Origin of the sequence: Paraburkholderia fungorum (genome assembly GCF_046026025.1) — a bacterium.
Classification (GTDB): domain Bacteria; phylum Pseudomonadota; class Gammaproteobacteria; order Burkholderiales; family Burkholderiaceae; genus Paraburkholderia; species Paraburkholderia fungorum_E.
Genome location: NZ_JAQQFL010000002.1, coordinates 173,014 through 230,166 on the forward strand (window position 1 = coordinate 173,014; position 57,153 = coordinate 230,166).

General features: G+C 63.0%; 52 protein-coding genes (2 of these 52 cut by a window edge). 17 read left to right on the forward strand and 35 right to left on the reverse strand.

What is annotated here, in order from left to right; all coding sequences use genetic code 11:
* From PQR67_RS02915 to PQR67_RS02930, 4 genes are all read left to right on the forward strand, one after another.
* On the forward strand, positions 1 to 289 hold the 3' end of the coding sequence (locus tag PQR67_RS02915; RefSeq protein WP_408454199.1) for an AMP-binding protein. Its footprint begins 1,364 nt before the window's first position; only the last 289 of its 1,653 coding nucleotides appear in the window; its start codon lies off the left edge, out of view; its stop codon occupies positions 287 to 289.
* 35 nt (positions 290 to 324) lie between these two features.
* Positions 325 to 1,671, forward strand: a complete 1,347-nt coding sequence (locus PQR67_RS02920; protein WP_408454201.1) for an MFS transporter — start codon at positions 325 to 327, stop codon at positions 1,669 to 1,671.
* A gap of 88 nt (positions 1,672 to 1,759) precedes the next feature.
* Positions 1,760 to 2,275, forward strand: coding sequence for a MarR family winged helix-turn-helix transcriptional regulator (locus PQR67_RS02925; protein WP_408454204.1), 516 nt, complete (start codon positions 1,760 to 1,762; stop codon positions 2,273 to 2,275).
* 106 nt (positions 2,276 to 2,381) lie between these two features.
* A complete protein-coding gene (locus PQR67_RS02930) occupies positions 2,382 to 3,326 on the forward strand; it encodes an NAD(P)H-dependent flavin oxidoreductase (protein ID WP_408454207.1) in 945 nt (314 codons plus the stop codon).
* Positions 3,327 to 3,415: 89 nt separating this feature from the next.
* Here the strand turns inward: PQR67_RS02930 and PQR67_RS02935 are convergent, their stop codons facing one another.
* The 8 genes from PQR67_RS02935 to PQR67_RS02970 form a co-directional block, all read right to left on the reverse strand.
* Positions 3,416 to 4,405 carry a porin gene (locus PQR67_RS02935; RefSeq protein WP_408454210.1) on the reverse strand — a complete coding sequence of 330 codons (990 nt, stop codon included), beginning with the start codon at positions 4,403 to 4,405 and terminating at the stop codon, positions 3,416 to 3,418.
* Positions 4,406 to 4,513: 108 nt separating this feature from the next.
* Positions 4,514 to 5,320 carry an ABC transporter permease gene (locus PQR67_RS02940; protein WP_408454213.1) on the reverse strand — a complete coding sequence of 269 codons (807 nt, stop codon included), beginning with the start codon at positions 5,318 to 5,320 and terminating at the stop codon, positions 4,514 to 4,516.
* A gap of 7 nt (positions 5,321 to 5,327) precedes the next feature.
* Positions 5,328 to 6,239, reverse strand: a complete 912-nt coding sequence (locus PQR67_RS02945) for an ABC transporter permease (protein WP_408454216.1) — start codon at positions 6,237 to 6,239, stop codon at positions 5,328 to 5,330.
* Complete coding sequence (locus PQR67_RS02950) at positions 6,236 to 7,306, reverse strand: ABC transporter ATP-binding protein (protein WP_408454219.1); 1,071 nt, start codon at positions 7,304 to 7,306, stop codon at positions 6,236 to 6,238. Before PQR67_RS02950 ends, PQR67_RS02945 begins: the two co-directional genes overlap by 4 nt.
* Positions 7,307 to 7,328: 22 nt before the next feature.
* Entirely contained in the window at positions 7,329 to 8,390 is a 1,062-nt protein-coding gene (locus PQR67_RS02955; RefSeq protein ID WP_408454222.1) for an ABC transporter substrate-binding protein, read from the reverse strand.
* Positions 8,391 to 8,502: 112 nt separating this feature from the next.
* Positions 8,503 to 9,519 carry a histone deacetylase family protein gene (locus tag PQR67_RS02960; protein ID WP_408454225.1) on the reverse strand — a complete coding sequence of 339 codons (1,017 nt, stop codon included), beginning with the start codon at positions 9,517 to 9,519 and terminating at the stop codon, positions 8,503 to 8,505.
* A 13-nt stretch (positions 9,520 to 9,532) separates the two neighbouring features.
* Entirely contained in the window at positions 9,533 to 10,912 is a 1,380-nt protein-coding gene (locus PQR67_RS02965) for an MFS transporter (protein WP_408454228.1), read from the reverse strand.
* A gap of 172 nt (positions 10,913 to 11,084) precedes the next feature.
* Entirely contained in the window at positions 11,085 to 12,443 is a 1,359-nt protein-coding gene (locus tag PQR67_RS02970; RefSeq protein WP_408454231.1) for an aminotransferase, read from the reverse strand.
* A gap of 276 nt (positions 12,444 to 12,719) precedes the next feature.
* On the opposite strand from PQR67_RS02970, the gene PQR67_RS02975 reads away from it, so the two are divergent.
* Entirely contained in the window at positions 12,720 to 13,535 is an 816-nt protein-coding gene (locus tag PQR67_RS02975; protein WP_408454234.1) for an IclR family transcriptional regulator, read from the forward strand.
* 57 nt (positions 13,536 to 13,592) lie between these two features.
* Here the strand turns inward: PQR67_RS02975 and PQR67_RS02980 are convergent, their stop codons facing one another.
* The 3 genes from PQR67_RS02980 to PQR67_RS02990 form a co-directional block, all read right to left on the reverse strand.
* A complete protein-coding gene (locus tag PQR67_RS02980) occupies positions 13,593 to 14,942 on the reverse strand; it encodes an MFS transporter (RefSeq protein ID WP_408454237.1) in 1,350 nt (449 codons plus the stop codon).
* Positions 14,943 to 15,060: 118 nt separating this feature from the next.
* Complete coding sequence (locus tag PQR67_RS02985) at positions 15,061 to 16,677, reverse strand: GMC family oxidoreductase (protein ID WP_408454240.1); 1,617 nt, start codon at positions 16,675 to 16,677, stop codon at positions 15,061 to 15,063.
* A gap of 11 nt (positions 16,678 to 16,688) precedes the next feature.
* Complete coding sequence (locus tag PQR67_RS02990) at positions 16,689 to 18,125, reverse strand: NAD-dependent succinate-semialdehyde dehydrogenase (protein ID WP_408454243.1); 1,437 nt, start codon at positions 18,123 to 18,125, stop codon at positions 16,689 to 16,691.
* 287 nt (positions 18,126 to 18,412) lie between these two features.
* Between PQR67_RS02990 and PQR67_RS02995 the strand changes: the two genes are divergently transcribed.
* The 6 genes from PQR67_RS02995 to PQR67_RS03020 all read left to right on the forward strand — a co-directional run bounded on the left by PQR67_RS02995 (position 18,413) and on the right by PQR67_RS03020 (position 23,558).
* Positions 18,413 to 18,814, forward strand: a complete 402-nt coding sequence (locus PQR67_RS02995) for an AraC family ligand binding domain-containing protein (protein WP_408454246.1) — start codon at positions 18,413 to 18,415, stop codon at positions 18,812 to 18,814.
* Positions 18,811 to 19,575: an HpcH/HpaI aldolase family protein gene (locus tag PQR67_RS03000; protein WP_408454249.1), complete on the forward strand. Its 765-nt coding sequence runs from the start codon at positions 18,811 to 18,813 to the stop codon at positions 19,573 to 19,575. The genes PQR67_RS02995 and PQR67_RS03000 overlap by 4 nt, the downstream gene beginning before the upstream one ends.
* An 11-nt stretch (positions 19,576 to 19,586) precedes the next feature.
* Positions 19,587 to 20,519 (forward strand): DUF6282 family protein, encoded by a 933-nt coding sequence (locus tag PQR67_RS03005; RefSeq protein WP_408454252.1) that lies wholly within the window; start codon positions 19,587 to 19,589, stop codon positions 20,517 to 20,519.
* A 32-nt stretch (positions 20,520 to 20,551) separates the two neighbouring features.
* Positions 20,552 to 21,400, forward strand: coding sequence for an IclR family transcriptional regulator (locus PQR67_RS03010; RefSeq protein WP_408454255.1), 849 nt, complete (start codon positions 20,552 to 20,554; stop codon positions 21,398 to 21,400).
* Positions 21,397 to 22,452, forward strand: a complete 1,056-nt coding sequence (locus PQR67_RS03015; protein WP_408454258.1) for a beta/alpha barrel domain-containing protein — start codon at positions 21,397 to 21,399, stop codon at positions 22,450 to 22,452. The genes PQR67_RS03010 and PQR67_RS03015 overlap by 4 nt, the downstream gene beginning before the upstream one ends.
* Before the next feature lie 92 nt (positions 22,453 to 22,544).
* The gene (locus PQR67_RS03020) at positions 22,545 to 23,558 is read left to right on the forward strand and encodes a porin (protein ID WP_408454261.1); all 1,014 of its coding nucleotides are present in this window, start codon (positions 22,545 to 22,547) and stop codon (positions 23,556 to 23,558) included.
* A 245-nt stretch (positions 23,559 to 23,803) separates the two neighbouring features.
* Here the strand turns inward: PQR67_RS03020 and guaA are convergent, their stop codons facing one another.
* From guaA to guaB, 3 genes are all read right to left on the reverse strand, one after another.
* A complete protein-coding gene (gene guaA, locus PQR67_RS03025; RefSeq protein WP_408454264.1) occupies positions 23,804 to 25,387 on the reverse strand; it encodes a glutamine-hydrolyzing GMP synthase in 1,584 nt (527 codons plus the stop codon).
* Between the two features lie 203 nt (positions 25,388 to 25,590).
* The gene (locus PQR67_RS03030) at positions 25,591 to 26,295 is read right to left on the reverse strand and encodes a hypothetical protein (protein ID WP_408454267.1); all 705 of its coding nucleotides are present in this window, start codon (positions 26,293 to 26,295) and stop codon (positions 25,591 to 25,593) included.
* A gap of 6 nt (positions 26,296 to 26,301) precedes the next feature.
* Entirely contained in the window at positions 26,302 to 27,762 is a 1,461-nt protein-coding gene (gene guaB, locus PQR67_RS03035) for an IMP dehydrogenase (RefSeq protein WP_408454270.1), read from the reverse strand.
* 358 nt (positions 27,763 to 28,120) lie between these two features.
* Between guaB and PQR67_RS03040 the strand changes: the two genes are divergently transcribed.
* Positions 28,121 to 29,098, forward strand: a complete 978-nt coding sequence (locus tag PQR67_RS03040; protein WP_408454812.1) for a DMT family transporter — start codon at positions 28,121 to 28,123, stop codon at positions 29,096 to 29,098.
* Positions 29,099 to 29,155: 57 nt separating this feature from the next.
* Here PQR67_RS03040 and PQR67_RS03045 read toward each other — a convergent pair whose 3' ends face one another.
* Both PQR67_RS03045 and PQR67_RS03050 read right to left on the reverse strand, forming a co-directional pair.
* On the reverse strand, positions 29,156 to 29,488 hold the full coding sequence (locus PQR67_RS03045) for an RnfH family protein (RefSeq protein WP_408454274.1): 333 nt from the start codon (positions 29,486 to 29,488) through the stop codon (positions 29,156 to 29,158).
* A complete protein-coding gene (locus PQR67_RS03050; RefSeq protein ID WP_408454277.1) occupies positions 29,485 to 29,922 on the reverse strand; it encodes a type II toxin-antitoxin system RatA family toxin in 438 nt (145 codons plus the stop codon). Before PQR67_RS03050 ends, PQR67_RS03045 begins: the two co-directional genes overlap by 4 nt.
* 100 nt (positions 29,923 to 30,022) lie before the next feature.
* On the opposite strand from PQR67_RS03050, the gene smpB reads away from it, so the two are divergent.
* Entirely contained in the window at positions 30,023 to 30,469 is a 447-nt protein-coding gene (smpB, locus tag PQR67_RS03055; protein WP_042323149.1) for an SsrA-binding protein SmpB, read from the forward strand.
* A 69-nt stretch (positions 30,470 to 30,538) separates the two neighbouring features.
* Here smpB and PQR67_RS03060 read toward each other — a convergent pair whose 3' ends face one another.
* From PQR67_RS03060 to ppsA, 3 genes are all read right to left on the reverse strand, one after another.
* Positions 30,539 to 31,471 carry an SPFH domain-containing protein gene (locus PQR67_RS03060; RefSeq protein WP_408454280.1) on the reverse strand — a complete coding sequence of 311 codons (933 nt, stop codon included), beginning with the start codon at positions 31,469 to 31,471 and terminating at the stop codon, positions 30,539 to 30,541.
* A 75-nt stretch (positions 31,472 to 31,546) separates the two neighbouring features.
* Complete coding sequence (locus PQR67_RS03065; protein ID WP_408454283.1) at positions 31,547 to 32,002, reverse strand: NfeD family protein; 456 nt, start codon at positions 32,000 to 32,002, stop codon at positions 31,547 to 31,549.
* Between the two features lie 181 nt (positions 32,003 to 32,183).
* Positions 32,184 to 34,589 (reverse strand): phosphoenolpyruvate synthase, encoded by a 2,406-nt coding sequence (gene ppsA / locus PQR67_RS03070; protein ID WP_408454286.1) that lies wholly within the window; start codon positions 34,587 to 34,589, stop codon positions 32,184 to 32,186.
* Between the two features lie 540 nt (positions 34,590 to 35,129).
* Between ppsA and ppsR the strand changes: the two genes are divergently transcribed.
* Positions 35,130 to 35,945 (forward strand): posphoenolpyruvate synthetase regulatory kinase/phosphorylase PpsR, encoded by an 816-nt coding sequence (gene ppsR, locus PQR67_RS03075; protein WP_120348175.1) that lies wholly within the window; start codon positions 35,130 to 35,132, stop codon positions 35,943 to 35,945.
* A gap of 90 nt (positions 35,946 to 36,035) precedes the next feature.
* Here ppsR and PQR67_RS03080 read toward each other — a convergent pair whose 3' ends face one another.
* The 16 genes from PQR67_RS03080 to rpsB all read right to left on the reverse strand — a co-directional run bounded on the left by PQR67_RS03080 (position 36,036) and on the right by rpsB (position 52,329).
* Entirely contained in the window at positions 36,036 to 36,818 is a 783-nt protein-coding gene (locus PQR67_RS03080; RefSeq protein ID WP_408454291.1) for a TrmH family RNA methyltransferase, read from the reverse strand.
* Between the two features lie 61 nt (positions 36,819 to 36,879).
* The gene (gene rnhB / locus PQR67_RS03085; protein WP_408454294.1) at positions 36,880 to 37,641 is read right to left on the reverse strand and encodes a ribonuclease HII; all 762 of its coding nucleotides are present in this window, start codon (positions 37,639 to 37,641) and stop codon (positions 36,880 to 36,882) included.
* A complete protein-coding gene (lpxB, locus tag PQR67_RS03090; RefSeq protein WP_408454297.1) occupies positions 37,638 to 38,807 on the reverse strand; it encodes a lipid-A-disaccharide synthase in 1,170 nt (389 codons plus the stop codon). Before lpxB ends, rnhB begins: the two co-directional genes overlap by 4 nt.
* Positions 38,808 to 38,810: 3 nt before the next feature.
* On the reverse strand, positions 38,811 to 39,599 hold the full coding sequence (gene lpxA / locus PQR67_RS03095) for an acyl-ACP--UDP-N-acetylglucosamine O-acyltransferase (protein ID WP_408454300.1): 789 nt from the start codon (positions 39,597 to 39,599) through the stop codon (positions 38,811 to 38,813).
* 91 nt (positions 39,600 to 39,690) lie between these two features.
* Positions 39,691 to 40,155 (reverse strand): 3-hydroxyacyl-ACP dehydratase FabZ, encoded by a 465-nt coding sequence (gene fabZ, locus PQR67_RS03100; RefSeq protein ID WP_020065638.1) that lies wholly within the window; start codon positions 40,153 to 40,155, stop codon positions 39,691 to 39,693.
* 237 nt (positions 40,156 to 40,392) lie between these two features.
* Positions 40,393 to 41,511, reverse strand: a complete 1,119-nt coding sequence (gene lpxD / locus PQR67_RS03105; protein ID WP_408454303.1) for a UDP-3-O-(3-hydroxymyristoyl)glucosamine N-acyltransferase — start codon at positions 41,509 to 41,511, stop codon at positions 40,393 to 40,395.
* Positions 41,512 to 41,667: 156 nt separating this feature from the next.
* The gene (locus PQR67_RS03110; RefSeq protein WP_408454306.1) at positions 41,668 to 42,204 is read right to left on the reverse strand and encodes an OmpH/Skp family outer membrane protein; all 537 of its coding nucleotides are present in this window, start codon (positions 42,202 to 42,204) and stop codon (positions 41,668 to 41,670) included.
* A 62-nt stretch (positions 42,205 to 42,266) separates the two neighbouring features.
* Entirely contained in the window at positions 42,267 to 44,570 is a 2,304-nt protein-coding gene (gene bamA / locus PQR67_RS03115) for an outer membrane protein assembly factor BamA (RefSeq protein WP_408454309.1), read from the reverse strand.
* A gap of 67 nt (positions 44,571 to 44,637) precedes the next feature.
* Complete coding sequence (rseP, locus tag PQR67_RS03120; RefSeq protein ID WP_408454312.1) at positions 44,638 to 46,023, reverse strand: RIP metalloprotease RseP; 1,386 nt, start codon at positions 46,021 to 46,023, stop codon at positions 44,638 to 44,640.
* Between the two features lie 7 nt (positions 46,024 to 46,030).
* Positions 46,031 to 47,236: a 1-deoxy-D-xylulose-5-phosphate reductoisomerase gene (locus tag PQR67_RS03125; protein ID WP_408454315.1), complete on the reverse strand. Its 1,206-nt coding sequence runs from the start codon at positions 47,234 to 47,236 to the stop codon at positions 46,031 to 46,033.
* A 10-nt stretch (positions 47,237 to 47,246) separates the two neighbouring features.
* The gene (locus PQR67_RS03130) at positions 47,247 to 48,068 is read right to left on the reverse strand and encodes a phosphatidate cytidylyltransferase (protein WP_408454318.1); all 822 of its coding nucleotides are present in this window, start codon (positions 48,066 to 48,068) and stop codon (positions 47,247 to 47,249) included.
* Positions 48,062 to 48,844: a polyprenyl diphosphate synthase gene (gene uppS / locus PQR67_RS03135; RefSeq protein WP_408454321.1), complete on the reverse strand. Its 783-nt coding sequence runs from the start codon at positions 48,842 to 48,844 to the stop codon at positions 48,062 to 48,064. Before uppS ends, PQR67_RS03130 begins: the two co-directional genes overlap by 7 nt.
* A gap of 62 nt (positions 48,845 to 48,906) precedes the next feature.
* A complete protein-coding gene (gene frr, locus PQR67_RS03140; protein ID WP_028199370.1) occupies positions 48,907 to 49,467 on the reverse strand; it encodes a ribosome recycling factor in 561 nt (186 codons plus the stop codon).
* Between the two features lie 100 nt (positions 49,468 to 49,567).
* A complete protein-coding gene (pyrH, locus tag PQR67_RS03145) occupies positions 49,568 to 50,281 on the reverse strand; it encodes a UMP kinase (RefSeq protein ID WP_028199371.1) in 714 nt (237 codons plus the stop codon).
* A gap of 220 nt (positions 50,282 to 50,501) precedes the next feature.
* Positions 50,502 to 51,383: a translation elongation factor Ts gene (gene tsf / locus PQR67_RS03150; protein WP_408454325.1), complete on the reverse strand. Its 882-nt coding sequence runs from the start codon at positions 51,381 to 51,383 to the stop codon at positions 50,502 to 50,504.
* Between the two features lie 193 nt (positions 51,384 to 51,576).
* Positions 51,577 to 52,329: a 30S ribosomal protein S2 gene (gene rpsB / locus PQR67_RS03155; RefSeq protein ID WP_408454327.1), complete on the reverse strand. Its 753-nt coding sequence runs from the start codon at positions 52,327 to 52,329 to the stop codon at positions 51,577 to 51,579.
* Between the two features lie 502 nt (positions 52,330 to 52,831).
* Between rpsB and map the strand changes: the two genes are divergently transcribed.
* The 3 genes in view from map to PQR67_RS03170 are tightly spaced (at most 31 nt apart) and all read left to right on the forward strand, a layout consistent with a single transcriptional unit that may run on beyond the window.
* On the forward strand, positions 52,832 to 53,641 hold the full coding sequence (gene map / locus PQR67_RS03160) for a type I methionyl aminopeptidase (RefSeq protein ID WP_408454330.1): 810 nt from the start codon (positions 52,832 to 52,834) through the stop codon (positions 53,639 to 53,641).
* 31 nt (positions 53,642 to 53,672) lie between these two features.
* Positions 53,673 to 56,252, forward strand: coding sequence for a [protein-PII] uridylyltransferase (locus PQR67_RS03165; RefSeq protein ID WP_408454333.1), 2,580 nt, complete (start codon positions 53,673 to 53,675; stop codon positions 56,250 to 56,252).
* Positions 56,253 to 56,258: 6 nt separating this feature from the next.
* Positions 56,259 to 57,153, forward strand: the 5' portion of a protein-coding gene (locus tag PQR67_RS03170; protein WP_408454336.1) for a pseudouridine synthase. It continues 1,319 nt past the right edge of the window; 895 of the gene's 2,214 nt are visible here — the first part of the coding sequence; its start codon is at positions 56,259 to 56,261; its stop codon lies off the right edge, out of view.

Below are 57,153 nucleotides of genomic sequence, written 5' to 3' on the forward strand. Positions count from 1 at the left end.
CGAGGTCGAGGAAACACTTCTCGGCCATCCGGCCGTGCAACTGGTGCAGGTAGTCGGCGTGCCGGACGCGCGGCTCGGCGAAGTGCCGGCCGCCTTCGTGGTGTTGCGTCACGGGACGAGCGCGAGCAGCGAGGAGCTGATCGCATGGTGCAAAGCGCGCGCCGCCAATTTCAAGGTGCCGCGCTATCTCCGGCTCGTCGATTCGTTCGACGACATTGGCATGACCGGCAGCTCGAAGGTGCAGAAAAACAAACTACGCGAGTATGCGATCCGCGAATTTGGCCTATAGCGGGCCGCGCCAGTAAAAAATATCATGGAGGAGACATGACACCCCACGCGAGCACCGCGTCGAGCGCGATCGAGCCGCCGGTTCAGGCGGTCAGCGAAGCGACCTATCGCACGATCAGCCGGCGCATTTTGCCCTTGCTGTTCGTGTGCTACATCATCAACTACATCGACCGCGTGAACATCGGCATCGCGCAGATCCAGTTCAAGGCGGATCTGCACTTTAGCGATCTGGTGTACGGCATTGGCGCCGGCCTGTTTTTCGTCGGCTTCCTGCTTTTCGAGGTGCCGAGCAATCTGATGCTGGCCCGCATGGGCGCGCGCAAGACCCTGTTGCGCATCATGACGCTCTGGGGCGCGGTGTCGTGCGCGACGATGTTCGTGCGCACGCCGGCGGAATTCTATCTGGCCCGCATCCTGCTCGGCGTCGCCGAGGCGGGCTTCTTTCCCGGCATCATTCTTTACCTGAGCTACTGGTTTCCCGCCGAGCGACGCGCCCGCGTGACCGCGCTTTCGTTTGTCGCGATTCCAATTGCGACCATGATCGGCGCACCCACGTCGGGCTGGATCATGCGGCACTTTCACAATCTGCACGGACTCGCGGGCTGGCAGTGGATGTTCCTGCTCGAAGGCTTGCCCGCTATCGTGCTGGGCGTGATCGTGTTCCTGCGCCTGGAAGATCGTCCGGAAAGCGCGACATGGCTCGATGCCGACGAAAAAACCACGCTCGTCGGCGTGCTGGCGGAAGAACGGCGCCAGCGCAGCAAGCAGAATCACCACGAAGGCATGTTGACGGCGCTGCGCGACTGGCGCGTCTACATAGCCGGCCTCGTCTCGTTCTGCGCGTACGTACTCGCCAGCACGATCGCCTTCTTCGCGCCCATGGTCATCCAGGCGACCGGGGTCAAGGACGCGTTCCACGTCGGCCTGCTCGCGGCGCTGCCCCCCATCGCCGGCATCGTTACGATGATCGCGGTGAGCCGGCATTCGGACCGGCAACGCGAACGACGCTGGCATGCGGCGCTGCCGCTGATGTGCGCGGCGGCAAGCCTGATGGCGCTGCCGTTCGCCGCCGCGAATCTGCCGCTCGCCGTTTTGCTGCTCGCGGTCGCGACGGCCGGGCATCTGTCCAGCCTGTCTGTGTTCTGGACGATTCCGTCGACCTATCTCGCCTCGACCAGCGCGGCCGCCGGCATCGCGATTGTGAGCAGTATCGGATCGCTCGGCGGACTGGTCGGCCCGAGCATCATCGGCTACGTCAAATCGGTCACGGGCAGCCTGAGCGAGGGACTCGTGGTGGCGGGCTGCATCGTGCTCGCGGGCAGCATCATTCTGCTGGTGGGCATTCCGGCACGGCTGTTGCCGAAGGGCGTGCCGGCCCGATGAACGCCGGGCGACGTGTCAGCCGCGCCGTTTGACCGTTGATAGTCAAGCCGCTAGCATGGCGCAACTCCATTTCGCCCTCTGACTTACCATGCCCAAGCTCCCTCACCCGCGTGCACGGGCCGAAACGGGCACGCAGCCGTCCGATCTGCGGCAGCTCACGTCGTTTCAGTTGCGCCAACTGACGAACATCTACACCAAAGGTTCGTCGAGCGTGTATGAGCGCAGCTTCGGTCTGACGCTCAACGAATGGCGCTGCATTGCCTTGCTGCAAGGTAGCGCCGGTATGTCGCTGAACCGGCTTGCCGAACAGGCGCAATTCGATCGCGGGCTGACCAGCCGCACCGTCACCGCACTCGAAGCGCGCGGCTTTTTGCAGCGCGGCACGGACAGCAAGGACGCGCGCGGCGTGGTCATCGCCCTGACGCCCGCGGGCCGCGATCTCGTCTTGCAGGTCTTTCCCGTCGCCGAGGAACTGAACGAGCGGCTCCTGTCCGCGTTGACGCGCGCCGAACGCGAAGCGCTCCCAAAAATTCTTGACAAACTCACTTATCAAGCCAGAATCATGCTTGATCAGGAACGGGAAATATCGGGAAATTCCGATTAAATCGGCTACATGAGCATCAATATTATTTGACAATGAATCATATATTCCTTAAATTGACGCCTATCTGAAACGCGTCGAGGCGCACCTGTGCGCGAGGAAAATCATCATGATTCAAACCCGCCTGACCCGGCTGTTGAAGATCAGATATCCGATCATCCAGGCGGGTATGAGCTGGGCGTCGTCGAATGCAGCGCTGCCTGCCGCCGTGTCCAATGCCGGCGGTCTCGGCGTCATCGCCGCAGGTCCGATGTACCTCGACGCGTTCCGCGCCACGGTTCGCGAAGTCAAAGCCGCCACGCAAGGCATATTCGCCGTCAACCTGCCCCTCTACCGTCCTCAGGCTGAACGCTTCCTCGATGTGATCGAGGAAGAGCGCGTGCCGGTGGTGATCGCGTCACAGGGTGGGCCGAAAGCGCACCTCGCCCGTTTTCACGAACTCGGCATCCACTGGCTCCATGTCGTCTCCACACTTGAGCATGCGAAGAAAGCAGCGGACGCCGGCGTGGATGCGCTGGTCGTGGTCGGCACGGAAGCAGGCGGACATCCGCCGGTGAACGGCGTGAGCACGCTCGTCGCCGTACGGCGTGCGGTCCAGCAGTTCACGATTCCGATTGTTGCGGGCGGCGGCGTGGCAGACGGTTACGGTATCGCCGCCCTCCTTGCGCTCGGCGCGGATGCCGTTCAGCTCGGCACCCGTTTCCTCGCGACACGCGAAGCCGGGGTCCACGAGAACTACAAGCGCGCGGTACTCGAGACCGGAATCGACGGCACCGCGCTGGTCGGCGTGCGGGGGTTGCCCGTGCGCATGACACGCAACAGTTTCGCCGCGAGGGTGCTGCTCGCGGACGCGAACGAACCCGACGCGGCCGCCTACGACACGCTGTTCAAAAGCAGTTCCCTCAAGCAGGCGGCGCTCGATGGCGACATCGAGTGGGGCAAGGTCGAACTCGGTCAGTCAGCCGGACTGATTGACGATATTCCGCCTGCCGCGGAGGTGGTTGCGCGCCTCGTGGCGGAGTATGAGACTGCGCTCGCGCGGTTTTCTGGCTGAGCGCCTGCCCATACGCCGATACGCCGATACGGCGCCGCGTGGCCAGGCGCGCAATCGCGTCACGTCCCGGCCCCGCCCTGATAACCCGGTCAGAAGCGATGCACGAGGCCGACCTGGACGCCACGCGCCTCTGCGCCGGGATACGCCAATGCGAGCCCCGCATTCGCGGCGCCAGCGAGCGTATAGCTGGCCTGCCCGCGATTTTGCAGAAACGACGCGGCGGCGTAGAAACTGGTGCGCTTCGAGACATCATGGTTGTACATCACACTGAACTGGCGCGCGCCGTTGCCCGCGGATGTCCGGTCCGTCAACTGCGCCCACCCGAGCGCAAGATAGTTGAACGGATTGATCGTGTACCCGACCGAGACGCCGTAGGTGTTCGCATCCAGCGCCAATTCGTCCCACTTCGCCCATGTGTAGGCGCCGTAGATCGTGAACTTGCCGATCACGTACGAAATGCCCGAGAGAATCGTGCGATCGGTCGGCGCGCCGTCCGTGTTGCGCAGTGCCTGCCCCGCCACGAATGCGGAAAACGGTCCTTGATCGTAGGTGACGTCGAACTGATAGCTCGCGCCCGTGCCGCGCAAACCGCCCGCATTGCCGAGACCGACATAGACGCCTCCCTTCAAGCCATGAAACGAAGGCGTGAGATACGAAATCGTGTTACTCGTGCGAATACCGTAGGTCGTGATGTTGTCGAGCCCCGAGGCCTGCGTGACCGCCCCGAATGCATCCATGCGGCCTTCGTCGATGAAGAGTGGCGAATTCTGCCGCCCTGCGCGCACCTGCCCCCAATCGCTGGACAAACCGATCCACGCCTGGCGATTGAACAGGCTGCCCGCAGTCGCAAATGCGCCAGTGGTTGGCAGGAAACCATTTTCGAGCACGAAGTTGACTGCATAGCCGTCGCCCAGATCCTCCTTGCCGCGCAGGCCGAAGCGGCGCGCCCATTGGCCGCTCGATCCCATCGCCGCCGTGTAGCCGTTGCCGGTGTCGACGTATTGCACAAACTCGTCGACAATTCCGTAAAGCGTGAGACTCGATTGCGCATGGGCGATGCTCGCGAAGCTGGTCGTCATTAAAAATATCGTATTCCTAAGTTTCATGATGAGAATAGTAGTAGGCGAGTGGTTGTAATACGGGTGAATAATGAATGGCCGACTGCTTCTCGCGGCCGGCCGGGGATCTCAGGCGTTAACTTTTTTCCTCGACAACCACTGCGCGCCGACGAGCGCAGCCGTCGAAATCAGAATGAGCAGCGTTGAGATCGCAGCGATTGTCGGGTCCTGCTGATCGCGGATATTCTCGAACATCAGACGCGTCAACGTCGACGTGTCGCCACCCGAGACGAACAGCACAATCACCGTTTCGTCGAAGGACGTCATGAACGAGAACAACAGCGACGAATAGATCGCCGGTGCGATTTGCGGCAGCGTGATCTCGAAGAACGCGCGCATGCGCCCCGCCCCCAGGCTGCGCGCCACCATCTCGTGCGTGAGATCGCAGGTTTCGAGCCCGGCGCCCACCGTGATCACCACATACGGCAACGCGAGCAGCGTGTGCGCGAGCACGAGCCCCGTCAGCGAGTTGTTCAAACCGAGCCGCGCATAGACGAAAAACACGCCAACGGCGATCAGGATGACGGGTGCGATCATCGGCAGCATGAAGACGGCGCGCACGGCACCGCCGAACCTGCCACCCAGATGACGTATCGCATACGCACCGGCGGTGCCGAGCGCCGTAGCGAACACAACGGTGGCGAGCGCCACTTCCAGCGAGACTCGTGCACCGCGCAGCCAGTCGTCCGAGGTCAGAAAGCTGCGATACCAGCGCAGGCTCAGCCGATGCGGCGGAAAATTCAGGAAGCTGTCTGCCGAGAACGACATCGGAATGACGAGCAGGCATGGCACGACCAGAAACGCCAGCACCATGGCACACAGGACATAGAGCCATGCACGCTGCGCGTGCGTAATCTGCGTATCAGTAGCGATCATTTGCATCTCAGCAACCCTCCCGCGGCGCAACCGCGCGGCAGATGCGCTGCACCAGCCACGACGCAAACAGCGCGATCAACACGAGCACGACGCCGAGCGCGCTCACGAGCCCCCAGTCACCCTCGGTGGCGAGCGTGGTCTGGATCTGCATCGCCATCACGTTGACGTTGCCACCGCCAAGCAAGGCCGGCGTCACGTAATAACCGAGCGAAATCACGAACACCATGACGATGCCCGCCGCGAGCCCCGTCAGCGTCTGCGGAAAGAACACCTGCCAGAACGCGATGCGAGGCGATGCGCCGCAGTTCGCGGCCGCTTTCACGAGGCTCGGGTCGATCGCGCGCATGACGCTGTAGAGCGGCATGATCAGCACAGGCGTCATGACATGGACCATGCCGATCACGACGCCCGTAAAGTTGTTCACCAGATGCAGGGGCGATGCGATCAGGCCGTTGCCAACCAGCAGGTCGTTCACCACACCGTTGCGCTGCAGGAGCACGAGCCACGAGTAAGTGCGCACGAGCGTCGAGGTCCAGTACGGCAGCACCACCGCCACGAGCAGCACGCCCGCGATGCGGCGCGGCAACTGCGAAATCAGATACGCAACCGGATAGCCGATCAGCGTCGCCCCGAGCGTGACCGCGAGCGAGACTTCGAGCGTCGTCACGATCGAGTGCAGATACACCGGGTCGAGGAGAACCGCATAATTGGCCAGTGACCATTGTCCCGCGCCGTTCTGCAGCGACTTTTCGACCAGCCACGCGAAAGGAATCACCAACAGCACGCCGACGACAGCGAGCCCCGGCATGCCCAACAGGACCATGCGCAAACGCCCGGCGATTTCGAGGCGCCGTAACGCGACTTCGTTCTCGAGCGGCTGCGGGCCAACGAGAGCGGTTTCGTTCGAGGTGAGATTCATGCATCCTCCCCGACCAGCACGAGTGCCTCGCGCGGCAGTCCGACCTTGACGCGATCGCCCGGTGCGAGCCGCCGTCGCTCCGCAAGCGAAGCGCCTGGCGGCATCAGGACTTTCACTTCGTGGCCTTCGGCGAGGTCCGCATAGACAATCTGCGCGTCGCCGCGGTAGACCTGGTCCTTCACCACAGCGTCGAAGCACAGGCTGTCGGCGTCCGCCGTCTCGACGATACGCAGCGATTCCGGGCGCAGCGCCATCCACAGACCAGCCGCCTCGCTCGTCCGAGTGGGCGCCGCCGCGACGCGCGTGTCGCCGAACCAGGCCGCGTTCGCGTCGCGGCGCAGCGGCACCATGCAGGTCTCGCCCATAAACTGCGCGACGAAGCGATTGCGCGGCTGCCGGTAGATCTCCTCAGGCGAGCCGACCTGCACGAGCGCGCCGCCGTTGACGATGGCGATGCGATCGGACATCGTCAGCGCTTCCTGCTGATCGTGCGTGACATTGATCGTCGTGGTGCCGAAGCGCTCGTGCAGCCGCCGGATCTCGATCTGCATGCGGTCGCGCAACTGCTTGTCGAGCGCCGAGAGCGGCTCGTCGAGCAGCAGAATGCGCGGCTCGAAAATGAGCGCGCGCGCAAGTGCAATGCGCTGCCGCTGACCGCCGGAAAGCGCGCCGATGCCGCGTTCGCCAAATCCCGCGAGCTGCATCACGTCGAGCATTGCCTCGACGCGCCGCCGCCGCGTCGCCCCATCGACACCACGCAGCCTTAGCGGATAGCCGATGTTCTCGGCCACGTTCATATGGGGAAAGAGCGCGTAGTTCTGAAACACCATGCCGATGTCGCGCCGGTGCGGCGGCATCGTCAGTAATTCGGTGCCGGCCACCTTGATCGAGCCCGAGCTCGCTCGCGTGAATCCGGCCAGCACCATCAGCAAGGTCGTCTTGCCACTGCCGGACGGACCGAGCAGCGTGAGGAATTCGCCCGCGCCGATGTCGAGCGAAACGTTGTCCAGCACCGTTGTCGCTCCATACGATTTGCTGACGTTCCTGATCGAAACTGTCGCCTTCATTGTCTGCCCCTGTGTGGTCGCTTCAACGGGAAATCGCGGCCTTGTAGCGCGCCGTCGCTGTTTTCTGGTTGTCGCCGGCGCCCCACCAAGGGCCGTCGATCTTCACAGCGTTCTTGAGGTTTTGCGGACTGGAGTTGAGTTCGGCGAGCTCCTGCGGCGAAAACTGCTTCACGTCGAACGCACGCGCGTTGGTCGGACCGTAGCCTTCGAGCGCGTGGGGGATGTTTGCCTGAAACTCGGGAGACGTCATCAGCGCAATCATCTTTTGCGCGGCAGCCGCGTGCGGCGCACCCTTCGGAATCGCGAGACAGCCCATGCCGAGGATCGTCTCAGCGTTCGAATACGCGACTGGCGCCTTGTCGTGCAATACGGGCGTAAGACGGCTGCCCCAGATCATCTCCATGTCGACTTCGCCGCTCTCGATCAGTTGAGCCGATTGCGCGCCGCTCGACCACCAGACGCTCACGGCAGGCTTGAGTTTCTGAATCGACCGGACGGCGCGGTCCACGTCGAGCGGATAGAGCTTGTCAGGTTGCACCCCGTCGGCGAGCAGCGCGATTTCGAGCGACTCGATCGGCGCGTCGGACATCGCACGGCGGCCTGGAAACTTGCTGACGTTCCAGAAGTCTTGCCACGTGCGCGGCGGATTGTTCGGAAACTTGTCTTTGCGATACGCGAGCACGACACTGTAATAGTTGCTTGCGATCCAGTCCTTCGACCGCGCGTTCTGCGCGATGCCGTCGATCTTGATCTGCCGGTAATCGAGTGGTTCAAAGAGATTTTGCGTACTACCTGCCGCGCATTCGTCTGAGCCGAGATTGACGATGTCCCATGCGGGACTGCCGGACTGCACCTGCACGCGCACCGCCGTGAGTCCCGGCGTGGTGTTTTGCACAAGCGACAAACCGAGCCGAGCCGCTGCGGGCTGCGCAAGCGCTTCGACGATCCCCTTCTGATACGCGCCGCCGTACCCCGCGAACGTCACCGTCTCGCCCGCCAGCGCCGGGGTGATCGTGACGGCCGCAGCGGCCAGCGTCAACGCGGATGCCGCCACGGCGGCCGACCACTTCATTTTCTTCTGCATCTGCGACTCCTTACGTTCAATTTATTTTGGATTACATAATAATCAGATAAATCCACCGAACGGTTCAGCACGCGCGGCGCGTTGCACCGCGAGCTCGTGCCGGATCGTGAGGCTAGAACCAGGCGCGAAGAAAACCGCGCAGGTTCTCGCCCAGGTCGGGCGCGAGGTAGCCGCCCTCCTGCACGAGCACCGTCGGCAGATGCAGACTCGCGAGTCGCGCGCCGATGTGGGCAAAACCGCTTTCGGTGATCTGGAAGTACGCAAACGGATCATGCTTCGACGCGTCGAGGCCAAGCGCCACGACGAGCGCGTCGGGCGCGAAACCGGCGATTTCCGCGCAGGCTGCGTGGAGCGCCGCGAGGTAGAGGTCGTCGCTCGTGCCTTTCGGCATCGGGTAATTGCGGCTGCATCCGAGCGCCGCCCCGGTGCCGCGCTCGGACTCGCCGCCGCTGAAAAACGGATACGCCACGGCAGGATCGACGTGCAGCGAGACCGTCAGCACATCGGGGTCGGCGTAATAGATGCTCTGCTGACCGTTGCCGTGATGCACGTCGATATCCACGACCGCGATGCGCCGAAAGCGCGTGCGCAACTGCTCGACGGTCACCGCCACGTTGTTCACGTAGCAGAATCCACCGGCACGTTCGCGCTCCGCGTGATGACCGGGTGGCCGGCACAGCGCGTAGGCCACGGCATCACCGTCGCGCACCGCGAGCGCCGCGTGATGTGCCGCGTGCGCGCTGCGCAGGATTGCGCGCCAACTGCCGTCCGAGATGGGCGACGTGGTGTCCGCGACATGAAACCCGCAACGCCCGACGATCGAATCGGGATACACCTTCGCCTCGCCGAACGGATGGAAGCTCGGCACCATCGGCCCCGTCGCACCGGTGGCACGCCGCCACGCATCGAGTCCGTTGCGTAGGAAGTCGAGATAGCGCGGCGAGTGCACGGGTTCAACCGAACTCAACCCGAAATCGCCGGGAACATGAGCCACGCCGCCAGCGCCGAGCGCGGCCGCGAGCAGCACGTCGGCACGCGCGGGTTGCTCGGTATAGACCGTCGCACGGCCATGCACGACGAACGTTCCAGGATCGTGTTCACGCTGGCTTTCGCAATAGAAGACCTTCATCGTCTGTTCATCCTTACGCGATGTTGCGACCGGATGCGGCATCCATGTCCTGCAATGCGGCATGCGCATCTCGCGACGCGTCGCTCATCCTGAACCGGCTCGACGGGATCAGCAGCAGCGCCGCGATGCCGAGAACCTGCACGGCGCACAGTACGTAGAAGCCCGGTGCGAAACCACCCGCGAGTGTGCGCGTATAGCCAATCATGTAGGGAATCGCATAGCCGCCCAGGTTGCCGCCAATTGTCACCATCGCAAGCGCGGTGCCGGCCGCGGAACCCGAGAACAGCGTCGCGGGCACCGACCACAGCACGCCTGACGAGGCCTGCGCACCCACCACCGCGAGGATCAGACCGGCCAGCCCCCAGGCCAGGTGACCGGAAGTCGCCCCCGCCAGCCAGAAGCCGGCGACCGACAGCAGCATAGGCAGGATCGAATGCCAACGGCGCTCCTGCGAACGATCCGAATGACGTGCCACGAGCACCATGCAAACACCCGAGAACACGTACGGCAGAGCGGATAGCAAGCCGACCTGCAGCAGATTCGCGACTCCCGCGCTGCGGATAATCTGCGGCAACCAGAAACTCACGCCGTACGCCCCGCCGAGCAGCGCGAAATTCGCCGCCGCCATCAGCCAGACTGTTGGACTGCACAGCGCATCCCTAACGCCGCGCGGTCGCGCTCCAGCTGCCTGCACACCGTCGCCACCGCGTGCTGACGTATGCACGTAACGCCGCTCGCCGGCGGTGAGCCACTTCGCATCGAGCGGGTCGTCAGGCAGCCACGCAAACGTGAAGAGCGCGAGTGCGATGGCGGGCAACGCCTCCATGATGAAGAGCCACTGCCAGCCGCGCAGGCCGCCCCATTGCGGTACCGTTTGCAGAATCCAGCCGGAGAGCGGACCACCCAACATGCCGCCGAAGGTCAACCCGAGGAAGAAGATGGCGCACACCTGCGAGCGCAAGCGCGCGGGGAACCAGTACGTCATATAAAGCATGACGCCGGGATAGCAGCCCGCTTCGGCGACGCCGAGCAGCACGCGCATCGCATAGAACTGGTGTGAGTTGGCGACGAACGCCATGCCTGCCGAGATTACGCCCCAAACGAGCATGATTGTGCCAAGCCACAATCGCGCGCCCACACGCTGAAGAATGAGGTTCGCGGGAATCTCGAAGGCACAGTAGCCGAGGAAGAACAGACCCGCGCCCGTGCCATAAGCGAGGTCACTCAGACCGATGTCGCCCGCCATCTCCAGCTTGGCGAAGCCGACGTTGACCCGGTCGACGAACGACACGACGAGGAGCAGAACGAGGTACGGAAGCAGCTTCGACGCAATCCGGTTGTACAGCGCATCGTCCCGGTCGCGTCCGGCACCAGCGCGGCTCAAAAGTTTCATGCGACTACCCTTGATGGTGGGGGCGCTCACGCGCGAACTGGTATGGGCGCGCGGCGCCGGAGGCATCGCTTCAACCGCCCAATCTTTGTTTCTCTATACGGAACGATGTTTCTTTATGCGATCCATCGTCCGATGACAAAAAACCCGTGTCAATGGGGTCTTGCCGCAGGGATCAATCGCCGCGCCCGGGCGTCGCTTCGTCGAGACATTCCCGCAATGCCACCAGCAGCGCTTCGATCTGTGCCTCGGTGCTGATCAGCGGCGGCGCGAACAGCACCGAGGCGCCGAGTGCGCGCAGCAGGAAACCGCGCCGTTGCAACGCGTCGGTTACGCGCTTGGGCACCTGCAATTGCGGCTCGAATGGCGCGCGCGTACCCTTATCGGCAACGAGTTCGAGCGCGCCCATGAGGCCGATGCCGCGCGCCTCGCCCACCAGAGGATGTTCAGCCAGTCGACGCAGACCGGCTTGCAGCAACGCCCCCGTGGTCGCCACACGCTCCAGAATCCGATATTCGTCATACAGATCGAGCGTTTCGAGCGCGACCGCGGCCGCCACCGGATGACCGCCATAGGTGAAGCCGTGGCCAAAGCCACCGAGCGCGTTCGTCTGGCTCGCGATCGCCTGATAGAGCGTGTCGTTAAGCATCAGCGCCGAAATCGGCTGATACGCCGACGAAAGCCCCTTCGCGCACGCCAGCATGTCGGGCACGATGCCGAACGCCTGCGATCCCCAATAGTGACCGGTGCGCCCGAAGCCGCAAATCACCTCGTCGACGACAAATAGAATGTCGTGCTTGCGCAGCACCGCCTGGACCGCCTCGAAGTAGCCCTGCGGCGGCACGACCACGCCGCCCGTGCCCATCACCGGTTCGGCAAAGAACGCGCCGATGTTCTGCGCGCCTTCCGCGAGGATCAGTTGTTCGAGTTCGGCAACGAGTCGCGCGCTGAACGCCTGCTCCGTTTCACCTTCGCGGCCTTCGCGATAGAAATGCGGGCAGGTCACGTGCAACATTTCCGGCAGAGGCAGGCCCCACCCCGTCTGCATGTTCGGTAGGCCCGTGAGGCTTGCCGCGGCAATCGTCGTGCCGTGATAGCCACGCCGCCGCCCGATGATCTTGCGCTTGCCGGGCCGTCCCGCCGCGGCGTGGTAATACCAGACGAGCTTGATGGCCGTGTCGATAGCTTCGGAGCCCGAACTCTGGAACATCACCTTCGACATGGGCACGGGCGCGCGTTCGAGCAGGCGCGCGGCGAGTTCGATGACGGGCCGGCTGCTGCGGTGCGCAAAGGTCTGCTGATACGGCAGCTTCAGCATCTGGCGGTGCGCCGCGTCGGCCAGACGCTTTTCGCTGAAACCGAGTGAAGCGCACCAGAGCCCCGACATCCCTTCGAAATAGCGGTTGCCCTCAGTATCGACGACATAGGGGCCATCACCCGATTCAATGATCAGGGGTCCTATTTCTTCATGCTGACGCAAGTTGGTCTGCGGATGCAGGTGATGGTCGATATCAAGCTGGTTCAGTGTATTCATCGAAGTCTCCGTGCAAGAAAATAAGCGATTGGTTTGATCACCTATCGTTTCGTTGTACGTTACCATGTTTCTAATAGCGGTACAAAAATGTTTCTGCTTATGGACCGGCGTCACGCAGCATGAACACCTTTGGGATGTCGGCCGCTCTGCTCGCCGGTGGGGCCGATGTGATATATGTGCATTGCAAAATGGTGGCCGCTCAACGCTGAGCGGCAGCCTTCACGAAACAGGCATTGGCGCGCACGCAGCGGCGCCGCGCGAGGGGATGATCGGAAGATGGACGAGGAAAAAACGAAGAGCGGCGTCAAGTCGGTGCAAATGACGTTCGACATTCTGGAAGGCGTCGTCGGCGCCCCCGACGAGATCGGGGTGAGCGAGCTGGCGGTGCAGCTAAAAACGACCAAGGCCACGGTCTTTCGTCATCTGCAGACGCTGCTGGAGCTGGGCTATCTGGCACAGAATCCGGTGACGTCGCGCTATCGCCCGGGCGTGAAGGCGTATCTGCTGAGCCGTTCGGCGGCGTCGCGCATCGATCTGCTGGGCGCGTCGGAAGCCTCCATGCGCGATCTGCGCGAAGAGCTGGGGATGTCGGTCGTGCTGTCCGGGCTGAGCGCGCGCGAGCTGACCGTACTCGCCACCGTGGTCGGCAAGGCGGCGCTCGAGATCGGCGTGCGGCCCGGCACGAGCCTCGCGCTGCACGCCAACGCGCAGGGCTATGTCGCGCTCGCGTTCGGTCATGCGGAGTTGCGCGCGCAATTGAAGAAGCAGGAGTTGAAGGCGTTCACACCGCACACCGTCACGGCGCAGACCGAGCTCGACGCCATTGTGCGCAAGACACGCGAGCGGGGCTACGCGGTCGCATTCGAAGTGGAAACGCTCGGCATCAGCGCGGTCGCGGCGCCGATCCTCGACAGCACGGCGTGCGCGGTCGGCACGCTGGCCCTCGTGGGCAGCATCCAGTACATCCCGAAAGCGCCGTCGGCCGCCATCGTCGATCCGCTGGTGCGCACGGCGCTGCGCATTTCGTGGAACCTCGGTTACAAGGGCAGCGATCTGCAACAGTCCCAAGGCGGCCGGCCCGCCAAAGCCTGAATGCGTTACGGGCGCCTCTGCGCCCGTAACGTGTCCAGTACCGCGCGCGGCGTCAACTCAAACCGGCGTATCGCCGAGCCTCGTGTTCCCCGGCGCGCGCCGCCGTTGCCGCAATTGCGGCACGCATGCCATCGTGATCGCGCCGACGAGCGTCGCCACCGCCAACGCATAGAGTCCGCTTTCGAGGTGCCCGGTGCGGTCGCGCAACCAGCCGATCAGAAACGGGCTCGCATAGCCACCCAGATTGCCGATCATCGCCATCAGGGCGATCCCCGCCGCGACAGCCTGGCCGGTCAGCAGAATCCCGGGTAGTGCCCACAGCACGCAGAACGCCGAGAGCCCGCCTGCCATCGCCACACTCAGGCCGATCAACGAAAGCCAGGGCTGTGAGTGAAAAAAGGCGCTGAACGCGAGACCGGCCGCCGACAGCAACGTGGCGATCGTACCGTGCCAGCGGCGTTCCTTCGTGCGGTCCGAGTGTTTGCTCACGATGATCATCACGACAGCGGCCACGGCGAACGGCACGGCGGCCAGAAAACCTGTTGTGATGAGGCTGCGGATACCGAGGTTCTTCACGATCTGCGGCATCCAGAACGACACGCCGTACGTGCCGCACAGCAGCGTGAAATTCGTGACGATCAGACACCAGATGCCGACGTTCGAGAATGCCGCGCGAAAATCGTGGCGCGCGCCGTCGCGTTCGGCTGAAGCGCGCTCGGCCATCAGTTGCGCGCTCACGCGTGCATTGTCCTCGGCGCTGAGCCAGTGAACCTTGCCGGGACCGTTGTCGAGATAGAAGTAGGTGACGATGCCGAACAGAATCGCAGGCGAGCCTTCGAGCAGGAACAGCCACTGCCAGCCCGCGAGTCCCCACACGCCCGCGAAGGTCTGCATGATCCAGCCCGACAGCGGACTACCGAGCACGCCGGCGAGTGCGATGCCCAGATTGAAATACGCCATCGCCTGCGAGCGCGCGTAAGCCGGAAACCAGTACGTGAGATACAGCACGATGCCTGGATAGAACCCCGCTTCGGTGATGCCGAGCAGGAAGCGCAGCACGTAGAACGAATTCGGTGAATGCACGAATAGCATGCATGACGAAACGATTCCCCATAGAACCATGATGCGCGCGATCCAGAATTTCGCCCCCAGTCGTTGCAGCATCAGGTTGCTTGGAATCTCGCACAGACAGTAGCCGATGAAGAACACCCCCGCGCCGAAACCGAAGGCGGTGTCGCTCAAACCAATGTCCGCGGCCATCTGCAGCTTGGCGAAACCGACGTTGACGCGATCGAGAAACGAAATGATGTACAGGACAAACAGGAACGGCAGGATGCGGCGGGCGATCCGGTTATAGAGCGCCCAATCGCGCGTGGACTCGAACGTCGAGCGGGAAAGCAGATTCATGGTGTCTCCTGGACTGCGTAGTGTGTCTGTTGTATTGCGCAGTGAATGGTGCTCATTGTCGCGGACAGCGCGGCTCTGTGACCACGTCCATCCTGCGTCCTGCGTCTTGCGTTCTGTATCAGGCCGCGCGCCGTGCGCCGCCCTGCCGCTGCGCGAGCATGAAGTCGGCGCAGCGTTCGCCGATCATGATGGTCGGCGCATTGGTATTGCCGCTCACAATCAGCGGCATGACCGAGGCGTCGGCGATACGCAGTCCTTCCAGTCCGCGCACCCGCAGGTCGGGTGAAACAACGGCAAGCCGATCGGTTCCCATCCGGCAAGTGCCGACCGGATGAAACACCGTTTTTGCCACCGAGCGCACGTAGTCCTCGTAGACCTGCTGCGGAATCGCGTCATCGTCGAGATTGGGCAGCATCAGCATGCCGTCGAGATGCCGTGCCAGCGAAGGCGCACGCATGATACGCCGGGCGAAACGCACGCCCGCCACCAGCACGCGCAGATCTTCGTCGTCGGAGAGGAAACCGGCGTCGAGCGCAAAGCCGTCGTGCGGATCGGCGCTGCGCAGGCGCAGCGTGCCGCGCGACTTCGGGCGCAGCGCGCACGGGTTCAGCGAAAGACCGTGGCCTTCGGGCGGCGCGCGGTCGACGTCGCCAACCAGCGTGGGCACGACGTGGAACTGCACGTCGGGACGCCCGCAGCCGGTTGCATCGACGAAAGCGCCGCTCTCGATCACGTTCGACGTGAGCAAGCCGCGCCGCGCGGCGACATACTGCAGCCCGTGCCGCAGCGCCTTCATGCCGCGATCATGGCCGAGCAGGCTCATCGGCTCGCGCGTGCGCGCATAGACCGACGCCGCGAGATGGTCCTGAAAGTTGCGCCCGACGCCGGGCAGATCGTGCCGCACGCCAAGTCCGAGATCGCGCAGATGCACGCCATCGCCAACGCCGGAATGCATCAGGATCTTCGGCGTGGCGAGCGCGCCCGCGCTCAGCACTATCTCTTCGCGGCAGCGGAATTCATGGCGGCTGCCGTCGTCGGCGCGCGCGACCACGCCCACTGCGCGGCGCCCTTCGAAGACGAGCCGCTCGACCTCCATGCCGGAGCGCACGCTGAGGTTGTGCCGCCCGCGCACGCGGCCGAGATAGGCCACGGCGGTACTGCAACGGCGCCCTGCGTCGGTCGTGGTCTGGTAGTAGCCGACACCCTGCTGGGCCGCGCCGTTGAAATCCTCCGTGTACGGCACGCCCGCTTCCATCGCCGCGTTCACGAACGCGACGCTCAGCGGATGGCGATGCGTCCCGTCGCTCACTTTCAGCGGCCCGTCGGTGCCATGCAGAGGCGCGCCCAAACGCCGGTTGCCCTCCGCGCGGCGGAATACCGGCAACACGTCGTCCCAACCCCACCCCTTCGCGCCCGCCGCGGCCCAATCGTCGTAGTCCTGCTGCTGGCCGCGAATGTAAATCATCGCGTTCACCGAACTGCCGCCGCCGAGCGTGCGCCCTTGCGGGATGAAGACCTCGCGGCCGTTGACGTGGGCCTGCGCGTCGGTACGGTACATCCACGTGCGGCGCGTGCCATGCACGCGAATGAAGGTGCCCGGAATGTGGATGAACGGATGGTTGTCGCGCGGACCGGCTTCGAGCAGCAGAACGCTGCAGCCCGCCTCGACGAGACGGCTTGCGACCGTGCAGCCGCCGGAACCGCCACCCGCCACGATATAGTCGAACGTCTCCATTGCCGTGCTCATCAGATGCCGATCTGGCTGACGAACTTCGGTTGCAGGTAGGCATCGAGCCCTTCGCTGCCGCCCTCGCTGCCGTAGCCGCTGTCCTTCCAGCCGCCGAACGGTGTTTCAGGCGCGGCGAGGCCGAAGTGGTTGATCGAGACCATGCCGCATTCGAGATCATCGGCGAGGCGCGTGGCCGTCGCGATCGAGCGCGTGAACGCAAACGCGGCCAGCCCATACGGTAACGCGTTGGCGCGCGCGATGACTTCGTCGAGCGTGTCGAAGCGCAGCACCGTCGCGATCGGGCCGAACGGTTCGTCACGCATCACGCGCGCATGGTCGGGCACGTCGACGAGGACGGTCGGCTGGAAGAAGAAGCCGTCTGTGCCCGCGACACGCCCGCCGCCCACGCGCACCGTCGCCCCGCATTCGCGCGCGTCGGCAACAAATGCGGCCATTGCGTCGACGCGGCGTGCGTGCGCAAGCGGGCCCATTTGCGTCTCAGCCGCCGCCCCCGCGCCGACCACGAGCCGCGCGGCCTGCTCGGAGAACGCGCTGACGAACGCGTCATGGACGCCGGACTGCACGAAGAAACGTGTCGGCGAGGCGCACACCTGGCCCGCATTGCGAAACTTCAGGCCCGCGCCAAGCGCGGCGGCCGCCGCGATGTCTGCGTCGTCACAAACGATAAACGGCGCATGGCCGCCGAGTTCGAGCGTGCAGCGCTTCAGATGCTGCGCGGCCAGCGCACCGAGTGAGCGGCCCACCGGCACCGAACCCGTGAACGACACCTTGCGGATCACCTCCGAGCGGATCAGGAACGACGAAACCTCGGCGGGCACGCCGAACAGCAGGTTCAGCACGCCGCCGGGCACACCTGCGTCATGAAACGCCCGGCACATTTCGATGCATGACGACGGCGTTTCCTCCGGTCCCTTCGCGATAATCGAACAACCGGCCGCGAGTGCGCCCGCGATCTTGCGCACCAGTTGCGAGACCGGAAAGTTCCATGGACTGAACGCCGCGACCGGCCCGACCGGTTCGCGCAGAACCATTTGACGCGCGCCGCGCTGGCGCGGCGGGATCACCCGGCCGTAAGCGCGCCGCCCTTCTTCGGCATACCAGTCGACGTGATCGCCCGCGCCGCCCGCCTCCACCCGCGCCTCCGCAAGCGGCTTGCCCTGCTCCTTCGTGATCAGTTGCGCGATCGTCTCAGCGCGCTCGCGCAGCAGATCGGCGGCCCGGCCCAGCACTTTCGCGCGCTCATACGCCGAGGTCTTGCGCCAGATCTCGAAGCCGCGCTGCGCCGCTTCGAGCGCGAGCGCCATGTCCTGCTCACTTGCGAGCGTGAATTCGCCTAGCGCCGCGCCGGTCGCGGGGTCTCGCACCGTTGCACGCTGCGCATGGGTGCCGGCGCGCCACGCGCCGTCGATCAGCAAAGGAGTATTCAAAATCATCTTGCGTCCTGGTTGCGGGGTCTTCCGACCGCCTTTCGTGAATCATTTGTTTTTTTGAACGAAACTTCGTTCTTTTCAACGACACATCCTAGACGCGTAATTCGAGCCATGTCAAGCACTTGCCACCAGGTGAAAATCCCGACGTCTTTTGTGAGCGCTAGCGCTTGACCGTCGCCTTGAATACGCTCTACGATTCTTTTCATCGAAAACATGTTCTTTTAATCGAAACAGCGTAGACACAGAAAACCGTGCTGTGCGCTGCCCCCACTTGCAGGAGACAAGCTCCAATGAACTACCAGGATCTGCTTCACAACTGGAACGACCTGCCGCGCGAAGTCGTGCGCAAGGGCGTGGAACGCGTCGGCTTCCGCGGCGGCGACGTCATGTGCGTGATGAACTGGCTGACGCCGGGCATGCAGGTGTTCCCGCACAGCCATACATTCGAGCAACTCGTGCTGATCGTGCAGGGCCACGTGCGCTTTCATCTCGCCGACGATGTGATCGAAGGCGGCCCCGGCACGATGATCCGCATCCCGCCGCACGTCATGCACTACGCGGAGCCGATCGGCGACGAAATCGTGCTGAATCTCGACGTGTTCGCGCCGCTACGCGAGGACTATCGTCATCTGGTCGAATACCAGGCCGGCGAGTTCGTCCGGTCACCCGCGCAGACAGGGGAATCGGTGTGAGCGCTGAAACGTTCCGCAGCCGCCTGCTCGCAGGTTCGCCGCTCGTCAGTTCGTTCATCAAGACGGGCCACTATCAGCCCGTGGAGGTGGCGGGCGCGGCGGGTCTCGACGCGGTCGTGATCGATGCGGAGCACGCTGCGTTCAGCGCCGCCGAGCTCGACGCCTGCCTGATGGCATGCCGCGCCGCGGGCGTGGCGGGTCTCGTGCGGGTGCCGGACACGCGCGCCGCCACGCTGCTGCAAGTGCTCGACATGGGCGCAGAAGGCGTTCTCGTGCCGCACGTGAAAAGCGCCGCGCAAGCCGCGGACATCGTCGCCTGCACGCGTTATACGCGCGGCGTGCGCGGCTTCTCGAACTCGGCGCGTGCGGGCGGCTACGGCGCCGTGCCGATGCGCGAGCACATCGCGCGGCAAGACGACACCGTCAGTGTGATCTGCCAGATCGAGGACGAAGAAGCGCTCGCGCACCTCGACGCCATCGCAGCCGTGGACGGCGTCGATTGCCTGTTCGTCGGGCGCGCCGACCTCTCCGTCTCGCTGCGCACGTTCGATCTCGACGATCCGGCCGTAGCCAACGCCACGCGCGCCGCACTTAACGCGGCCGGCGGCGCCGGCAAAGCCGGCGGTCTCTTTCTCGGCGATGTCGCGAGCGTGCCCGAATGGCGCGCCGCGGGCGCCTCGTTTTTTGTCATCGGCTCGGATCAGTCCATGATGCGCGCCGGCTGGCGTCAGGCCGCACAGGGCGTGCGCGCCGCACTCTGAAAGGAATTCCCATGAACGACACCACGCTTGAACTCGACACGGCCGAACAGGACGCACAAATCGACCGGCTCATGCAGGGCGCGATCGATCTGCATTGCCACAGCGGACCGTCCGTGATGGCCCGCTATCTGGACCACATCGAAGCGATCCGCGAAGCGTCCGCCTCCGGTCTCAAGGCCGTGCTGCTGAAGGACCACTACTACTCCTGCACGCCGGTTTCGTATCTGCTCAACAAGCATTTCGCCGATTCCGGCGTGCAGGTGCTCTCGGGCGTGCCGCTCAACAACGCGGTCGGCGGACTGAACGTGCATGCGGTCGAGCACGGCCTGAAGCTCGGCGCGAATCTCGTGTGGATGCCCACGTTCTCGTCGAAGAACCACATCGCGCATCATCATCAGGACAAGCAGTTCGACCAGAAATTTCCGCAAACGACGCAGCGCATGCTGGAGCCGATTCCGCTCACGGTGCTCGACGACGACGGCAAGCTCAAGGACGAAGTGCTCGCCATTCTCGACCTGGTCGCCCAGGCGGATGTCGTGCTCTCGGGCGGCCACCTCAACATCGCTGAGATCTTTCCGCTCTTCGAGGAAGCGCGCAAACGCGGCGTGAAGCGCCTGCTGGTCAATCACCCGACCTACGTCGTCGACGCCACACTCGATCACATGCGTCAGCTCGCGCGCGAAGGCGTCTTCATGGAGCACTCGATGTGCATGTGGGTGCCGGGCTCGAAGTTCAAGTTCTACGAACCTGAGTTTCTCGCTCAGGTGATCGAGGCGGGCACGGTGGATCTGACGATTCTCGGCTCCGATCTCGGACAGAAAGGCAACCCGACGATCGGCGACGGTTTCCGCAGCGTGATACGCACGGCGCTCGACATTGGCTACAGTGAGGCGGACATCCGTAAAATGACGTCAGGCAATGCCGCCCGGCTGATGGGAATCTGAGCCACGCCGGGCCACAACCGGAGAATCAATCGATGGCAACACAGAAAGCAGGCATTCAGGAAGCGAGCGAAGGTCCGGTCGTGCTGGAATCGGTCGGCATCGTATTCAGGCTGCTCGACGAGATGTCGTCGGCACGCCGGCCGATGGGCGTGACCGAGCTCGCGCAGATCGTCGAGGAACCGAAACCGCGCGTGTACCGGCACCTTGCTTCGCTGCGCCAGCTCGGCGTGGTGGAGCAGGATCCGGTCAGCGAGAAGTACCGGCTTGGCGCGCGGCTCGTGATTTATGGCGCGGCCGCCAGCGAGCAGTTCGACTTGCGCACGCTCGCCGACCCGTATCTCACGCAGATTCGCGACGCGACGGGCCAGACCGCCCTGCTTTCGGTTGCGACGAACGACACGGCGCTTGTCGTCGCGACGGTCGAGTCGAAAGCGAACGTATGCATCTCGGTGAAACCCGGCAATCGCGTGCAGCCGTATTGTTCGGCGCAGGGCCGCATCGTGCTCGCGTTCGCCGACGAAGCGAGCCAGCAGCGGGTGATGCGTCGCAAGATGCTGCCGCTTACGCGGAACACAATGACCGATCCTGCCGAGCTCGCCGCACGCCTGAAACTGATTCGCGCGCGCCTCTATGACGACGCGGACGGCGAAGTGACCTTCGGCATCAACGCGCTGTGCTGCCCGATCTTCGGCATGAACAACGTGGTGCTGGGAACAATCGGCATCGTGGGGTCAAGTGGCGAGGTCGTGTCGCCGCCGGACCCGACCATGCTGCAACACGTCCAGACCGCCGCCGCGGCGCTCAGCGCACGCATGAATGGCGATGCGTACGAGCACACGCTCGCGGCGCATCGCAAGAAAGGAAGCAAACCCAAAGCATGACAACCAATCGACTGGAGAGCCGCGTCGGCGCGCTCGCCCTGAAGAACCCGGTGATCTGCGGTGCCGGCGAACATACGATGACCGGCGACGCCATTCGCGCCGCACTGCGCCACGACGCGGGCGCGGTCGTCGCCAAATCGACGAACGAGTCGCAGCCCGCGAAGGATCAGCTCGACCGCACCGATTACGCGCTGCTCGACCAGCACTGGAATCCGGTGAAATGGCATGAGGCGGATTCGCAGGACGCCACGCTCTTTTGTCGCTCGGGCCTCCTGCAACGCGGCTTCGACGGCTGGATCGACGAGCTTGCCGGGCTCGATCGTGAAGCGCGCGCGAGCGACAGCTACGTGATTCCAAGCCTGATTCTGAGCGATCTCGAACAATGCGCGCGCTTCGCCACACAGATCGAACAGGCCGGGCTGCGTGTGCTCGAAGTGAACATCGGTGCGCCGCACGGCGAAGAAGCCGCGCAAGGCGCGATCCGGCTGGAGCGTGACGCCGAGCGCATCACACGCATCGTCGCGCGGCTGCGCGCGAGCACGGCACTGCCGCTCTGGATCAAGCTCACGGGCCAGAGCGAAGACGTTGCGGGCATCGCGGCTGCCGCGCAGGCGGGTGGCGCGGACGCCGTCATTCTGATGGGCCGCTTCATGGGCTTCCTGCCGGACCTCGACACGCAGCGCCCGGTGCTCGGCACGAACGCCGCAGTCGGCGGCGGCTGGGCGTTGCCGCTCACCGCGCGCTGGATCTCGCTCGCGCGCCGCCGCCTGGGCACGACATTTCCGCTCATCGCGACGAATGGTGCGCGCAATGGCCTCGATGTCGCGCGCTTCCTGCTAGCCGGCGCCGCAGCGACCGAAATGACGTCGGCGGTGCTCACTCGCGGCTACGCGGCGCTGAGCGATGCCGTCGCCGAACTCGACGCTTACCTCGGCGCGCGTGGACAGCGCGTCGAACAGATACTCGGACTTGCCGCCGATTGCGTTGAAACGTATCAACAGCAAACGAGCCGCCCCGGACACTGGACGCAATTCTCACCCGCCACCGACTGATTCGCCGCTGATCCAAGTTGATCCCTCATTTGAGGGGTCATCGTTATTCCTATATTTCGTATTCCTACATTAATAAAAATCGCAGGAGACAAATGAAACGCTTCGTCCCACTACTCGCGCTGCCATTCCTCGTCGCATCGAATGCGCATGCCCAATCGTCGGTCACCATGTACGGCCTTGTCGATACCTTCGTGCAATACGTGAACACGGGCAAAGGTTATACCGCCGCAATGAACAGCAGCGGCCAATACGGCACACGCATCGGTTTTCGCGGATCGGAGGATATTGGCGGCGGCAACAAGATCGATTTCACGCTGGAAAATGGCTTCAATTCGAACGACGGCACATTCGCCACGCCAGGTTCGATGTTCAACCGCCAGGCGTGGATCGGCGCTTCGGGAAACTGGGGGAGCGTGCGTGCCGGGCGGCAGAATTCGCTGCTGTTCCTCAATGAGGGCCGCCTCGACGCGTTCGGCGGCGCGACCCAGGCCTCCGGCATCGATAATCTGAGTGTGTACACCTACCGCACGAGCAACACCGTCTCGTACTTCTCGCCGAAAATCGCCGGCTTTCAGGCGAGTGGCTATCTTGGCCTCGGCGATGCCGGCGGCTTTCGCTCAGGCGGATCGAACTACCAGTTCGCGCTGACCTATGACAACCGGGCGATCTCGGCGGTGTACGCCACGCAGGGCGTTCGCAATGCCACGGCGACCAGCACCGAGCGCTCCACCTTTGCCGGCGGCTCGTACGACTTCGGTGCGGTGCGGCTCTATGCCGGCTACGCCTCGGCCAGTTGGGACGATCTGCGCATCGATATCCGCAGCTACGAAGTCTCGGGACGCTGGAGTTTCTCGCCGTTCGCGTATGTCGCGCTGGGCTATACGTTCTTGCAGGACCGTAACGGGAGTAACGACGCGGCTCAGTACAGCGCGATGTTCAACTACTCGCTTTCCAAGCGCACGAGCATTTACACAGCGCTCTCGTGGCTCGACAATCGAGGCACCGCGCAATATCGTCTGGCCGGCGCCGCCAATGCGGGGCTTGCGCTTGCGTACCCGGGTGCGGCGGCCAAGGGCGTGCAGGTTGGAATCGTTCAGGCGTTTTAGACCGTGTTAGCCGTCCGGCACGGAGCGACCAGGTCTGATGTGGCGATTACCGTAGACATACCGAGACTGAGTTCATCAGCATCTCGCTGCTTCCACAACGGGAGCATCGAATCGTACCGGCCGATGACCGGGGTCTCCCCGCAGTCATTAGCCGATCGTCGTAACGGAAACTTATAGCATCAGTCGACGTTACGACTGCGAACGGAAAAACAGGAGCTCCCGGAACCACTCGGGAGCAGCCTGAATTACTCCCACTCGATCGTTGCCGGCGGTTTCCCCGAGATGTCATAAACCACCCGGTTAATCCCGCGCACTTCATTGATGATGCGGTTCGACACATGCCCCAGCAACTCGTGCGGCAGGTGCGCCCAATGCGCGGTCATGAAGTCGAGCGTCTGCACAGCGCGCAGCGCCACGACATACTCATAAGTCCGGCCGTCGCCCATCACGCCCACGCTCTTCACCGGCAGGAACACCGCAAACGCCTGGCTCGTCAGGTCGTACCATGACTTGCCCGTTTCCTTGTCGATAAACGTACGCAGCGTCTCGATGAAAATCGCGTCCGCGCGACGCAGCAGATCCGCGAAATCGCGGCGCACTTCGCCGAGAATTCGCACGCCCAGACCCGGGCCCGGGAACGGATGGCGGTACACCATCGCCGGCGGCAAACCGAGCTTCACGCCAAGTTCACGCACCTCGTCCTTGAACAGTTCGCGCAGCGGCTCAAGCAGCTTCAGATTCAGCGTCTCAGGCAGACCACCCACGTTGTGGTGACTCTTGATGGTCTGCGTCGCCTTCTTGCCCTTGCCAGCCGATTCGATCACGTCCGGATAGATCGTGCCTTGCGCGAGCCACTTCGCGTCGGTCAGCTTGTTCGCTTCGGTCTGGAACACCTCGACGAATTCCGCGCCGATGATCTTGCGCTTCGCTTCCGGGTCGGTCACGCCGGCCAGCTTCGACAGGAACACGTCGCTCGCGTCGACGTGGATCACCTTGACGCCGAGGTTCTCAGCGAAAGTCGCCATCACCTGCTCGGCTTCGTTCAACCGCAGGAGGCCGTGATCGACGAACACGCAGGTGAGCTGGTCGCCGATCGCGCGATGCAGCAGCGCCGCCGCCACCGACGAATCCACGCCACCCGACAAGCCCAGAATCACGTGCTCGTTGCCGACCTGCTCGCGAATCTTCGCGACGGCTTCATCGATGTAATGGCCCATTTCCCAGTCGGGGTTCGCACCGCAAATCTGCAGCACGAAGCGTTCGAGCATCGCACGGCCCTGCACGGTGTGCGTCACTTCCGGGTGCCATTGCAAACCGTAGAAATGACGCGCTTCGTCGGCCATCGCCGCGATCGGGCACGATTCCGTCGAAGCCATCAACTGGAAGCCCGCGGGCATTTCCAGCACCTTGTCGCCGTGGCTCATCCACACCTTCAGCATGCCGTGACCTTCCGGCGTGGTGAAGTCGCTGATGCCTTCGAGCAGGCTCGTATGGTTGCGCGCCCGCACTTCGGCGTAGCCGAATTCACGCAGGTGGCCAATATCGACCTTGCCGCCGAGCTGCTCGGCCATTGCCTGCATGCCGTAGCAAATGCCCAGCACGGGCACGCCGAGTTCGAACACCACTTGCGGCACACGGGGTGCATCGGTTTCGGTGACCGAGCTCGGGCCGCCGGAGAGGATCACGCCCTTCGGCGCGAAATCGCGAATGAACGACGCGTCGACGTCGTGGGGATGAATTTCCGAATACACGTTGGCTTCGCGAACGCGACGTGCAATCAGTTGGGTGACTTGCGAACCGAAGTCGAGGATCAGGATCTTGTCATGCATGGCAGCGGACGGAGTCAAAAGTGAACGGATACGGGATACCGCGCAAGTAGCGCGGCGTTGAATTCAAAGCGGTCCACGTGGGGACGATCGAACATGAAGCGTAACGATGAAGCGTCTGGTATCGGCCGGCGCCGCAGGCACTCACCTGTGGCACGCACGTACGGAATCCGGTAGCTTCGGCTGGCGTTCTGGCGCTTGGCGCGTCAGCCATGAAACGGCGGCCGGGGCGCACCGGGTGCGTCGGCGGCGGCGTTACGGGCTTCGTCGCGCGCGGCACGTTCAGACGCCGTCAGGCCCGGCTCGTCGACCACCGGATCGAACGGCGCAGCCGAAACAGGACTCACAGGCCGTGTGACCGGCATAACGGGCTCGACAACCGGCTCGGCGCGATAGACGGGTTCCGCTGTCACGCGAGCGGCGTCACGCCTGTTGGCAGCGTCTTTAGCGACATCTTTCGCAGCCTGCTTTTCGGCACGCTCGGCGGCCGCGGCTTCAACCAGCCGCAGCTTTTCGCGCCGCCGCACCGCGCCCGACAGGCGCACACCGCCAAGACCCACGACCAGCAGCACCACCCCGGTCAGCACCGCGATGATCTGCCCGAAACCGGTCAGCGCCGGCGTATGCAGCCCGAGCAGCCAGACCAGCATCAGCACGCCAGTCAGCCAGTTCACGTGGCCGACGACCTTGGCGACCGTCGACGTGAGCGAACCGTCGATCGACGCGTGCAAAGCGAGCCACGCGAGTCCGATCAGCGCCACGCCAAACCCCTGGCCGACCAGAGCCGGCTGGGTTTGCACCAGAAGCAGCGCGTTGTACAACGAAGTCCACGGCGTCAGCAGAAACAGCAGGCCGAACGCAAACAGCAACAACGCATCGAGGATGAGTACAGCGCGCAGCAATGGCTTCATTGGCGTTTAGTCCACGTGGTAGTTGGGCGCTTCCTTGGTGATCTGCACGTCATGCACGTGCGACTCGCGCAAGCCCGCGCCCGTGATCTGGACGAACTCGGCCTTGTCGTTCATCTCCGCGATCGTGCGGCAGCCGCAGTAGCCCATGCTGGCGCGCACGCCGCCGATCAGCTGGAACAGGATCGCGTTGACCGAGCCCTTGTAGGCGACGCGGCCTTCGATGCCTTCCGGCACCAGCTTGTCGATGTTCGCGGAGTTGTCCTGGAAGTAGCGGTCTGCAGCGCCGTCCTTCATCGCGCCGACCGAGCCCATGCCACGGTACGACTTGTACTGGCGGCCCTGGAACAGGAACACGTCGCCCGGCGCTTCTTCGGTGCCGGCGAACATGCTGCCCATCATCACGGAATTCGCACCGGCGGCCAGCGCCTTGCTGACGTCGCCCGAGAAACGCACGCCGCCGTCGGCAATGACCGGCACGCCCGTGCCCTTCAGCGCTTCCGACACGTTCGAGATCGCGGTGACCTGCGGCACGCCCACGCCGGCGACGATCCGCGTCGTGCAGATCGAGCCCGGGCCGATACCGACCTTCACGCCGTCTGCACCGTATTCGACCAGCGCCTTGGCCGCCGCCGCGGTGGCGATGTTGCCGCCAATCACCTCGACGTGCGGGAACTTCTGCTTGACCCAGCGGACGCGCTCGAGCACGCCCTTGCTGTGGCCGTGCGCCGTATCGACGACGATCACGTCCACGCCGGCCTGCACCAGCAGTTCCACGCGTTCTTCGTTGTCTTCGCCCACGCCGACCGCGGCGCCTGCGCGCAGCTTGCCGTGTTCGTCTTTACACGCGTCCGGGTGTTCGGTTTGCTTGGTGATGTCTTTTACCGTCATCAGGCCGCGCAGTTCGAATGCGTCGTTGATGACCAGCACGCGTTCGAGGCGGTGGCTGTGCATCAGCGCCTTGGCTTCGGCGAGCGGCGTGCCTTCCTTGACGGTGACGAGGCGCTCGCGCGGCGTCATGATGTTGCGCACCGGCTCGTCCAGACGTTCTTCGAAACGCAAGTCGCGGTTCGTGACGATGCCGACCAGTTGCGCGCCTTCGACGACCGGGAAGCCCGAAATGCCATGCTGGCGCGACAGCGCGATGACGTCGCGCACCTTCATTTGCGGCGGCACGGTGATCGGATCGCGCACGACGCCCGACTCAAAGCGCTTGACCTTGGCAACTTCACGCGCCTGTTCGGCCGGCGTGAGATTCTTGTGGATGATGCCCACGCCACCCATTTGCGCCATCGCGATCGCGAGACGGGCTTCGGTGACCGTATCCATGGCGGCGGACACGAGCGGCATATTCAGGGAGATGTTGCGGGTCAGCCGGGTCTTGAGGCTGGTGTCGCGCGGCAAAACATCAGAAAAGGCCGGGACGAGGAGCACGTCATCGAACGTGAGTGCTGTTTGGATCAGACGCATGGCAAATCCTATAGGCGCAAAAGCGAATTATACGCGATACCTCCCCGGTTTTCACTGCACTAACAGCAGCTTAGCGAATTTCGGGAGATTTTTTTCACGACTTTGCACCCTTCGATTTCGCTTCCGCGTTCGCCTCGGGTTCGATCCGGTTTCGTTTGCGCGTTCGGGCGCATGGAGGCGCCAGCTGGTTCGAACGCGGACAATCCGGGCGGCATCCAGGCTGCCCGGCCCCTGCGGGAACCTTAAAAGGCGCCTGAAAACGTGGGATACAACCGCTGGAATGCAGAATCAAACAAGACACCTGGGCCGCCAAACGGCTATTCTGCCGACCATTCCAGTTTTCTTGCAGGGGCAGTCGATGCAGCGCGGTGTGGCATATGGAGTAATGGCCGGGGCCTTATGGGGTATGGTGTTTCTGGTGCCGCGCGTGCTGCCCGATTTTTCGCCGCTGCTGCTCTCCACGGGCCGCTACACGATGTATGGCATCGTCTCGCTGGCCGCCGCGCTGCCAATGGCGCGCTCGCTCGTCAAACGCCTGACCCGCGAGGATGTCGGCGCCCTGGTCAAACTGGCGTTGGCCGGCAACCTGCTCTACTACCTGCTGCTGACCGCCGCGGTCCATATGATCGGCATCGCGCCGGCGTCCCTCATCGTCGGCGTGCTGCCGGTCACGGTGACACTGCTCGGCCGGCGCGATCACGGCGCCGTGCCGCTCGCCCGCCTCGTCTGGCCGCTTTCGCTGGTGGTGGCCGGCATCGCCTGCATCAACGTCGACGTCTTCACGGTTGCGGACAGCACACCGGTCAGTATCGCGACGAAACTCCTCGGCCTCGCCTGCGCGGCCGGCGCGCTTGCCTGCTGGACCTGGTTCGCGGTCGAAAACTCACGCTATCTGCAGCGTCAGACGCATTTCAGTGGCAACGAGTGGTCGGTGCTGTGGGGGGTGGTGACCGGCGCGCTTGGGGCGGCTTTGTGGCTATTGGTCGCCGCCGTGCCGTCTGGCGCCCTGCAAGGGCCGCTCGGCGACGCGCGCTGGCATAGCTTCTGGATGCTGAATCTGGGCCTCGCAGTCGGCGCCTCGTGGCTCGGCAACGGGCTGTGGAATGCGGCGTCGAAACGGCTGCCGCTCACCCTGTCTGGCCAGATGATCGTGTTCGAGACGCTCTTCGCGCTGCTCTACGCGTTCATCTACGACCAGCGCCTGCCACGCCCGCTGGAAACCGCGGCGATCCTGCTACTGGTGGCAGGGGTATGCTGGTCGGTGCGCCAGCATGCGGACGACGGCACATCCGGCGCGACTTCGATCGAGGAAAAGGCGCAACCGGCGGCGCACTAAGGCACAAACCGCGCTAGCGCGGCAAACATAGCAAACATAACAAACGCAGCAAGCGCCCTAACGCGAATCCTTGTTCTGCCAGCGGCGCCCTTCGATCGAACCCGCCTTGCGGGTCTTCTCGACGCGCCTTTGCCGCGAGAGCTTCGGATCCACCAGCAGAGGCCGGTAAATCTCGACGCGATCGTGGTCGGCGAGCACCGTATCCAATGGTCTGGGCTTGCCGAACACGCCGACTTTCTGTGTGCCCAGATCGATCTGAGGGTAACGCTGCAAGATGCCGCTTGCGTCGAGCGCCTGCTGCAGCGTGGCGCCTTGCGGCAGTTCCACGGCGATCAGCGTCTGCTCGTTGGCGAGCGCGTAGCAGACTTCAATCGACAAGCGCGCGCTCATGCCTTACCGTAGCGCTGATCGGCGCGCTTCACGAACGATTCGACGAAGGTGTTGGCGATGTGGCTAAACACCGGTCCAATGATCTTCTCGAGAATGATGTTGGTGAATTCGTAGTGCAACGCGAATTCGATCTTGCAGGCATCCGCGCGCAACGGCGTGAAACGCCAGAAGCCGGTGAATTTGCGAACCGGGCCGTCAGCGAACTCCATATCGATGCGCGTGGGCCGCTCCATGCTGTTGCGCGTGGCGAAATGCTGCTTGATGCCCTTGAAGTTGATATCGATCTTCGCCTCCATGCCGGTTTCGTCCTGGCGGCGGATTTCGACACCCCCGCACCAGGGCAGGAAGTTGGGGTAATCGGCGACGTCGGTAACGAGGTCGAACATCTGTTCCGCCGAATGGCGGATCAACACGGTTTTCTGGACATCTGCCATAAATTGAACAGCGCGTGGCAAGGGTGGACAAGCGCCGCGGGCTTTCCTTGCCCCGCTTTGCTAAAATCGTGATTTTAAACGAGTTGGGCACTTTCCATTCATGAGCATCATTGACAACAGAAAAGCCTTCTACGACTACTCGGTCGAAGAACGCTATGAAGCGGGGCTCGTGCTCGAGGGATGGGAGGTCAAAGCCCTGCGCGCCGGGCGTGGCCAGATCAAGGAAGGCTACGTGGTCATCAAGAATAACGAACTGTTCCTGATCGGCACGCACATCAGCCCGCTGCCCGAGGCCTCGACCCACATCAATCCGGACCCGGTGCGCACGCGCAAGCTACTGCTGCACAGCGAGGAAATCAGCAAACTGATCGGCAAAGTCGAGCAGCGTGGCTATACGCTCGTCCCGCTAAACTTCCACTACAAGGGCGGCCGGGTCAAATGCGAGATCGGGCTGGCCAAGGGCAAGAAGCAGCACGACAAGCGCGAGACTGAAAAGAAGCGCGACTGGGAGCGCGAGAAGGCGCGCCTGATGCGTTCGCCGTCGTGATCGTGGCGATTCAACAAAAAATGGCCCGCTTTTTATGCGGGCCATTTTTTTGGACAGAAAAAACCTGAATCAGCGGACTTCCGTCGCGCCCTTCCCCTTGTTCACGATCGTCAGCGCCGAGGCGATCATCGAACTCATATCCGCGAGGTTGCCCGGCACGATCAGCGTGGTGCCCTGCTTCGCCAGGTTACCGAAGGCGTTCACGTACTGCTCGGCCACCTTCAGGTTCACGGCTTCCATCCCGCCGTTCGACTGGATTGCCGCAGCGATCTTCTGAATCGCCTGCGAGTTAGCCTCGGCCACCGCCAGAATCGCCGCGGCCTGACCCTGCGCCTGATTGATCGCCGCCTGCCGCTCGCCTTCGGACTTCTGGATCGACGCCTCGCGCCCGCCGGATGCGATGTTGATCTGCTCCTGCTTACGCCCTTCGGATGCCGCGATCAGCGCGCGCTTCTCGCGCTCGGCGGTGATTTGCGCCTGCATGGCGTGAAGAATTTCCTTGGGCGGCGTCAGGTCCTTGATCTCATAGCGCAGCACCTTGACGCCCCAGTTCGCCGCCGCTTGATCGAGCGACGACACGATGCTGTGATTGATGAAATCGCGCTCTTCGAAAGTCTTGTCGAGTTCGAGTTTGCCGATCACCGAACGCAGCGTGGTCTGCGACAACTGCGTAATCGCGAACACAAAGTTGCTCGAACCATACGACGCCTTCATCGGGTCGGTGACCTGGAAATACAGCACGCCATCCACCTGCAACTGCGTGTTGTCGCGCGTAATACACACCTGGCTCGGCACTTCGAGCGGGATTTCCTTGAGGATGTGCTTGTACGCGATCCGGTCGACGAACGGAAACGCGAAGCTCAAGCCCGGCGTCAACGTGCGGTGATAGCGGCCAAGCCGCTCCAGCACCCACGCATGCTGCTGAGGCACGATCTTGAGTGTCTGTGCCGCGAGCACGATCACGATAAGCAGAAGCACCGCCGCGACGATGGTTGAATCCATGACTGACCTCCGGTCCGTAGTTCGAATTGTTGTGCCTGGTTCCGTGCACGCGTTGATGTGAGCGTTGGTGTGCGCTCAGTTCACGGTGGCCCCGGTTTTCGCCTGCCGGCTCGCCACGACGACAAGGCAACTGCCGCGCATCTCCACGATTTCATAGAGCTGCGCATCTTCGGGCTCGCCGGCGGCCAGTTCGACGTCCCACGCAGCTCCGCGATAATTGGCGCGCGCCCGGTGCTCATGCCATGCCGGCACGTTCAACGTTTGGCCAATATCCAGATTGACGTCCGGGTTTTTCGACGCCTCCTTGCGCGTTCTGCGGCCAAAGCTCGATCGTCTCAGCAACAGGACTGCCGCCAGCGCCACAACGGCCGCAATCGCAAACTGCAGGTCGGCAGCAGCGCCCGCGATATGGGCAATGGCTGCCGCCACGCAACCCAAAGCGATCATCAGCAAATAGAACGTACCGCTGATCAACTCGAGCACGACAAGCACACCCGCCCCGATCCACCAGAACAATCCACCTGGCGCCATGTTGAATCTCCACAAAGCAAAACACCCCGGATCTACCGGGGTGTTTATAGCACGAAGCGGGTGCATATTACCGGTCGGTGCAGCACGCTTTTACGTGCTTTTGATGTACCGCACCACCCTTTATGCACACTGCTTATTGGGCACCTGCCCCGCGCTTATTTGCTTTGCTTGCTGGCCTTGATTACTTCACCAGCGACTTCGCCAACTGCTGCCACGTCTCGATGATCGAATCCGGGTTCAGCGAGATCGACTTGATGCCTTCATCGGTCAGCCATTGCGCGAAGTCCGGGTGATCCGACGGGCCCTGCCCGCAGATACCGACGTACTTGTTCAGTCGCAGACACGTATCGATCGCGCGCTTCAACAGGAACTTCACCGCCGGGTCGCGTTCATCGAAATCGACTGCCAGCAGTTCCATGCCCGAGTCGCGGTCAAGGCCGAGCGTGAGCTGCGTCAGGTCGTTCGAACCGATCGAGAAACCGTCGAAGAATTGCAGGAATTCCTCGGCGAGAATCGCGTTCGACGGCACTTCGCACATCATGATCAGGCGCAGATTCTTCTCACCGCGCTTCAGGCCGAACTTCTCCAGCAACCCGACCACGCGCTCCGCCTGCTTCAGCGTACGCACGAACGGCACCATGATCTCGACGTTGTCGAGGCCCATCTCTTCGCGCACCTTCTTCAGCGCGATGCATTCCATCTGGAACGCTTCGGCGAAGTCGTCAGCGATGTAACGCGATGCGCCACGGAAGCCCAGCATCGGGTTTTCTTCGTCCGGCTCGTAACGCGAACCGCCGATCAGCTTCTTGTACTCGTTCGACTTGAAGTCCGACAGACGCACGATCACGGGCTTCGGATAAAACGCCGCCGCGATCGTGGCGATGCCTTCGGTCAGCTTGTCGACGTAGAACGCGCGCGGCGATGCATGGCCACGCGCCACGCTTTCCACGGCCTTCTTCAGGTCCTGATCGATGTTCGGGTACTCGAGAATCGCTTTCGGGTGAACGCCGATGTTGTTGTTGATGATGAATTCCAGCCGTGCCAGACCCACGCCTGCGTTCGGCAGTTGCGAGAAGTCGAAGGCGAGCTGCGGGTTGCCGACGTTCATCATGATCTTCACCGGAATCGCCGGCAGTTCGCCGCGCTGCACTTCGGTGATTTCGGTTTCGAGCAGGCCGTCGTAGATCTTGCCTTCGTCGCCTTCGGCGCACGACACGGTCACAAGCGCCCCTTCCTTCAGCACGTCGGTCGCATCGCCGCAGCCGACCACGGCCGGCACGCCCAGCTCACGCGCGATAATCGCCGCGTGACAGGTACGGCCGCCACGGTTCGTGACAATTGCCGCCGCGCGCTTCATTACCGGCTCCCAGTTCGGGTCGGTCATGTCGGCCACCAGCACGTCGCCCGGCTGCACACGGTCCATTTCCGACGGATCGTGGATCACGCGCACCGGACCCGCGCCGATCTTCTGGCCGATTGCACGGCCGGTCGCCAGCACGTTCGATTGGCCCTTCAGCTTGAAGCGTTGCTCCGCCTTGCCCGCGGCCTGGCTCTTCACCGTTTCCGGACGTGCCTGCAGAATGAAGATCTTGCCGTCGCGGCCGTCCTTGCCCCACTCGATGTCCATCGGACGCTCGTAGTGCTTTTCGATAATGACGGCGTATTTCGCGAGTTCGATCACGTCTTCGTCCGTGATCGAGAAACGGTTGCGCTGCTCGTGCGCGACGTCGACGGTCTTCACGCGGCCTTGCTCACCGGCCTTGGTGAATTCCATCTTGATCAGCTTCGAGCCGATCGAGCGGCGAATGATCGGGTACTTGCCTTGGGCAAGCGTGGTCTTGAAGACGTAGAACTCGTCCGGATTCACGGCGCCCTGCACGACCGTTTCGCCCAGGCCGTAGCTCGACGTGATGAAAACAGCGTCTTTGAAGCCGGATTCCGTGTCCAGCGTGAACATCACGCCTGCCGCACCGACGTCCGAGCGCACCATGCGCTGCACGCCCGCCGACAACGCGACTTCAGCATGGGTGAAACCTTTGTGGACGCGATAGGAGATAGCACGGTCGTTATACAACGACGCGAACACGTGCTTCATGCGATCGAGCACCTCGTCGATGCCGACCACGTTGAGGTAGCTTTCCTGCTGACCCGCGAACGATGCGTCCGGCAAGTCTTCTGCCGTTGCCGACGAACGCACGGCAAACGACAACTCTTCAGGCGAGCTGTTTTGCAGGGTGTCGAAACCTGCGCGGATATCCGCTTCGAGACGCGATTGCATCGGGGCGTCGACGATCCATTGACGGATCTCCTTGCCCGCTTCGGCAAGCGCCTTCACGTCGTCGACGTCGAGCGTTTCGAGACGTTTGGCAATGCGTTCGGTCAGATTGTTGTGCTGCAAGAAGTCGCGGAAAGCCAGTGCCGTGGTGGCGAAGCCAGTCGGCACGCGAACACCCGCGCCGGCGAGTTGACTGATCATCTCGCCCAGCGATGCGTTCTTGCCGCCGACAATCTCCACATCGGTCATCCGCAACTGCTCAAACGGAACTACATACGCCTCTTCCTTTGCGACGGTAACTGCGTTAGTCATACAAGCCCCTAAGTGTGAAAGAAATTCACGGCTGTGCAAGTGGGCTTGAACGCGAGACGCTCGTTGGAAGCGTGAGCTCGCGTCTTGCACAACCTGTTGGAGAAGCAATCGCTGCAAACGGCCGCGAGAGCCAATGAGCGCCGGATGCACGACGTAGAAAGCGGATGGGCGAAATTGCCGATCGATCCACCCTATTCGTCGCAAGTTACCGGCTGAAAGCGCGGCGTTGACCGACCGTTCGCGGTGAGTTAGACGCCAATCGCCTGCAATTGCTTATCCAACAGGTTGCCGCTATTCTACCGTGCCGACTCTCAAAATGTGACAGTCGGACGAGAATTGCGCCTCGAATCGCGCCCCGGACCGGCTGACGGGCTTTTGCGAAGCTCTCGCGAGGCCCGCCGCCATCCGGACGCAATTGCGGTGCCCACGGCGCGCTGACATGACGCCGCTGCAATTTCCGGCTAGCCACCGTGCAGCGACGTCGATGCAGCGATGTTTCATTCGAGCGCTTTTTCCCGCTCACGTTCCCCAGCCCCACTGATGCCGCCCACCGTATTCATCGTCTCCGACGGTACCGGGATCACTGCCGAAACCTTCGCGCATTCGATCCTCTCCCAGTTCGACCAGAAATTCCGCCTGGTTCGCGTGCCCTTCGTCGACTCGACGGAAAAAGCCTACGTCACGCTAGAAAAGATCAACGAAGCGACCCAGCAGGACGGCCGCCGTCCGATCGTCTTTACGACGCTGGTGGACAGCGCCTCGAACCAGATCGTCAAAGGCTCGAATGCGCTCGTGCTGGACATGTTCCAGACCTTCGTCGAGCCGCTCGAGCAGGAACTGGAGCTCAAGTCGAGCCACGCGATGGGCCGCGGCCACCAGAACGCCGATACCGAGGAATACAAGAACCGGATCGAGGCAATCAATTTTTCGCTCGCCCACGACGACGGTCAATCCAACCGCAATCTGGCCGACGCAGACGTGATTCTGGTCGGCGTATCGCGCAGCGGCAAGACGCCGACGAGCCTGTACCTCGCCATGCAGTATGGCGTGAAAGCGGCCAATTACCCGCTGATTCCGGAAGACTTCGAACGTGGCAAGCTACCTACGCCGCTATTGGCGCATCGGCAGAAGATGTTTGGTTTGTCGATCGATCCGCAGCGGCTGTCGGAGATTCGTAACGAGCGCCGGCCGGGCAGCAAGTACGCCGCGCCGGAAAATTGCCGCTACGAAATCAATGAAGCCGAAGCGATGATGCGGCGCGAAGGGGTCAAGTGGCTGTCGTCGACGCATAAGTCGATCGAAGAGATCGCGACGACGATCCTGCAGGAGATCAAGCTGGACCGGCCGGCTTATTGAGCGTGGCCGCTGAGCGGCACGCTGTTTTACTTACGCGCATGGCACTGAGGTGATCGCGGCGGTCACCTCAGCACCACGGTCAGTGCAGGCTCACGCGCGGCGCTGCTGGCGGCACTGTTCGAAGACACAAACCGCCGCCGCGGCCGCCACATTGAGCGATTCCATGCCACCCGGCTGAGGAATCGTCACCCGCAAGGAAACGGCATCGCGCCAGGTCTGCGACACGCCCGCGCCTTCGTTGCCGAACACCCATGCGAGCGGTCCGCTCAGATCGCAGTCGTAGATCGCCTCGGCGCCGTGCGAGTCCGTAATGACGACGGGTACCGCGAGGCGCTCGATCAGGCTCTGCGCTTCGACGTCCTCGTGGATTTGCAGCAGGAAATGTGCGCCCATACCCGAGCGCAATACCTTCGACGACCACGCGTACGCGGTGCCCGGTGCGCAAAACACCTGTTGAATACCAGCGGCCGCCGCGCTGCGCAGAATCGACCCGACGTTACCGGCGTCCTGCACGCCATCGAGTACGAGGCAGGTTTCTCCGACCTTCTCCGGCAGCGGCGTGTCGAGCTTTTCAACCAGCAGCAGAATCCCGACACCGTGCACGACGTTCGACACCTGGCCGAACAACGCGTCGGGCAGCGTGACGATACGATGCTCGTCGATGCGCGACACGATCGCCTGCGCTTCGTCGTGGCGCAGCGCGCCCTCGGTGACGATGCACATTTCCGGCTGCCCGGCGACGTCGAGATAGGCGCTCGCGAGATGGAACCCTTCGAGCAGTGCATGGCCGCTGCGGCGTTGCTGATGCGTCGAGCCGGCCAGTGCCTTGAGGCGCTTGTAGAGCGGATTGTCCCGCGAGGTGATGGCTTTCACAGGCAGCGAAGACAGTGAGAATGGAAAATGAATGGGCGACGCGCCGGGTCACACGTGGCGCTCAGGCGCCGCCGCGCTCGCCGAAGGCGTCGTCGTCGAGCATTGCGCCGGTAAGCGTTCCGGACATGACGATTACGTCGGCCGCCGGCAGCTTCAATGCCGCGCCAAAACGCTGATGCGCTTCGCGCACTGGCGCGAACGAGCGCCGATGATGCTCACAGGGCCCATGTTCACGCAGCGCCGCGAGATGCTGCGGCGTGCCATATCCGGCGTGCGCGTCAAAGCCGTAGACCGGATAGGTTTGATGCAATTCGAGCAGCATCCGGTCGCGCGTGACCTTGGCGAGAATCGACGCCGCCGAAATGCTCTTGACCAGTGCATCGCCGCCGATCACCGCCTCGCTGCGAATGCTCAGCGTCGGGCAGCGGTTGCCGTCGATTTTTACGAGTGTCGGCACGACTGACAGACCTTCGACCGCCCGTTTCATCGCCAGCATGGTGGCGTGCAGGATGTTGAGCCTGTCGATTTCTTCGACAGTGGCCAACGCTACGCAGTAAGCCAACGCCCGCTCGACGATCTTGTCGTACAGTTCGTCGCGCTTTCTGGCGGTGAGCGCTTTGGAATCGTCGAGTCCGCGAATCATCGGTTTCGACGGATCGAAAATCACCGCCGCAGCGACCACGGGGCCGGCCAGCGGCCCGCGCCCGGCTTCGTCGACGCCGCAGACGATGTCATCCGGTGTCTCGAAGTCCAGACCAACCTGCCGCGCCGCCGCGCCTGCAGCGCTCGCAGTCTTGCGGCGTGGTGCGCGCGCGGTGGTCACGGCAGCGCCCTGCGCTTCTCGACGACGCTTGCCACCACTTCCGCCGCACGCTGCGCGGTGTTCTGCCTCAGCACGTGATGCATCTCCGTGAAGATTTCCGTCAGCGTGCGCCGGTTAGCTTCGTCGCGCAACTGTTTCAGCGTGGCCTCGGCAAGCGCCTGAGGTGTGGCGAAATGCTGCAAAATTTCCGGCACGACGAAACGCCCCGCCAGAATATTCGGCAAGCCGACGTACGGCAGATAGCCCTGGCGGCGCATGATCTGGCCGGTTAGCCAGGGCACCTTGTATGAAATCACCATCGGCTTTTTCAGCAACGCGGCTTCAAGCGTCACCGTACCGCTCTTGACGAGAATCGCATCGGCCGCCGTCATGGCGAGTTGCGACTGGCCGTCGGTAATGGTCAGCGCGAGCCCGGGATGCGCATCAACCAGCGGCCGCAGCATTTCGCGCAGCACGGGCGTGGCCGCCGGCATCACGAAACGCAAGCCAGGCTCCTGGTGCTGCATCATCTCCATCGCGGCAAAGAACGTCGGACCGATCAGGTCGATCTCCGAGCGCCGACTGCCCGGCAGCACCGCGATGATCGGGCCACTTTCAGCGAGGCCGAGCGCGCGGCGCGCACCAAGCGTATCGGGTTCGATCGGAATCTCGTCAGCGAGCGGATGGCCCACGTAGGACGCCGCGACACCCGCCTTTTCCAGCAGTGCCGTTTCGAACGGGAACACGCAGAGCATGTGGTCGACCGCCTTGGCGATCTTCTTGATGCGGCCGCCCCGCCACGCCCAGATAGACGGGCAGACAAAGTGAACGGTCGGAATACCCGCCTCGCGCAACGAATGCTCGAGGCCGAAGTTGAAATCGGGTGCGTCCACGCCGACGAACACCGACGGCGGCTCGGCCAGCAACTGGCGCTTCAGTTCGTTGCGGATGGCGAGGATCCCGGGAATATGCCGCAGTACTTCGACATAGCCGCGCACCGCCAGCTTTTCCAACGGCCAGTGGGCGTCGAAGCCCGTGGCGATCATGCGTGGACCGCCGATCCCATAGTACTGGGTGGCGGCAGGCAGATGGCTCGCGAGGCCATCGAGCAGCGACGCCGCCAGCAGATCGCCGGACGGCTCGCCGGCGACCATCGCCACGCGCAGCGGACTTGGGTTGAGCGCCATCGCTTAGCGGATGATGCCGCGTTGCGACGCTTCGACAAACGCGAGCAGCGTTTGTACCGGCTCATCGCCATCGCCACCCGCGGACGCGAGTTCGCGCAACTGCACCTTCGCCTCTTCCAGCGACAGGCCGTTCTTGTACAGCAAGCGGTACGCCGAGCGCAGCGCGGAGATCGCGTCCGGCGAAAAACCGCGGCGGCGCAGACCTTCGACATTGATACCGTGCGGCTCGGCCTTGTTGCCCGCGGCAATCACGAACGGCGGGACGTCCTGTACGAGTGCCGAAGCGCCGCCCAGCATTGAATGCGCGCCGATACGCACGAATTGGTGCACACCCGACATGCCGCCGACGATGGCGTGGTCGCCAATGGTCACGTGGCCCGCCATCTGCGCATTACTCGACAGAATGACGTTGTTGCCGACATGGCAATCGTGCCCGACGTGCACGTAGGCCATGATCCAGTTGTCGTCGCCGAGCGTCGTGACGCCCGAGTCCTGCACCGTGCCGGTGTGGATCGTGGTGAACTCACGGATGGTGTTGCGGCTGCCGATCACGAGCCGGGTCGGCTCGTCTTTGTACTTCATATCCTGCGGACGGCCGCCGACCGATGCGTAGTGGCCGATCCGGTTGTCTTCACCGAGCGTGGTGTGACCTTCGATCACGCTATGCGAACCGACCGTGGTCCGTGCGCCGATCGTCACATGCGCGCCGATGACGGCATACGGTCCGATTTCGACGGATTCGTCGAGTTGCGCGCCTGGTTCGACGATCGCAGTGGGATGAATCCTGCTCATGCGTCCTCGCTTCTGATTCTGTTGCGTTGTCCGGATGGACGTAGCCGGAGCCTGCAGGGCTCAGGGTAAGCCGCTGACTGCCCGGACACCTTTAAGCGTCTTTGTCCGTGTGCCGTACCGCGCACATCAGGTCGGCTTCCGCCGCCACGGCACCATCCACTTCGGCGCGCGCCTTGAACTTCCAGATGCCGCGCATATGACGCTCGAACGTGCAGTTCAGGATCAGCTGATCGCCCGGTTCCACCACCCGCTTGAAACGCGCATTGTCGATGCCCACGAACAGATACAGCGTGTTCGACGGATCGCTCGGCTCTTCCGAAAACGTCAGCAAGGCTGCCGTTTGCGCGAGCGCTTCGAGGATCAGCACGCCGGGCATCACCGGACGCGTCGGGAAGTGGCCCTGGAAATACGGCTCATTGATCGACACGTTCTTCAACGCTTTGATGCTCTTATGCGGCTCAAGTTCGAGCACCCGGTCGACCAGCAGGATCGGGTAGCGATGTGGCAGCAGCGTGAGAATCTTATGAATGTCGAGATTGATTTTTTCGGTGCTCATGGTGTTTCTACTCACGCATTAACTGCGCGATGATGACTGCGAATGCTGGTGCAGGTGGGTTGGTAACGCATGCTGCCGGCGCTTGCCAGGACCCGGCGGCCATGCCACCCGGTCACGGCAACCGACTTTGCTTCCTGATGCTTGCCCGCTATTTTACGCGGTGCCGGCGGGTTGCCCCGCGGATTGTCCTGCAAGGTGTTGGCCAGCGGGGTTGGCGAACGGGTTGAGTCGGAAATCTCAGGTTTGGTCGCCCGCGGAATTGCTGGCTGTGTCGGCTGGCTTGCCTGCCGACGCAGCATTTTCGAGCGCCTTGATACGGTCACGGAGTTTGTCGATGTTACGCAGCAAAGCGGCGCTCTTGTTCCAGTCTGCGTGGTTCACCGCGGGGAACGCGCTGGTGTAGATGCCAGCTTTCAACAACGACTTCGACACGCCGGACTTCGCCGTGACGATCACATAGTCAGCCAGCGTCACGTGACCGGCGATCCCAACCGCGCCGCCAATCATGCAGTGGCGGCCGATGGTGGTGCTGCCCGCGATACCCGCGCAACCCGCGATCACCGTATAGGCGCCCACCTTGCAGTTGTGACCGATCTGCACGAGGTTGTCGATCTTCACGCTTTCTTCGATGATCGTGTCGGCCATCGCGCCACGGTCGATCGTCGTGTTCGCACCGATTTCGACGTCTGCCGCGATCGACACACCGCCGACCTGCGGAATCTTTACCCAGCCGCCGGTACGCGCATCGCCTTCGCCCACGAAATCCGGTGCGAAACCAAAGCCGTCCGAGCCGATCACTGCACCGGCGTGCACAATCACGCGCTCAGCGAGCTTGCAGCCGTAATACACCGCGACATTCGGATACAGATGCGAGCCCGCGCCGATCCGCGTGCCGCGGCCGATCACTACGTTGGCATCCAGGCGCACGTTTTCGCCGATCACCGCGCCCGCTTCCACCGTGACATTCGGGCCGATCACCGCGCTCGCGGCAATTTGCGCGGAAGGGTCGATGGTCGCGCTCGGATGCACGCCAGGAACCGGCTTAGGCGCGGCCATATCGATGAAAGTCTGCGCGACGCGCGCGAAGTAAGCGTACGGATTCGGCGTGACGATGAAATTACGCGCGGCATGCAAATGACTTTCGGGGGAACCGAGCTTCGCGAGGTCGTCGGCATTGATCAACACCGCGCCTGCGCGGGTCGTCTCGACCTGCGACAGGTACTTCGGGTTGGCGAGGAACGCCAGTTGGTCCGGGCCTGCCTGGTCGAGCGGCGCCAGACTGCCGACGCGCTGCGAACCATCTCCGACTACTTCACCGCCGAACCGTTTGACGATGTCCTCGAGCGTAAATGCCATGCCTATCCTGTCTCCTGTGTCGATCAGAGTTGGCGCTTTAGCGCCTACTCTGGTCCCATGCAAGCTTGCTGCCGCCAATCAGTCCAACTTGTCCGTTCTACCGCCGGTGTTGCGAACCAGCGCCGTCGAGCCCGCAACCGGCAATCCAGCGCCCGTTCAGTTACCCGAGGCCGCAAGAGCCTTCAGCACCTGATCGGTAATGTCGATGCGCGGGCTCACGTACACGGCCTCCTGAACGATCAGGTCGTAGTGCTGCTGCTCGGCGATCTGTTTGATCACCTTGTTGGCCCGGTCGAGCACCGCCGCCAGCTCTTCATTGCGGCGCTGGTTCAGGTCCTCGCGAAACTCGCGCTGTTTGCGCTGAAAGTCTGTATCCAGCTGCGACAAGTCGCGCTGCTTCTGCGCGCGATCAGCGGCCGACATCGACGCACCGCTCTTGTCGAGCGAGTCAGACATTGTCTTCAGCTTCTGCGCCATATCGGCCAGATCCTTGTCGCGCTTGGCGAACTCCGCCTCGAGCTTGACCTGTGCGGCCTTCGCGGCAGCCGACTCACGCAGGATACGGTCCGAATTCACCGCAGCGATCCTGGCTTCCTGTGCGTGCGCTGCGCCCGCCACGCCGACACCCAGCGTCATTGCCAGCGCGAACGCACACGCCACACGTTTCGAAAACATACCGGTTAGCAAAGTCATCCTCTCGATACTGTAGTTTGGCCGGCCACTCAAGACCGGACCGCCCGCCTCCGGCCGCCCGATCAGAATGCCGTCCCGATCTGGAACTGGAACTTCTGATACTGGTCGCCAGTGTGCTTCGTGAGCGGGAAGCCCAAGCTGAGCTTGAGCGGGCCGATCGGCGAAATCCACGCGAGACCGACACCGTAGCCGTAACGCAGGCCGTTCGCGCCGATGCTGTTGCCCTCCGAACCCCAGACGTTACCGCCGTCGAGGAACGTGAAGACACGCAACGTGCGGTCGTAGCCCGTGCCGGGCAACGGGAACGTCAATTCGATGTTACCCACCAGCAGCTTCGAGCCACCGATCGGGTCGTTCGTTTTCGCGTCACGCGGGCCCAGCGAGCTCGGCTCGTAGCCCCGCACCGAGCCGATACCGCCCGCGTAGTAGTTCTTGAAAATCGGATATGGCTTGCCGCCAAGACCGTTGCCGTAACCGCCCTGGAAGTTGAAGCCCAGCACGAAGCCGCGCGAAAACGAATAATAGTACTGCGCGTTGATGTCGGCCTTGTAATACTGCGTGCCGCCGATCGGCGTACCGTATTCGGCGTTCGCCTGCGTGAAGTAACCGCGGCTCGGCACCAGTGCGCTGTCACGCGCGTCGCGCGACCAGCCCACCGTGACCGGCACGTTGTTCGACACGCGGCCGAACTCGTGCACGTAGTCGATGTAGCTCTGCGGCGTGTTCGCGTCGATATCCAGCTGGTTCTGCTCGAGGCCGGCGCCAAAGTACACCGTGTCGACTTCGGAGAACGGAATACCGAACTTCAGGTCACCACCGATCGTGACAATCTTGAAGCTCGAATCCGTCGAGTAGTACAGCGGCTGGTACGTACGGTAATAGACGTCGGTAATCCGCTTGATGCCGTCGACCGTGAAATACGGGTCGACCTGCGTGACCGTCAAGGTACGGTATGTCTTGGCGGTATTCACGTTCACCGACAGACTCGTACCCGAACCGAACACGTTGTCCTGCGACACGCCCGCGGAGAGCACCACCTTATCCGTCGACGAGAAACCCGCACCCAGCGTAATCGCGCCAGTCGGCTTTTCAGACACCTTGACGTCCACATCGACCTGATCCGGCGTGCCTTCGACCGGCACCGTGGTCACGTCGACATCGGTAAAGTAGCCGAGACGGTTGATCCGGTCTTTCGACAGCGCGAGGCGGTTCGAATCGAACCACGAGCTTTCGAGCTGACGCATTTCGCGGCGCACCACTTCGTCACGTGTGCGCGTGTTGCCGACCACGTTGATGCGGCGCACGTACACGCGGCGGCTCGGATCCACCTGCAGCGTCAGGTCGACCTTGTGGTGTTCCTGATCGATTTGCGGCTGCGCATTGACAGTGGCAAACGCATAGCCATATTCGCCCAGCTTGTCGACGATCGACTTGGTGGTGGCTTGCAGCTTTTCAGCCGAGAAGCGGTCACCCGGCTTGATCTTGATCAGCTTGGCGAGCTCCGGCTCGCGATCGAGCAGATTGCCGGCCAGCTTGATGCTGTTGATCGTGTACGGCTCGCCTTCATGCAGCGTGACCGTCAGATACATGTCCTTCTTGTCCGGCGTGATCGACACCTGGGTCGACTCGATGTTGAACTCGAGATAGCCGCGATTCAGGTAATACGAGCGGACGTTCTCGAGGTCGCCGGTAAGCTTGTCTTTCGCGTACAGGTCGTTCTTCGTGTACCACGAGAACCAGTTCGGCGTGGACAGCTGCATTTCGTCGCGCAGCGTACCGGTGCTGAACGCCTTGTTGCCGATGAAGTTGATCTGGCGGATCTTCGCGCTCGGACCTTCGGCCACCGAGAACAACACCGACACGCGGTTGCGGTCGATCGGCGTGATCGTGGTGGTGACTTCGGCGGCGTAGTAGCCACGCGTCAGGTACTGGCGCTTGAGTTCCTGCTCGGCCTTGTCGACGAGTGCCTTGTCGTAGTAGCGGCCTTGCGACAAACCGACCGCGCGCAGCGCTTTGGTCAGGTTGTCCTTGTCGAACTCGTGAATACCGGAGAAATCGATCGTGCCGATAGCCGGACGCTCCAGCACCTGCACGATGACGACATTGCCTTCGGTCGCGATCTTGACGTCGTTGAAGAAGCCCGTGGCGTACAGCGCGCGAATGGCGTCGGAAGCCTTATCGTCGCTGAAGGTGTCGCCTTGCTTGATGGGCAGGTACGCGAACACGGTACCGGGTTCGACGCGTTGCAACCCCTCGATCCGGATGTCTTGCACCACGAAGGGCGTCGTTGCGTGAGCAACCAGCCCATGCGCGGCGAACGCCGCGGCTATAACCGTCTTTGGAACAAAGCGATGAGGTTTAAACAACGTGCTTCCCCAGTGTGTATAGCTGCATCAGGTCAGACGGTCGCCATCGTGAACGCCGCCAGACACTTTAAAAATGGATTAAACGAGCCAGATCGTTGAACAGCGCAATCGCCGACAATGCGACGATGCAGGCGAGACCCGCCCTCTGAAAAACGAGTTGCCAGCGATCGGAGACAACTTTGCCGGTTACAGCTTCAACCAAATAATATAACAGATGACCCCCGTCCAATACCGGAATTGGTAACAGGTTCAGTACGCCGAGGCTAATACTGACAAGGGCCAGGAACGACAGGAATGCAGAAGGACCTAGACGTGCGCTCTTTCCTGCGTAGTCGGCAATCGTCACGGGACCGGAAAGATTCTTCAGCGAAGCCTCGCCGACGATCATGCGCCCGAACATTCGCACCGAATAAACTGCAAGATCCCAGGTACGGCGCGCGCCCAGTTGCAGGCTTTCGACCGGCCCATAGCGCACGTCGATCGACGGGACCTGAGTGGCGAGTTCAGCACCGATACGGCCGATCTGCTGCCCCGTTGCCTCGTCGTGCTGCGACTGCGGGACGATCCGAACGTCTTCCAGCTTGCCCGCCGCTTGTCCACCACGCTCCACCTGCAGCGTCACGGGCACACCCGCGTGCGATTTTACATAAGCGATGAAGGCCGTGGCATTGTCGGTCGGCACGCCGTTGATCGCGCGCAGACGATCTCCCACTGCAAGGCCTGCCTTTTGCGCGGCGCTACCCGGCTGCACGCCTGCAACCGTCAGCTTGCCGCCTCCCGGCTCGAAGCCGAGACGCGACATAAAGTCGTCGTCAACGTCTTTCTCGGTAATGCCGCGCAGATCCAACTGGAAATCCGAGATGCCGTGGGCATCTTTCGCGCTCAACACGACCCGCTTGTGATCGAATGCCGCGCCCAGCAGCTTCCAGCGCAGGTCGGACCACGAACGCACACGCTCGGATTCGCCGGCGTTCTCGGCACGCACGGCGACGACGGTTTCGCCGCCGTCGAAACCGGCCAGCGCCGCAGCCGTATTCGGCGCGGGCGCAGCGACCACGGCCGCAGGCTCCGTCACGCCAGTGGCGAACACGAGGGCGAACAGCACGATGGCAAGCAGGAAGTTCGCGACCGGCCCGGCCGCGACAATCGCGAAACGGCGCCACACCGACTGCCGGTTGAACGCATGCGGCAAGGTTTCAGGCGGAATCGGCGCCCCGCCGGTCTCGCGCTCGTCAAGCATCTTCACGTAGCCGCCCAGCGGCAGCGCGGCAATCGTCCATTCGGTGCCCGTCTTCGGGCTCACCCATTGGAACAGCGGCTTGCCGAAGCCGATCGAAAAGCGCAACACCTTGACGCCGCACAAACGCGCCACACTGTAATGCCCGTACTCGTGGACGACCACGAGTACGCCAATCGCAACCGCGAAGGCCAGCAGTTCGATTAGCAGATTCATAGGCGCCTCACTGGACGGCGCGTTCCGTGCGACGGGCACCGTCCGGCAGACGCGCGATAAAGTCGGCGGCGGCGCGGCGCGCGGCGGCGTCGGCTTCGATCACGTCGTCGAGCGCGTGCGCGCTGCGGTTGGGCAACGCATTGAGTACGGCGTCGACCACCTGTGCGATCGCCATGAACCCGATCTGGCGCGACAGGAACGCTTCAACAGCGATTTCGTTGGCGGCGTTGAGAGCCGCGCTCGCCAACCCACCCTCGGCCAGCGCCTTCACGGCAAGCGCGAGGCACGGGAAGCGCGTGTAGTCCGGCTTTTCGAACGAGAGCGACGCGACCTGCAGCAGATCGAGTTGCGCCACGCCCGAATCGACGCGCTCAGGAAACGCCAGCGCGTGCGCGATTGGCGTACGCATATCGGGGTTCCCCAGTTGCGCGAGCACCGAACCGTCGGCGTACGAGACCATCGAATGAATCACGCTTTGTGGGTGAATCAGCACCTCGATGCGCTCGCCCGGCACGTTGAAGAGCCAGTGCGCCTCGATCACCTCGAGGCCTTTGTTCATCATCGTGGCCGAGTCGACCGAAATCTTGCGACCCATCACCCAGTTCGGATGCTTGCAGGCCTCGTCAGGCGTGACGTCGGTCAGCGTGGCCGGTTCGCGCGTGCGGAACGGGCCGCCCGAGGCGGTCAGGATGATCTTGGAGACGCCACCGTGCAGCGCGGCTTCGCGCGGCAGGCATTGGAAAATCGCGTTGTGTTCGCTGTCGACCGGCAGCAGCACGGCGCCGTTGTCACGCACGGCGTCCATGAAGATCGCACCGGACATCACCAGCGCTTCCTTGTTGGCGAGCAGAATGCGCTTGCCGGCACGCGCGGCGGCCAGGCTCGGCGCGAGGCCCGCAGCGCCGACAATCGCCGCCACCACCGTATCGCAGCCATCGCTCTCCGATACGTCGACGAGCGCTTGCGGCCCGTACCCGACCTCGGTCTTGCAGCCCGCTTCGCGCAGCTTCGCCGCGACGCGCACGGCGGTGTCGGCGTCGCCGACTACCGCGACTTCAGGCTGAAAGCGCAGGCATTGCTCGACGAGCTTGTCGCCGTTGCGATGCGCGGTGAGCGCGTAAACCGAAAAGCGCTCGGGATGACGCGCGACGACGTCGAGCGTGCTGTCTCCAATCGAGCCCGTTGAACCGAGCAATGTCAGACGTTTTTGCATATCTCTTTCTCTAGCCGAGCAGCAGCATGGCAAGCGGCAGCACCGGCAACAATGCGTCGATGCGGTCGAGTACACCACCGTGCCCGGGCAACAGGCCGCTTGAATCTTTCACTCCGGCCTGGCGTTTCATCATCGATTCGAACAGATCGCCCACCACGCTGAATGCCACGAGCAGGGTCAGTGCGAGCAGCGTACGTACGGCGCCCAGTTGCGCCAGCAGCGCAGAATACAGGGTTGGCTCGAACGCATGCAAAAAGACCGCCGCCGCGGCGACGATCATCACGGCCAGCCAGCCGCCGATCGCGCCCTCCCAAGTCTTACCCGGGCTGATGGCAGGCGCCAGCTTGTGTTTTCCGAAAGCCTTTCCCGAGAAGTATGCGCCGATATCGGCCAGCCATACCAACAGCAGCAGGGACAGCACGAACGGCACGCCCTTCATGCGCGCGGCGACGAGAGCATGCCAGCACGCGACGAATACCACAATGCCGGCAAGGAACAGAAACGCGCGCCAGGCGCCTTGCGCGAGGACCGGTTTGCGCAGAAGCACATACGGCCCCGCGATGACCCAGAAAATAACGGCCGCCTGAAACAGCGGCCGGGGCTCCTCGACGCCGGTACCGAGACGTGTGCTCGCGACCAGCGCCACGGCAGCCACCAGCGCGTAAATAACCGGGCCCGCGCCGCCGAGCTTCAGCAGGCGCGCCCATTCCCACGCCGCGAACACGACGACGAAGGCGATCAGCGCGCCGAACGCGCCTACCGGCGCGAATAGCGTGACCGGCAGGAAGATCGCCAGCAGGATGATCGCCGTGATGACACGGGTTTTTAGCATGGAAGCGAATCGACGTTTTGCGATTGCGGCTCGAGTTGAGCACTGGTGCGGCCGAAGCGGCGCTCACGCTCCGCATAGGAAGCAATGGCGTGGCCGAGCGCGTCGGCGTCGAAATCCGGCCAGAAGGTGTCGGTGAAGTAGAACTCGGTATAAGCGAGTTGCCACAGCAGGAAGTTGCTGACGCGGCGCTCGCCGCCGGTGCGAATAAAGAGGTCCGGCTCCGGCGCATAGGCCATGGACAGGTGTTCGGCGAACGAATCCTCGTTCACCTCGACCGCCTTGCCCGCCAGCGCCGATTGCTCGGCAAGCTTGCGGGTCGCCTGCATGATGTCCCACCGACCGCCATAGTTGGCAGCGATGGTAAGCGTGAGACGGGTATTGCGGGCGGTTTTGGTTTCCGCGCGCTTGATCAGATCGCGAATACGCGTATCGAATCGGGACAGATCGCCGACCACACGCAAACGGATGCCGTTCGCGTGCAACTTGCCGATCTCGCGCTCAAGCGCAGTGACAAACAGGCGCATCAGGAACGACACTTCATCGTTCGGGCGGCGCCAGTTTTCCGAGCTGAAGGCAAACAGTGTCAGATATTCGACGCCCTGCCGGGCGCAGGCCTCGACGGCCGCGCGCACCGCGTCAACGCCGCGCGTATGGCCGGCCACGCGCGGCAGACGGCGCTGGGTCGCCCAACGGCCGTTGCCGTCCATGATGATCGCGATATGTCGCGGCACCGCGGCGATATCAGGCACGCGCACGGTTGAGCTGGTATAGGTCATGGCCGTCGGGACAGTGACTGAAAAAAGAAGTGGATATCTTAAAGGTGCTGAGCCAACCGGCCTCAGACCGTCATGATCTCGGCTTCTTTGGTCACAACCAGTTTGTCGATTTCCGTGACGAACTTGTCCGTCAGTTTCTGAACGTCGTCACCTGCACGACGCTCGTCATCTTCCGAAATTTCCTTGTCTTTCACGAGCTTCTTCAGTTGCTCGTTTGCGTCACGGCGCAGATTGCGAATCGCGACCTTAGCCGTTTCCGCTTCGCTCTTGACCACTTTGGTCAGTTCGCGGCGACGCTCTTCGGTCAGCGCGGGCATCGGCACGCGGATTACGTCGCCTTGCGTAGCCGGGTTCAGACCGAGGTCCGATTCGCGGATCGCCTTTTCGACGACCTGGACCATCTTCTTTTCCCACGGCTGCACGCCGATCGTGCGTGCGTCGATCAGCGTCAGGTTCGCGACCTGCGAAATCGGCACCGGCGAGCCGTAGTAATCACACTGGATGTGATCGAGCAGGCCCGTGTGTGCACGGCCCGTGCGAATCTTCGACAGGTCGTTCTTGAACGCGTCGATGGAACGCTGCATCTTTTGTTCAGCGCCCTTCCTGATATCAGCCACAGACATTTTTAAACCTCCGAACCTTCAAAACGGTGCGAGCCGGCCAGCGCGCGCGTTATGCGGCGGCCTGGGCTCGCGTTAAAGCCCACGTTATGTGAACGAGAGTTTACACGTGGACGAGGGTGCCCTCGTCCTCGCCTAATACGATGCGCTTGAGCGCGCCCGGCTTGACGATCGAAAACACCCGGATCGGCAGCTTCTGGTCGCGGCACAGCGCGAACGCCGTGGCGTCCATCACCTGCAGATTGCGCCCGATCGCCTCGTCGAAGCTGATCGTGGCGTAACGGGTCGCACTCGGGTCTTTCTTGGGATCAGCGGAATAGACGCCGTCCACCTTGGTGGCTTTCAGCACGACTTCCGCGCCGACTTCCGAGCCACGCAGCGCGGCTGCGGTGTCCGTCGTGAAGAACGGATTGCCGGTACCGGCCGCGAAGATCACGACTTTGCCTTCCTCGAGCTGGCGAATCGCGCGGGGCCGGATGTACGGCTCGACCACCTGGTCCATGCGCAGCGCGGATTGCACGCGCGCTTCGATACCGGCATGGCGCATTGCGTCCTGCAGCGCCAGCGCATTCATCATGGTGGCCAGCATGCCCATGTAATCAGCCGTGGCGCGATCCATACCGGCCGCACCGCCCGCGACGCCGCGGAAAATATTGCCGCCGCCGATCACCACGGCCAGCTGCGTTCCGAGACGGACCACTTCGGCCACGTCCGCTACCATTCGTTCGATGGTTGCGCGATTGATGCCGAAGGCATCGTCGCCCATCAGAGCTTCACCGGAGAGTTTGAGCAGGACGCGTTTATAGGCAGTGGGCATAGGGGTATCCAGATCGCGCAGAACAGGGCAACAACAAGGGACTAATGTAGGGGTGAAATGCTGATTCGGGCAAGCGTCGCCAAATTGACGAACCCTGAGGTTCGTCAGAGGCGGCTGCGCCACGAGGGTCAACCCGCACGCAGCCTTGCGGCGCCGCCGACCGCGGCAAAGTCTTGCTCCGCCGCGGGTCCAACGGTACTAACTGAAGCTTGAGCGACGCTTATTGTTGCTTTGCAGCAGCGACTTGAGCGGCCACTTCAGCTGCAAAGTCGTCCTGCTTCTTCTCAATGCCTTCACCGACCACGAACAGCGCGAACTTCTGCACGCTCGCGTTGCCAGCCTTCAGCATCTGTTCGATCGTCTGCTTGTCGTTCTTAACGAACGTCTGGTTCAGCAGCGACACTTCCTTCAGGTACTTCTGCACGCTGCCGTCGACCATCTTGGCGACGATTTCAGCCGGCTTGCCCGATTCAGCAGCCTTCTGCTCAGCAATGCTGCGCTCCTTGGCGATCAGATCAGCCGGCACGTCGTCCGACGACAACGAAACCGGCTTCATGGCGGCGATGTGCATTGCCACGTCCTTGCCGACCTGCTCGTCCGCGCCGGTGTACTCGACCAGCACGCCGATACGCGTGCCATGCAGGTACGCTGCCAGCTTGTTCGCCGTGTCGAAACGCACGAAACGGCGGATCGACAGGTTTTCACCGATCTTGCCGACCAGTGCCAGACGCACTGCGTCGACCGTCGAGCCGTCCAGCGGCAGTGCCGCCAGAGCTGCAACGTCAGCCGGGTTTTGCGTAGCGACCAGCTCAGCGACGGTCTTCGAGAAATTCAGGAAGTCGTCGTTCTTCGAAACGAAGTCGGTTTCGCAGTTCAGTTCGACCAGCGAACCAGCGTTGCCGCCGATGAACGATGCGACCACGCCTTCAGCCGTCACGCGCGATGCTGCCTTGCTGGCCTTGTTGCCCAGCTTCACGCGCAGCAGTTCTTCAGCGCGCGCCATGTCGCCGTCGGCTTCCGTCAGCGCCTTTTTGCATTCCATCATCGGCGCGTCGGTCTTTGCGCGCAGTTCTGCAACCATGCTTGCGGTAATTGCCGCCATCATTTGCTCCTTGAGTTCCGTCTGTCACACGCCGCCCGGACTTCGATACCGGCGGCAAGAATTCGTTTCAACGTTGCACGTATTTTTTACGGACTACGTTTCAGGTACTGCTCACAGCAACCCACAACTTTGTCGCGACTTAAAAAAAGGGGGCCTGTAGAAAGCCCCCTTTTTTGCCGGACATGGGGCAGCTTTACGCTTCCGAGTTGACCTCGACGAACTCGTCGCCGTCGCCACCACGAGCAGCTTGCACCACTTCGTTGACCGAGTTAGCACGGCCTTCGAGGATCGCGTCAGCCACGCCAGCCGTGTACAGAGCGACAGCCTTCGAAGCGTCGTCGTTACCCGGGATCACGTAGTCGATGCCTTCCGGCGAGTGGTTCGTGTCGACCACGGCGATGACCGGAATGCCAAGCTTGTTGGCTTCGGTCACGGCAATCTTGTGGTAGCCGACGTCGACCACGAAAATCGCATCCGGAATGCCGCCCATGTCTTTCACGCCGCCGATCGACTTGACCAGCTTGGCCATTTCGCGTTCGAACAGGAGCGCTTCCTTCTTGCTCATGCGTTCGGTTTCGCCTGCTTCCAGCGCCGCTTCCATGTCCTTCAGGCGCTTGATCGAGACCTTCAGCGTCTTGAAGTTGGTCAGCATGCCGCCGAGCCAGCGCGCGTTGACGAACGGCATGCCAGCGCGTTGCGCTTCTTCAGCGATCGTGTCGCGCGATTGACGCTTCGTGCCGACGAACAGGACAGTGCCGCGATTCGCTGCCAGTTGACGCGCGTACTTCAGCGCGTCGTTGTACATCGGCAGCGTCTTTTCGAGGTTGATGATGTGAATCTTGTTGCGATGGCCGAAAATGAAGGGGGCCATCTTCGGGTTCCAGAAGCGCGTTTGGTGACCGAAGTGGACACCGGCTTCCAGCATTTGACGCATAGTAACTGCCATGAAAATCTCCGCGAGGGTTGGGTCTTAAGCCGGCTGCCGTATCGGCCGCGCCGCCATTGTGCATTGCACTTTCTGGCTGAACGCGACGGACACCCTGGGTGCGCCGGCTTGCGAGTCTGCTGCCTTGGTACTGCCCTATCCCGTAGCGCAGGCAACTATCGCCACGAGAAGTCTTTTCCGCCAATTTGCGCTTGCTTGCGCGCTTATCTACGCTTATCTGCGTTCACCCGCCGCCCATTAGAACAGCGATACATCAACAAAATAAGACAGAGATCGACTTAGCCAAAGATTATAGCACGCGACTATCGGCCGACTCAACCCGCGCGGTAGCTCCTGTTTGCTGCAGGCGGTTGCACCCGGGCGCTTGCCGGCGCCTCCAGCAAGCCGCCCTTAATCGAACCAGGAACACGAGGGCAAAAGGCACCAGCCCGCTCGCAAAACCCTGCGGCAGGTGGAATATGGTGCGATAATCTTGCAATAAATTGCATTTCAGGCCCGACTCATGGCTATTACGCTCAAAAACGAACACGATATCGCGCAGATGCGCGTCGCCTGCAAACTCGCGAGCGAAGTGCTCGACTACATTACGCCGTTCGTCACGGCCGGCGTTACGACCGGAGAGCTCGACCGGTTGTGTCACGAATACATGCTGAACGAACAAGGCACGGTTCCGGCGCCGCTGAATTATCAGCCGCCCGGCTATCCGCCTTACCCGAAAGCCACCTGCATTTCGGTCAACGATGTGATCTGTCACGGCATTCCGGGTGACAAGACACTGAAGAACGGCGACGCGCTGAATATCGACATCACCGTGATCAAGGAAGGCTATTTCGGCGACACCAGCCGGATGTTCATCGTCGGCGAAGGCTCGATCATGGCCAAACGCCTCGTGCAGACCACCTTCGAATGCATGTGGCTCGGCATCGATCAGGTGCGCCCGGGCGCCCATCTCGGCGATATCGGCTACGCCATCCAGAAACACGCCGAAGGGCAAGGCTACAGCGTGGTGCGCGAGTATTGCGGCCACGGCATCGGCACGGTGTTCCACGAAGACCCGCAGATTCTGCACTACGGCCGTCCCGGCACCGGGCTCGAACTGCAAACCGGCATGATCTTCACGATCGAACCGATGATCAACGCCGGCCGGCGCGACATCCGCACCATGCCGGACCAGTGGACCGTCAAGACCAAAGACCGCAGCCTGTCGGCACAGTGGGAGCACACCATCCTCGTCACCGAAACCGGCTACGACGTGCTGACTGTCTCGGCCGGCACGCCCGCGCGGCCGCCGGTTGTCGCGGCCACGGCCTGACCGACTTCCGACCTCACCTGCCCGCCTGCCAATGAGTAGTGTTCCAGCCGTCGCCCAATCCCACGCCACGTCGCTCAAGGCAGACTATAAAGTGGCCAAAGCCCAGTTGCTGGAACGCTTCAAGACGGCCTCCAACGTCGATTCGCTGATGGCCGCGCTCTCGCGCACCACGGACGAGTCGCTGCGGGCCGCCTGGAACACCTGCGGGCTGCCGCCCGAACTGGCTCTACTGGCCGTCGGCGGTTACGGGCGGGGCGAACTCGCGCCGCACTCCGACATCGACATTCTGGTCCTGCTGCCCGACGCGCCGATCGAACATCTCGCGGCGCGCATCGAGCGCTTTATCAGCCTTGCGTGGGATTTGGGGCTCGAACTCGGCAGCAGCGTGCGCAGTGTGGCGCAATGTGTAGAAGAAGCCGCCAACGACGTCACCGTGCGCACCTCGCTGCTGGAAGCGCGGCGCGTGACAGGTAGCGCCCCACTCTTCGACGATTTTTCGAAGCGCTACCGTGAAACGCTCGACCCGCGCGCGTTCTTCCAGGCCAAAGTGCTGGAAATGCGTCAGCGGCACGCGAAGTTTCAGGACACGCCGTATTCGCTCGAACCGAACATCAAGGAAAGCCCGGGCGGCCTGCGCGATCTGCAATTGATCCTATGGATCACGCAGGCCGCCGGCTTCGGCAGCAGCTGGCGCGAGCTCGAAGCACGCGGTCTGATCACGGAGCGTGAAGCGCGCGAACTGCGCCGCAACGAAGGCTTCCTGAAAACGCTGCGTGCGCGGCTGCATGTGATTGCCGGCCGCCGCCAGGACATTCTGGTGTTCGACCTGCAAACGCCGGTCGCCGAAAGCTTCGGCTACCAGCCAACCGCCACGAAGCGCGCCAGCGAACAGCTGATGCGCCGCTATTACTGGTCCGCGAAGGCTGTCACACAGCTCGCCACCATCCTGATCCAGAACATCGAAGCGCAGCTTTTCCCCAACACAAGCGGCATCACGCGTGTGCTGTCGGACCGTTTCGTCGAGAAGCAGGGCATGCTGGAGATCGCCAGCGACGACGTGTTCCAGCGCGAGCCGAACGCGATCCTCGAGGCTTTCCTGCTCTACGAACAGACGCCGGGCGTGAAGGGTTTGTCGGCGCGCACGCTGCGCGCGATCTACAACGCCCGCGACGTGATGGATCAGCATTGGCGGCGCGATCCGGAAAACCGCCGCCTGTTCATGGACATCCTGAAGCAGCCGGCCGGCATCACGCACGCGCTGCGCCTGATGAACCAGACCAGCGTGCTCGGGCGTTATCTGCTGAACTTCCGGCGCATTGTCGGGCAGATGCAGCATGATCTGTATCACGTCTACACGGTCGATCAGCACATCCTGATGGTGTTGCGCAATCTGCGCCGCTTCGCGGTGGCCGAGCATGCGCACGAATATCCGTTCTGCAGCCAGTTGATCGCCAATCTCGACCGGCCTTGGGTGTTGTACGTGGCCGCGCTCTTTCACGATATCGCCAAGGGCCGCGGCGGCGATCATTCCACACTCGGCATGGCCGACGCGCGGCGCTTCTGCCGCACCCACGGCATTGAGGGCGAAGACGGCGAACTGGTCGTCTGGCTGGTCCAGCAGCATCTGACCATGAGCCAGGTCGCGCAGAAGCAGGATACGAGCGACCCGGAAGTCATCAAGCGGTTTGCCGAACTGGTTGGCAACGAGCGCCGGCTCACCGCGCTTTACCTGCTGACCGTGGCCGACATTCGCGGCACCAGCCCGAAAGTCTGGAACACGTGGAAAGGCAAGCTGCTCGAGGACCTCTACCGCGCGACCCTGGCGGTGCTTGGCGGCGCGCGGCCCGACGCGCACTCCGAGTTGAAGTCCCGCCAGGAAGAGGCGTTGGCCCTGCTGCGCCTCGAAACCGTGCCGGAAGGCGCGCAGAAGGCCTTGTGGGACAAGCTGGACATCGGCTACTTCCTGCGTCACGACGCGGCGGATATCGCATGGCAGACCCGTGTGCTGTACCGGCACGTCGAGACCGCCACGCCGATCGTGCGGGCACGTCCTTCGCCGATCGGCGAAGCGCTTCAGGTGCTGGTGTATGTGAAAGACCAGCCCGATCTGTTCGCCGGCATTTGCGCGTATTTCGACCGCAACGGCTTGTCGGTGCTCGATGCGCGGGTCAGCACGACCCGTCACGGGTACGCGCTCGATAATTTCCTCGTCGCGCATACCGAAGAAGACGTGCATTATCGCGATATTGCCAATCTGGTCGAACAGGAACTGACCGCACGCCTGACCGGTGACGGCACCCTGCTTCCGGGACCGTCGAAAGGCCGTTTGTCGCGGCTGTCGCGGACCTTCCCTGTTACGCCGCGCGTCGATCTTCGGGCCGACGAGCGCGGCCAATATTACATCCTGTCCGTGTCCGCTAACGACCGGCCAGGCCTTCTTTATTCAATCGCGCGCGTGCTGGCCGAGCACCGGGTCGGCGTCGCGTCGGCGCGGATCAATACGCTCGGCGAACGCGTCGAAGACGTGTTCCTGCTGGATGGACACGGTCTGTCGGACAACCGCCTGCAAATTCAGGTCGAGACCGAACTGCTGCGCGCGATTGCAGTGTGAGATTTCATGCGAGTCAAATTAACAGCCAAGCACCCGCGGCCGGCTTCGTCCGAACGCGCCCCTGTCCGTACCGGAAGCACCTCGGCGCGTAAGCCGACGCGTCCGAGCGGACCAAGGCCGTCTACGCCGACGGCCGGGTTTAACGGGGCGCGGGGTGAAGGCGCTGGCGCAGCGGGCGGCGGCAAACGTCCGGCGGGTGCGGGCAAGCCGGCAGGCGCCGGGGCGCGCGCGCCCCGGGCTGAAGGATCGTTTTCCCGCGAACGGGATGCGGGCGGTGCCGGCGCTGCGCGCCGGGCGCCTTCGGATCGGCCGCCGCGGCGTGAAGGCGCCGGCGGTGCACCACGTCGGTTTGAAGGTGGTGGCGAGCGTGCTCCGCGTCGGGACGACGGTGAGCGTGCGCCCCGCCGGTTTGAAGGTGGTGGCGATCGTAGCGAACGCGCTCCGCGTCGTGCTGACGGCGAACGCACCCAAGGCGCTCCGCGCCGGTTCGAGGGCGGCGGTGATCGTGCTCCGCGTCGGGACGAAGGCGCTCGTGCGCCCCGTAAGTTTGAAGGTGGCGGCGATCGCAGCGAGCGCGCTCCGCGTCGTGCTGACGGTGAACGCAGCCAAGGCGCTCCGCGCCGGTTCGAGGGCGGCGGTGATCGCGCTCCGCGTCGGGACGATAGCGAGCGTGCGCCCCGCCGGTTTGAAGGTGGCGGCGATCGCAGTGAACGCGCTCCACGTCGTGCAGACGGCGAGCGCAGCCAAGGCGCTCCGCGCCGGTTCGAGGGTGGCGGTGATCGCGCCCCACGTCGGGACGATAGCGAGCGCGCGCCCCGCCGGTTTGAAGGTGGCGACCGCAGCGAGCGCGCACCCCGCAGTTTCGAAGGCAACCGCGCCCCGCGCCGCGACGACGGCGAAC

Excerpts from the sequence above, each read along its gene's own strand:
- PQR67_RS03060 (WP_408454280.1), bottom strand. The coding sequence starts at position 31,471 with ATGGATTCAACCATCGTCGCGGCGGTGCTTCTGCTTATCGTGATCGTG.
- rpsB (WP_408454327.1), bottom strand. The coding sequence starts at position 52,329 with ATGGCAGTTACTATGCGTCAAATGCTGGAAGCCGGTGTCCACTTCGGT.
- lpxD (WP_408454303.1), bottom strand. The coding sequence starts at position 41,511 with ATGGCATTTACGCTCGAGGACATCGTCAAACGGTTCGGCGGTGAAGTA.
- frr (WP_028199370.1), bottom strand. The coding sequence starts at position 49,467 with ATGTCTGTGGCTGATATCAGGAAGGGCGCTGAACAAAAGATGCAGCGT.
- smpB (WP_042323149.1), top strand. The coding sequence starts at position 30,023 with ATGAGCATCATTGACAACAGAAAAGCCTTCTACGACTACTCGGTCGAA.
- PQR67_RS03165 (WP_408454333.1), top strand. The coding sequence starts at position 53,673 with ATGAGTAGTGTTCCAGCCGTCGCCCAATCCCACGCCACGTCGCTCAAG.
- PQR67_RS02975 (WP_408454234.1), top strand. The coding sequence starts at position 12,720 with ATGGACGAGGAAAAAACGAAGAGCGGCGTCAAGTCGGTGCAAATGACG.
- PQR67_RS02980 (WP_408454237.1), bottom strand. The coding sequence starts at position 14,942 with ATGAATCTGCTTTCCCGCTCGACGTTCGAGTCCACGCGCGATTGGGCG.
- PQR67_RS02935 (WP_408454210.1), bottom strand. The coding sequence starts at position 4,405 with ATGACGACCAGCTTCGCGAGCATCGCCCATGCGCAATCGAGTCTCACG.
- PQR67_RS03065 (WP_408454283.1), bottom strand. The coding sequence starts at position 32,002 with ATGGCGCCAGGTGGATTGTTCTGGTGGATCGGGGCGGGTGTGCTTGTC.
- pyrH (WP_028199371.1), bottom strand. The coding sequence starts at position 50,281 with ATGCCCACTGCCTATAAACGCGTCCTGCTCAAACTCTCCGGTGAAGCT.
- PQR67_RS03030 (WP_408454267.1), bottom strand. The coding sequence starts at position 26,295 with ATGAAGCCATTGCTGCGCGCTGTACTCATCCTCGATGCGTTGTTGCTG.
- PQR67_RS02925 (WP_408454204.1), top strand. The coding sequence starts at position 1,760 with ATGCCCAAGCTCCCTCACCCGCGTGCACGGGCCGAAACGGGCACGCAG.
- PQR67_RS02930 (WP_408454207.1), top strand. The coding sequence starts at position 2,382 with ATGATTCAAACCCGCCTGACCCGGCTGTTGAAGATCAGATATCCGATC.
- lpxB (WP_408454297.1), bottom strand. The coding sequence starts at position 38,807 with ATGGCGCTCAACCCAAGTCCGCTGCGCGTGGCGATGGTCGCCGGCGAG.
- PQR67_RS02970 (WP_408454231.1), bottom strand. The coding sequence starts at position 12,443 with ATGAATACACTGAACCAGCTTGATATCGACCATCACCTGCATCCGCAG.
- PQR67_RS02945 (WP_408454216.1), bottom strand. The coding sequence starts at position 6,239 with ATGAATCTCACCTCGAACGAAACCGCTCTCGTTGGCCCGCAGCCGCTC.
- PQR67_RS02920 (WP_408454201.1), top strand. The coding sequence starts at position 325 with ATGACACCCCACGCGAGCACCGCGTCGAGCGCGATCGAGCCGCCGGTT.
- ppsR (WP_120348175.1), top strand. The coding sequence starts at position 35,130 with ATGCCGCCCACCGTATTCATCGTCTCCGACGGTACCGGGATCACTGCC.
- PQR67_RS02995 (WP_408454246.1), top strand. The coding sequence starts at position 18,413 with ATGAACTACCAGGATCTGCTTCACAACTGGAACGACCTGCCGCGCGAA.
- PQR67_RS02990 (WP_408454243.1), bottom strand. The coding sequence starts at position 18,125 with ATGATTTTGAATACTCCTTTGCTGATCGACGGCGCGTGGCGCGCCGGC.
- tsf (WP_408454325.1), bottom strand. The coding sequence starts at position 51,383 with ATGGCGGCAATTACCGCAAGCATGGTTGCAGAACTGCGCGCAAAGACC.
- PQR67_RS03050 (WP_408454277.1), bottom strand. The coding sequence starts at position 29,922 with ATGGCAGATGTCCAGAAAACCGTGTTGATCCGCCATTCGGCGGAACAG.
- PQR67_RS03045 (WP_408454274.1), bottom strand. The coding sequence starts at position 29,488 with ATGAGCGCGCGCTTGTCGATTGAAGTCTGCTACGCGCTCGCCAACGAG.
- rseP (WP_408454312.1), bottom strand. The coding sequence starts at position 46,023 with ATGAATCTGCTAATCGAACTGCTGGCCTTCGCGGTTGCGATTGGCGTA.
- PQR67_RS02955 (WP_408454222.1), bottom strand. The coding sequence starts at position 8,390 with ATGCAGAAGAAAATGAAGTGGTCGGCCGCCGTGGCGGCATCCGCGTTG.
- PQR67_RS02950 (WP_408454219.1), bottom strand. The coding sequence starts at position 7,306 with ATGAAGGCGACAGTTTCGATCAGGAACGTCAGCAAATCGTATGGAGCG.
- fabZ (WP_020065638.1), bottom strand. The coding sequence starts at position 40,155 with ATGAGCACCGAAAAAATCAATCTCGACATTCATAAGATTCTCACGCTG.
- map (WP_408454330.1), top strand. The coding sequence starts at position 52,832 with ATGGCTATTACGCTCAAAAACGAACACGATATCGCGCAGATGCGCGTC.
- PQR67_RS03040 (WP_408454812.1), top strand. The coding sequence starts at position 28,121 with ATGCAGCGCGGTGTGGCATATGGAGTAATGGCCGGGGCCTTATGGGGT.
- PQR67_RS03020 (WP_408454261.1), top strand. The coding sequence starts at position 22,545 with ATGAAACGCTTCGTCCCACTACTCGCGCTGCCATTCCTCGTCGCATCG.
- guaA (WP_408454264.1), bottom strand. The coding sequence starts at position 25,387 with ATGCATGACAAGATCCTGATCCTCGACTTCGGTTCGCAAGTCACCCAA.
- guaB (WP_408454270.1), bottom strand. The coding sequence starts at position 27,762 with ATGCGTCTGATCCAAACAGCACTCACGTTCGATGACGTGCTCCTCGTC.
- lpxA (WP_408454300.1), bottom strand. The coding sequence starts at position 39,599 with ATGAGCAGGATTCATCCCACTGCGATCGTCGAACCAGGCGCGCAACTC.
- PQR67_RS02985 (WP_408454240.1), bottom strand. The coding sequence starts at position 16,677 with ATGGAGACGTTCGACTATATCGTGGCGGGTGGCGGTTCCGGCGGCTGC.
- uppS (WP_408454321.1), bottom strand. The coding sequence starts at position 48,844 with ATGACCTATACCAGCTCAACCGTGCGCGTGCCTGATATCGCCGCGGTG.
- PQR67_RS03005 (WP_408454252.1), top strand. The coding sequence starts at position 19,587 with ATGAACGACACCACGCTTGAACTCGACACGGCCGAACAGGACGCACAA.
- PQR67_RS03125 (WP_408454315.1), bottom strand. The coding sequence starts at position 47,236 with ATGCAAAAACGTCTGACATTGCTCGGTTCAACGGGCTCGATTGGAGAC.
- PQR67_RS02940 (WP_408454213.1), bottom strand. The coding sequence starts at position 5,320 with ATGATCGCTACTGATACGCAGATTACGCACGCGCAGCGTGCATGGCTC.
- PQR67_RS03110 (WP_408454306.1), bottom strand. The coding sequence starts at position 42,204 with ATGACTTTGCTAACCGGTATGTTTTCGAAACGTGTGGCGTGTGCGTTC.
- ppsA (WP_408454286.1), bottom strand. The coding sequence starts at position 34,589 with ATGACTAACGCAGTTACCGTCGCAAAGGAAGAGGCGTATGTAGTTCCG.
- PQR67_RS03010 (WP_408454255.1), top strand. The coding sequence starts at position 20,552 with ATGGCAACACAGAAAGCAGGCATTCAGGAAGCGAGCGAAGGTCCGGTC.
- PQR67_RS03015 (WP_408454258.1), top strand. The coding sequence starts at position 21,397 with ATGACAACCAATCGACTGGAGAGCCGCGTCGGCGCGCTCGCCCTGAAG.
- PQR67_RS02960 (WP_408454225.1), bottom strand. The coding sequence starts at position 9,519 with ATGAAGGTCTTCTATTGCGAAAGCCAGCGTGAACACGATCCTGGAACG.
- PQR67_RS02965 (WP_408454228.1), bottom strand. The coding sequence starts at position 10,912 with ATGAAACTTTTGAGCCGCGCTGGTGCCGGACGCGACCGGGACGATGCG.
- PQR67_RS03130 (WP_408454318.1), bottom strand. The coding sequence starts at position 48,068 with ATGCTAAAAACCCGTGTCATCACGGCGATCATCCTGCTGGCGATCTTC.